Here is a 57,671-nt window from a genome sequence, read left to right on the forward strand (position 1 = left end):
TACTGACTTTTCCCGGGATATTCTTCATCGTAAAGAAGAAGACAGCCATTTGTATGCGTCAACAAAAATTGAGTATGATTTTTCAATTGCTGTGGTGACTCATAAGGTTTACGGCTTACCGCATCTACAAAGTCTGCTTGCTCTAAGATCGTTTGAATGACTTGTTGGTTTTTTTCATTCCATTTAGCATAAAACTCAGTATAAGCAGAAATTACGCCCAAAGAGACCTCATATTCTTGTTTTAATTCTAAGATCACCTCAGCCGCCCATACTTCGACACCTAATGCACCTGAAATTAAAAACCAGGTGGCCCCTTCTTCAATTAATTGAATGCAAGAAGATTTTAAACTTTTTTTAATGACTGCAATTTTTGGATCTTTCTCTTGAAAGACCCCGATTTCGTAATTGCGATAACCACTAATCAAGATCGTCTGACTGGTCTGCATCGCCTTCCCCCTTTTCTTTATCTTTTGTTTTTTGGTATACTGTAGTTAGGAGTGTGATTTTATGGTCTTTCATTATCCCAACGGCCAAAAAGCAGTGACTACAACTTCTAGTATACCATCGAAAAAGCGTAAACCCAATTTCGCCAATCGTGGAATGGTCTTAGAAGAAGCAATCAATGCCAGTAACCGTTATTATGCACAACGCAATCTAGCGGTTGTCCATAAAAAACCGACCCCTATCCAAATCGTAACTGTCGATTATCCAAAACGAAGTGCGGCGGTTATCAAAGAAGCCTATTTCAAAGAGGCCTCGACAACAGATTATAATGGGGTGTATCAAGGATATTATTTAGATTTCGAGGCAAAAGAAACAAAAAACAAAACCTCATTTCCATTGCGAAACTTTCATCAGCATCAATTGGATCATATCAAAGCTTGCATCGCCCAAAAAGGGATTTGTTTTGTACTTTTATGGTTTTCTAGTTTACAACGCTGTTTTTTTCTTGATGGAGAAATGTTACTTGAACAATGGGAATCACGAGAGCGACAATCATTGACACTCACATTTTTAGAAGAACAGGGCATCGAGTTAACACTCGGATTTGCACCACAGATCCCTTACCTTCTAGGTGTTGAACAGTATTTACAAACAAAGGAGCAAAACACACATGGCAAATGAGTCACGGACATCACGCCGACAGACAACCAAAGCGTCTCGACCTTCGTCAAGACCGTCTAAACAGACACCTAAAAAAAAGAAACCGAAGAAGCATCTGTTTCGTAACCTGATTTTAGGAGGCGTTTTTACGCTTTGTCTACTTTTTTTGATCGGGATTGGCATTTTTGGATTCTATGCTAAAAACGCCCCCGCCTTAGCGGATAATAAATTAGATGCCACAGTATCTTCTAAATTATACGCAGCTAATGGAGAAAATTTTATCGATATTGGTTCTGAAAATCGCGAAAAAATTTCTGCCAATGAAGTGCCACAATTATTAGAAGATGCTATCGTTTCCATCGAGGATCGTCGTTTTTATAAACATATTGGGATTGATCCTATCCGAATCGTTGGATCGGCTGTAAATAATATTTTTCGTGGAACCAAACAAGGTGGGAGTACTTTGACTCAGCAGTTGATCAAATTATCTTACTTTTCCACGAATGAGTCAGATCAAACCTTAAAACGTAAAGCCCAAGAAGCGTGGCTGTCCATTCAACTTGAGCGTAAAAAATCGAAGCAAGAGATTTTAACGTACTATATCAATAAAGTGTATATGGCTAATGGCTTATACGGGATGGAAACAGCTAGTGAAGCGTATTATGGAAAATCACTTGATAAGCTTTCTTTAGCTCAAACAGCACTTTTAGCTGGACTACCGAATGCACCTTCTTATTATGATCCTTATGTGAATAAAGATGCAGCAAAGCAACGAAGAGATTTAGTTTTAAAAGCGATGCTTGATAATGATAAAATCACACAAGCACAGTATGAAGAAGCAAAAAACACCGATATTTCAGAAGGCTTAAAACCCCTTGATACTGAAAACGATGAATGGAAATATTACGACAACTATATCACAGAAGTCAGCGCAGAAATCAAAGAAAAAACAGGAAAAGACCTCTACACAGATGGCTTAGAAGTCTATACAAACTTAGATTTAGAAGCTCAAAAGAAATTGTATGATATTGCCAATACACAAGAATATGTTGATTATCCAGATGATGAAATGCAAATCGCCTCTACTGTAATCGATGTAGATTCTGGAAAAGTCGTCGCACAACTTGGCGGCCGTAATCGACAGGTCGGCGATCAAAACTTAGCGATCAACACCGCCCGGGACTTTGGTTCTACAGTAAAACCAATTACTGATTATGCACCAGCTTTTGAGCATCTACACTACTCTACTGGCAAATATATTGCCGATGCACCTTATGATTATGAAGGATCAGACGTTGCCGTAAATAACTGGGATAGCTCATATATGGGAAATATCACATTACGTACAGCTCTTTCAGAATCACGTAATGTACCTGCAGCAAAATTATTTATGGATGTTGGTGCTTCGGATGTTGAAAAATTCCTAAAAAGTTTAGATATTCAATATGAAGACTTGACTCAAGCGAATGCTATTTCAAGTAATACAAAGCAAGATGGGACAAAATACGGTGTTTCTAGTCTAAAAATGGCTGCTGCATACGCTGCTTTTGCTAACGGTGGAACCTATTATCCTCCACAATATGTCAATAAGATTGTTTACCAAGACGGGACTGAAGATACCTTTGAAGCAAAAGGAACTCGTGTTATGCAACCTGGAACAGCTTATATGATCACAGATATTTTAAAAGATGTCATTACTGGTCTAGGAAGCAATGCAGCAATCGATGGATTATACCAAGCTGGGAAAACAGGAACATCAAACTATACAGATGATCAATTAGCTAAAGTGGATGCCCCTTACGGACTTTCTGTTTATCCTGATACGACATTCGTCGGTTTTACACCGCATTATTCGATGGCTGTATGGATCGGATATCTTGATCCGTTAACACCCGTAACGAATCTATCGTCACATGTTGCAACAGACGTTTACCGTGAATTGATGAGCTATATCTCCGCTTCATTCGATACACAAGAAGACTTTGCGCAACCAGATGACGTCGTTCGTGTAGGAAATGAACTTTATTTCAAAGATAGTTATAGTACTTCGGTTCAAGCACCAAATAACTCAAAAAACAATACACAGACGAAACAAAGCAGTAAGGACGAAACAGTGTATACAAAAGAATCGACCAAAGAAAGTAGTGCTAGTACAAAAGAATCAAGTTCATCGGCTCCTGAAGTTTCTGCTAGTGTCTCTTCACAAGAAAGTAGTAGCCAAGTTCCAGAAGAAACGACACCAAGTCAATCAGTTACTCCAGAAACACCAGCAAGTAGTGAAGTACCGGCTAGCAGTGAACCTGCGACACCCGTAACACCTCAAAATAATAACGGAAATAACGCAGGGCAAACAGGTAATGGTCAAGCGAATTCACCTCAAACTCCCTAGTGTTCACTAATCTAAAAATGGAGCAGATTTCTCTGCTCCACTTTTTTATTAACTTTCTGACGATCACAATAAAAAGCCTTTCAAACATTAAATGTTTGAGAGGCTTTTTATTTATGAAGTCGTGGATAGTTTTTTTCGCATTCGAAATTTGCCTTCTTGACAGTAAGTTAAAACGGGACAAGTTTCACATTTTGGAGCACGCGCTGTACAATGGTATCGTCCGAAAAAAATCATCGTATGGTGTGTTTTGATCCATAATGATTCAGGGATTTTTTTCATCAGTGTCTCTTCGACTTCTAAAACAGAAGCGTTTAAACGACAAATACGCAATCGCTTACTGATACGCTCAACGTGCGTATCTACTGCAAAAGCAGGTATTCCAAATGCATCAGCCAATACGACATCTGCTGTTTTTCGTCCCACTCCAGCAAGAGACATCAGCTCTTCTCTAGTTTTAGGTACTTGTCCGTCAAAATGATCCAATAATGCTTGGCAACAAGCATAAATATTTTTTGCTTTGTTACGATACAAGCCGATCGAACGGATATAGGGGATGATTTCATCTACCGAAGAAGCAACGACTGCTTCTGGTGTCGGATAACGTTTAAATAAGGCAGGTGTGACTTTGTTGACCGAAATATCTGTAGCTTGGGCACTCAACATTACAGAAATCAAAAGTTCAAATTCATTCGCACATACCAATTCTCCATGTGCATCTGGAAATAACGCAAACATTTCTTCAATCACCACACGTGTCGTTTCCTTGCTAATCATCACTTATTCTCCTTCTAACCAATTATGTAAGGTTACTTTCGGTAACTCTTGTTCACTTTTTTCAGTCCGGGTTTGTTGTTGCAATAAACTACGTTGACGATCTTTTTGGGCAGCTTCTACTTGCTCTTTTGTACGGATATTTTTCTTTTCCCAAGCAAGCAAAATGCGATCAATATAATTTAAGTTGTAGACTTGATTTAAAATCGCTTCTTTCAAAGCCAATTCGACCAACTCAATCGCATAATGATCTTCTTGGAGCCATTGTTTGATCCGCTGGAACTCAATACTTGATAACGGTCGACCAAATTCTTCTTCAAACGTGCGATAAAGTTGACTCATCTGCATACTTTGATTACTTTGCGTCGCCTTTTGGTCTAATTGTGAAGCAAGTTGTTCTAGCTTTTGATACATCAGTTCAAAAGATAATTCATCATTTAATTGACCGTAATCCGAGCGTTTTGCTTGGATACTGATCAGTTGTTTGGTAATCAATTGATTGAGTAATTGATAGACTACTTGAATATCCATTTCTAAATCTTGTGCGACCTCTTTTAAATCTGGAAACGCCTCTCCTTTATGGTAACGCGCATATAATTGAATCCATAACACAAATTCTTCATGCTCCATTCCGATTTTAGGATAATGTTGAATCAATAAATTTGGGACGATCGTTTGTCCCATTTGATAAAATGCGGTCAGTTTCATGAGTTTCCTCCTTCTAACGAAAAGAAAAAGAAGCGATGATCGATCATCGACTTCTTTTCACGTGATTGTAGCTATTCGATTCCACCTACTGAAGCTTTTTGACAGTCTGGACAAAGACCATACACTTCTAAACGATGCTCTTGAATCGTATAACCAGTTAATTTGCTTGCAGCAATCTCGACATCATCTAATTGAGGATATTTGAAGTCTGTAATTTTCCCACATTGGGTACAAATTGCGTGATAATGCGGCGATGTTGTGAAATCAAAGCGGCTCGCACCATCACCATATTTCATTTCTGTGACAAAACCTAATTGACTAAATAATCGTAAATTATTGTATACAGTTGCCACACTCATACCTGGGAAATTCGGCGCAATCGCGCGATAAATCTCTTCTGCTGTTGGGTGGGTATGTTGATGTACTAAGACTTCTAAAATCGCTGTTCGCTGGGGCGTGATACGCACATTGTCATGTTTCAATGCATGAATCGCTTGTTCTAATTTTTCGACCACGAGTCATTCACCCTCTCTTTCTTTTCTATCATACTATGTTTTTCTAGTTTTATCTAGAATTTTGTCAAAACAAAACAAGAGATTAGTGAGAATCTCTCACTAATCTCTTGTTTCGTTTGTCTCATATAATGCAGTAGAAAGATACCGTTCACCGTTATCTGGAATCACGACTAGAACGTTTTTTTCTGCCCCTAACTGTTTCGCGACTCGTAACGCGCCAGCAACTGCTGCTCCAGAAGAAATCCCAATCAATATCCCTTCTTTTGTTGCAACGTCTCGTGCTACTTCCATCGCTTCTTCACTTGAGATGGCGATCACTTCATCCAAAATCGTTTGGTCTAATACTTTAGGCACAAAACCAGTTCCAATTCCTTGGATTTTATGAGGCCCAGGCTCATTTCCCGATAATACTGCTGACTCTTTAGGTTCTACAGCTACGATTTGGATATTCGGAAAAGCTTTTTTCAGTACCTTTGCGCTCCCTGTAATCGTTCCACCGGTACCAACACCTGCCACAAAAGCATCTAAGCCAATTTCTTTAAAATCGCTCACGATCTCAGGACCGGTTGTTTGCTCATGCATGTTAGGATTGGCTTCATTTTCAAATTGTAAAGGCATAAAATAATGATGTTCTTCCGCTAATTCACGTGCTTTTGCAATCGATCCTTTGATTCCTTCACTACCAGGAGTCAAGACGATTTTTGCGCCATAGGCATACATTAATTTGCGTCGTTCGATACTCATCGTATCTGGCATGACCAAAATCACTTGATATCCTTTAGCTGCGCCAATCATCGCTAACCCAATACCTGTGTTACCAGATGTCGGTTCGATAATCGTTCCATTAGGTTTTAAATGCCCCTCTGCTTCAGCTTGTTCAATCATCGCTAGGGCGATTCGATCTTTGACACTACTTCCCGGATTGAATGATTCTAATTTTAAATAAACCGTCGCTTCATTTTCTTGCGTTAATGTTGGCAACGATACAACAGGGGTTTGCCCAACTAATTGTGTAATCGATTCGTAAATACTCATATATTTAGCTCCTTTTTTACTTTTTACCACTGTATCTTATCTAGTCCTTTCTCGGCTAATACTTTTTTTTTATCACAACCTCTTCTTTTCACTATTTAGACGAAAAAACCCCTATAGAATCAGTTCTATAGGGATAGATAAATACATAACTCATTTTATTGTTCGATGCTAGTGACCGCAAAATAGTTGCCATCTGGATCAGCGAAATTGAATACTAGTTGGTTTTCTAACTGGATGAGGTCTCCGACTTCTACTTCAGTTGAGAGGACATTTTGATATAGCGTGTCGATATCTTCTGTAGTAAACATAATCGAAGGTGTACTTGTCACAACACCTGGTGAATGTTCCATGAAAAATTCACGATCATACAAAACAAAGTGCACACCCGAAGCTTCATTTAATGCCAATTCAACTATCGTTGTGCCTTCCATATCTTGACGACTTACTTCTAAAAAACCTAAAGATTGCCAAAATCGTGAAGCGGTTTCGACATCTGATACATATAGCATCAACTGCAAAATATTTGAAAACATATTAAACTCCTTTACTTCTATTCGACTTGTGAATTAAAATTTAATTTAATTCCAGGCTCATCTGTTACGATTTCAGTTACTTCATAAGTCAAACGTTGAACGAGATCAAATAGCGGCGCTACTAAATCATCTGCTTCTTCTTTTGAAATATCTTCGGCTTTTGTAATCTGATGATTGACAATATGATTGACCTGACCTACAGCACCACGTAGCACGAATTCTGGAAAATCAATTGTAAATTCTAAACGAGCTCCGATAATACTATTTTCTTTTGGGTAGTCTTCATCTGGTGGTGTAAGTGGCATAAATCCTACTTGAAGTGAAGTTTCCACTTTTTCTTCCGGATTTTTCATATCAAAATGATATTGTTCCACGATTGGTTTTTGGCGCTTGATTTCCATATAGTCACGTCCTTAATTTCATTTTCTGTATCCAGTATACCATACTTTTTTCTTTACGTTAGTGTCTTTAAGTAGTCCAGAGCATCTTGTACCGTCTTTACAGGCACAATTTTCATTGTCGTACCTAACGTTTTAGCAGCCTGTTTGGCTTCTTCATAATTCGATTTGATCGTCGGGTCTTGTTCTTTTTCCTCATCTGTAATCGCGTCGTCTGGAGCAAAAAAGATCTCAAATCCTGCTTGACTTGCACTAGCTACTTTTTTATCAATGCCTCCAATGCGACCCACTTGCCCTTTTTCATCGATAGTTCCTGTACCTGCGATTTTCTTTCCTTTACGTAGGTTTTGTTGTGTGACTTGCTCGTAAATTTCTAAAGTGAACATCAGTCCAGCAGAAGGACCTCCAATATTTTCTACATGAAATGCTACAGGGATACTAGACTCGATTTCTGTATGATCAACTAATGTAATCCCAATTCCAGGTTTTTTCGTTTCGGATAATTCAATTAATTTTCCCTTCGCATCTAAGGTTTTACCATCGTGCAAGTACGTTATGGTCACGTCTTCTCCGACTTTTTTTGAACGAATCGCTTCCATAAATGTTTGACTATTTTCAAAAGCTTGACCATTTACTTTGGTCACGGTATCCCCGACTTGGATCTTTCCATAAAAACTGGAATGCGCGTCAATTGACATCACATAGACTCCTTTATACTGCCAGGTATAGGGTTTATTCGCCAAAGATAATGCTTGTTGAATGGCGTTATTTTGCGCAGATTGCATATAATAAGCTTGCATTTGATCATATTCTTCACTAGTCGCTTCGCCATAAAACTCTTTTTGAGATACGATCTCATCAAAATTAGAAAATTTGGCTGCAAGCCATCTAAATGGTGTGGCTTGACGGATTCCAACTGAAGTTAAAGCAAATTCGCCAGATTGTGTATCTTCTTTTTGATCAACAGTGACCAGTTCCTTTAAATTAATGGTCGAACCTGGCTCTTCAATATAATAAGGTAATGGTAAAAAAGCACCAATCACACCCATCATGATCAGCACGATCACACCGCTTTTTAGTTTCCAATGTGTTTGTTTCATGCATCTGCTCCTTTATGCTCTAGAGCTAATTTTACATCTCGGGGAACAAAAGAGTTAATCTCTCCATTAAAATGCCAAATTTCTTTAATCAGACTTGAGCTGATATGCGCATATTCAGGTTTTGAAAATAAAATAATCGTCTCGATCGTAGGGGCTAAATCGTGATTCATCAACGCAATATCGCGTTCATATTCATAATCTTTAACCGAACGGATCCCTCGAAATAGTACAGTTGCTTGTAACTTAGTTGCGGTTTGAATCGTTAATTCTGATTCCTGGGCAATCACCGTCACATTTTCTAAATCGGATACACATTTTTTCACTAGGTCTACCTTCTCTTGGTTGGAAAATAGGCCCACCTTATGCGTATTTTGAAATACACCGACATATAAATGGTCTACAATTGCCGCGCTACGTTTGATCAAGTCTAAGTGACCTAAAGTAATCGGATCAAAGCTTCCAGGAAATAAACCAATTTTTTCCATATTCTTCCTACTTTCTTACTTGATAAATATCAATTGCTGTCATCCCGTATTCTTGATGACGTAATAATGTATAGCCAGGAATTTGTTCAGGTAATTGCACACTACGATCTGTTTCACAAACGATCCGGGTTTGCTCACTGACTAAACCTAGTGCAAGGAATTGCTCCATTTGTGCTAAAATTTCTTGTTTCGCATAAGGGGGATCTAGTAAAATCAAATCGAAGATTAATTGTTCTTCTTCACATTTAGCTAATGCACGCTTGGCATCCATTTTCCAAAGGGTAAATTTTTGTTCTTCTTTTGTAATGGCGATATTTTCCTTAATTATTTGGATAGCTGGATAATGTTTATCCACGCAATATGCGTGATCCATTCCTCTGGAGATGGCTTCAATCGCTAATCCTCCGCTACCTGAAAAAAGATCCAATACGATCCCCCCATCAAAATATGGCCCGATCATATTAAAAATAGCCCCTTTTACTTTATCTGTTGTTGGACGTGTGTTATTTCCTACTAAACTTTTTAAACGACGTCCACCATACTCACCTGCTACTACTCTCATATACTGCTCCTTCTCTCAAATTAAAAAGAGTCAGGAAAAGTTCCCAACTCTTTTATACATGTTCAGCCAAACGAATTTGGGTATTCTTTTCTTCAATTTCAAAACCATCATCCATCGTTGGATAGGCTTGTTTGGTTCCAATTTTATCCGAAAAATTCATTTCGATCTCTGGTCGATGTGATAATGAAAGCTCACGAACAAAATGCAAGCGTTCGATTTTTTGACACACTGTGTCGACTTCACTTTCATTTACGTATAATACCACATATTTCATCGATTTTGATACGTAATGTACGACCCCATAACGTCTAAGATTACGTACTTGTCTTAATGAATAGACAAATACAACAATTCCTCTTCGTTTGACTAGTTCAAAACTAGACTCAACTGACATGACAATTTCCTCCACATCCTGAACTGGTAGTAAAAAAAGGACTTCCAGCGTCAACTTTGATTTCTTCAGAAACTTGATGGGCAATCGTCATACACATTTCATCTAAAATCCCTTGGACATCATTTTCACTAAAACGAAATTCAGCAACTTCTTCTTTTACATCCAATGCACGTTTTGCCTTACGTAGCGCACGTTGTTTTTCTTTATAGTCAGGTACAAATTTTCCAAATCGTTCAATTTGCTCAAATTCTTCTTTTGCACGCCTAAAGGCTAACGCTGAGGCTTGTACCTCATGGTCTTGATACATCGTTTGTTTGGCTTGTTGATAGCTATGAAACACATCACTTTCGACTAAAGAAGTGACCAGACTATCAATTTGATCTTCTATGGCAAAAAAATGATCATCATAAATCATTTTGTATCACTACCCTCACTTATAGTTTCCATTTCCTTTACTAAGACTAACATATTTTCCTTAGAAAAGACAACACTCAATAATTGTCTAGCAGTTTGGTATCGAACGTTAAAATAGGCACTACTGTTCCAAGTCAATATCGTAAAAGTCGGATCATAAACCGGAGATTCTAAAAATCCTTGCATTTTCTTCTCATCTGGTGTTTTTGCAAGAGTTAACCATTCATCTTCAGAAAGTAAAAAGCGCTCATGTTGTTCTGGAATTCGCGCTCGTTTTAACGACAATGTTCGCTGTGTCGTTAAATAATCATCAGGATGAGCTAAAAATTCGGTCATTACATTTTTTGCTTGGCCATCAAAAGCTAGATTTTGTTGATATGCAGGCAGTTGCTGTTGATAATTCAATAAGGAAAAAACATAATGTAATAAACTTTCTTTTGCATGATTGATTTGTTCCCAATCTTCCGTTTCGTTTAAAGTAAATGCGGGTAGCTCTTTTCCTGTGACCGTATAAGGTGACAATTTTAATAGCATCTCTTTTGATAAATACATGATGCTATACAACGTGCCTTTTGTTTGATCTAAAAAAAGCATCACAAAATTTCCATCATCTAATGCTACTAGCGGTCGATAGTTCATGTCCTCTTCACCTAACTCTAAAGTGACCTTTTTTTCATGATAAGTGAAATCAAAGTTCGGTGAGATCGTGACGAGCTTTGTTAGATCATTCATACCCATACCTAATGAGAATGGTGCGATTGCTGTCGTATGATTGCCCAATACTTTAATTGCTTGAATCTTTTTTTTCTCTACACTCACTTCTATGTATCCAGTTTGTTGCGTTGGATGGTATATGTATAGATCGTATTCGAATCCAGTAGCTACAATGTCTGTTGGTTGTCCATACTGATCTGTAAATTCATCGATTCCTTTTCCTATAAACGTTGCCATGCCCTGGCTTTTGAGTGTCTCATACGTATTTTTGGTCGTATGGACTGCCGTTGTGGGCATGGAGTTTGTAGGTTTCACATTAGATAAGACCGGCTGTGTATAGACGATGATTAATGCTAAAAATAACATAATCCAAAATAATATACCGCGATATTTCACACCGGTCCCTCCTCTGCTTATTTTTCAGCTAATTCAATCAATAAATCTCCTGAACTGATTGCATCGCCATCGGTTACATAAATATGTTCAATCACAGCATCAAAACGTGCCTCGATCGTAGTTTCCATTTTCATCGCTTCTGTTACGATCAAGGTATCTCCACGTTTGACATGATCGCCTTTTTTCACTAACACTTGCAACACAGACCCTGCCATCGTTGCTCCGACATGTTCTTTATTCGTAGGTTCTGCTTTCTTACGTGCAGTTATACTACTAATAATCGATGCATCGTGAATCACGATTTCGCGACGTTGACCATTTAAGTTAAAGTATAGAACACGATTTCCTTCGATATCTGCTTGACCAATCTCATCTAAGCGAATAATCAGCACTTTCCCTTTTTCAAGTTTAACTTCGATTTTTTCACCTACACGCATTCCTTCAAAGAACGTTGGAGTATCCAACACATGGATATCTGCAAATTGATCATATGCTTTACGATAATCTAAAAAGACTTGTGGATACATAATATAACTCAATACTTCTTTTTTCGTTGGTTTATAGCCAATCAATTCAGCAAGTTCTGCAGTTTTTTCTTCAAAATCAACCGCTTTTGCATACGTTCCAGGACGATCTTCAAGCGCTTTGCGGTCTTTTAATACGATTTTTTGCAAGCGTTCTGGAAATCCTCCAACAGGTTGTCCTAGATCGCCTCTAAAGAATTGGATCACAGATTCAGGGAAATCAATCGTTTCGCCTTTTTCATAGATTACTTCTTCAGTAAGTTCATTTTGAACCATGAATAAGGCCATATCACCTACTACTTTAGAAGAAGGGGTTACTTTGACAATATCGCCAAACATCATATTGACATGGTGATACATCTCTTTGATTTCATCCCATTTGTCTTCTAAACCAACTGCTTTTGCTTGCTGTTGCAAGTTTGAATATTGTCCACCTGGCATTTCATGAGCATATACTTCGGTCTGTGGTACACTCACACCGTTTTCAAATAAGTGGTAATATTTTCTTACATCTTCCCAATAGTGATTTAACTGTTGCACATTTTCAATCGCTAGTTTTGGTGCCCGTGGTGCGTCTAATAAAGCAAAGTATAAACTACTGATACTTGGCTGACTTGTACTACTACTCATTGCACTCATCGCAACATCGACAACATCCACACCTGCATTGACCGCTTCTGAATAAGTCATGATTCCATTTCCACTCGTATCATGTGTATGCAGATGAATCGGAATCGCTACGGTATCTTTTAACTCACTGATCAAACGATAGGCCGCTTTAGGTTTTAACAAGCCAGCCATATCTTTGATTGCAATAACGTGTGCACCTAATTGTTCTAATTCCTTCGCCAATTTTTTGTAATAGTCGATTGAATATTTCCCACGACTAGCATCATTGATATCACCAGTATAGCAAATTGTAGCTTCTGCAATTTTCCCTGCATCACGAACCGTTTGAATACTTTTTTCCATTTGCGGCACCCAGTTTAAGCTATCAAAAATTCGGAACACATCGATTCCTTGAGCTGCCGCTTCTTTTATAAATTCTTGAATCACATTATCTGGATAATTTTGATACCCTACTGCATTTGATCCTCTAAAGAGCATCTGTAAAAGTGTATTTGGCATTTTCTTACGTAACAAACGAAGTCTTTCCCATGGGTCTTCATTTAGGAAACGATACGCTACATCAAATGTTGCGCCTCCCCACATCTCGCTTGAGAACAATTGTGGGATCGCTTCTTCTGTTTCTTTTGCAATCGCAACTAAATCACGTGTACGCATACGTGTAGCTAGTAAACTTTGGTGTGCATCTCTAAATGTAGTATCTGTTAATAAAACTTCTTTTGTATCTAAGACAGCTTGACTAACTGCTTGCGCGCCTTGAGTGTCTAATAGCTGTTTAAATGACGGTGTATCTTCTGGTACGATCAACTGTTTTGGCATACGAGGTGTTAAATAAAAGGCTTTTTGTGTTTTTTCAACACAAGGGAAGCCATTCACAGTAATTTCAGAAATGTATTTCATCGTTTTGTTTCCGCGGTCACGAACAGCTGGAAAGACGAATAATTCTTCTGTTTGATCAATAAACGTTGTTTTAGCAAGTCCTGAACGGAAAGTCTCATGACTCACTACGTTTGCCATAAACGGAATATTGGTTTTTACGCCACGTACTCGAAACTCTTTTAGGCAGCGTTGCATTTTTTGGATCGCTGCATCAAAGGTTTGTGCATGAGTACATACTTTTACAAGCAATGAGTCAAAATAAGGTGTCACCACTGCACCAGCATACGCATTTCCTACATCCAAACGAATCCCAAATCCACCTGGTGAACGATACGTATCGATTTTACCAGTATCTGGCATAAAATCTTGAATTGGATCTTCTGTTGTAACACGGCATTGGATCGCCACGCCACGATGATGAATATGTTCTTGTGTTGGTACGCCGATTTCACGATGTAAGTCTTTGCCTTGTGCGACTAAAATTTGCGTCGTTACGATATCGATATCTGTGATCATTTCCGTAATCGTGTGTTCTACTTGCACACGAGGATTGACTTCAATAAAGTAAAACTGATCATTTTCAACTAAAAATTCTACCGTTCCTGCATTCACGTAACCAACGTGTCGCATTAACTGAACAGCAGCTTGACAGATTTTTTCACGTTGTGCTTCGTCCATGGATACACAAGGTGCTACTTCGACTACTTTTTGATGACGACGCTGAACAGAGCAGTCACGTTCAAATAAATGCACAATATTTCCATGCGTATCCCCAATAATCTGCACTTCGATATGTTTTGGATCTTGAATATATTTTTCTACATAAATTTCATCGCTACCAAAAGCCGCTTTTGCTTCACTTTTTGCTCGCTCATAACCTTCACGGGCTTCTTTTTCAGAATGCGCGACACGCATTCCACGTCCGCCTCCGCCAAGTGCTGCTTTAATCATGATTGGATACCCAAATTCTGTACCAAAAGCGACCACTTCTTCAACACCAGCAACTGGACCATCTGTTCCTGGAATCGATTGAATCCCTGCAGCAAGTGCTGTTTCTTTTGCTTTGATTTTATCCCCAAAGATGTCTAACTGATGCACAGTTGGACCGATAAATACGATACCTTCTTCTTGGCATCGTTTTGCAAAAGCTAAGTTTTCTGATAAAAAACCATACCCTGGATGGATTGCTTGTGCTCCTGAGTCTTTGGCAATTTGAATAATACTTTCAATGTCCAAATACGCATCAATTGGTTTTTTTCCTTGACCAACCAAGTACGCCTCATCTGCTTTAAAACGATGAACAGAATACTCATCTTCAGCAGCATAGATCCCTACTGTTTGAATTCCTAATTCTGCACATGCACGAAAAACGCGCACGGCAATCTCACCACGGTTTGCTACAAGAACCTTGTTCATTTAACCACTCCTTCAATCAAAAAACTTTATCTATATCAGATGCAAACGTTTTTTCTTTTCATCTGCACTAATATTCAATACAAATCCGATACATATCGAAAACATCATTAAACTCGATCCACCTTGACTCACAAATGGGAAGGTAATTCCTGTCAGTGGAATGACACCCGTGATTCCGCCAAGATTAATAAAAATCGAAATCAAAAATAGTGATCCAATCCCGATACACATCAATGAATTGAATGGATTCGAAGAACGAATCCCAATCAAAAAGATCCGGGCGATCATATATAATAATAGAGCGAGTAACAAAATTGCTACAATCAGCCCTAATTCTTCTACTAAAATAGCAAAGGCATAATCGGTTTGCGCTTCACTTAAAAATCCTTTTTTTTGAATGCTGTTTCCTAGTCCTCGACCGAACAAACCTCCATTAAATAGCGCATAATACCCTTGTACTGCTTGGTGTCCTAGCCCGTACTCATCACTAAATGGATCACGATAGATCAAGAAACGATTGACCACATGGCTTGGCAAGACCGTCTTAAATAATGGAACTAACCAAATCACAATACTACTTCCTACGACCATTAATGCAGCCGCACATACTGTATACAGGTAATTTAATCCACTACCTAAAAGCATTACTAATACAACAAGTAATAAGACCATCATATTGCCATAGTCAGGGTATAATGCTAACACTAAAATACTAAATAACGGCCAAATCAAGTGATACGTGTGGTACACCACACGCCGTTCAAACGTTTGAATGATCGGTTGACGATTGGCAATACGACTAGCTAAAAACCAAATTGCTACAAACTTCAAAAATTCAGCTGGTTGTAACGTACCAAATCCAATATTGATCCATCCATACGATCCATTTACTTTAGGAAACGCAAATACAACAAACATCAATGGTGTCAAACAAGCCAATACTAATGCTGAGAGACGTTGATTTCGTAAAAACGTTGTTTTCATTCGATAAATTGCCGCCATAAATACTAAGCTGATCCCCCAAAAGCCTAATTGCAATACCGCTTGTTTGGCAGGATTTAATTTATTTTCCAACAATTCGTAAGATGTCGTGCTATACACCATCATCAATCCCACAACACATAAAATCAAATAAGGGATTAAAATCGAAAAATCTAATAAATGTATTTTTTTTACTTTGACAGGCAAAGTTTAACCCTCCTTGCCCTCGACCAGTTTTTGCTCTTCATAAACATCCGTATACAACACGTTTAGATCTTGTTCTAGCTCACTAAGCAATTGGTGCCCAGTTTGACTTGAAATGACACCGAGTGTTGTAGCAAATGCAATTTGTCTTGATAATCCATACATTTGCGTATCGACAACTTCTTCAAAAGCCTTACATTGAGAAATACATTGTCGATTCTGCTGATTTTGAATCAACAAACGAATGCGATCGGCTTCTTGTAACAATAGCGAATACGCCATTTCTGGAGTAATAGTTTCCATAAGACTTCCTCCTATCTAATTTCAATATTATAGCATATTTTCAAGGAAAGAATGCATTCTCTTTCAAGTTTTATTTTTCACGATAGAAAAAAGAAGCACAAAAATGTGCTTCTTTACCTTATCTTATTTACGTTTCTTTTGAGATTTTTCGCGTTCGTTTTTGTTTAAGATCTGTTTACGTAAACGAATGTTCTCTGGTGTTACTTCACAGTACTCATCGTCGTTCAAGAATTCTAATGATTCTTCCAACGTCAATTTCTTAGGACGTTTGATCACAGAAGTTTGGTCTTTGTTTGCTGAACGAACGTTTGTCATTTGTTTGGCTTTTGTGATGTTGACCGTTAAGTCATTGTCACGAGAGTTTTCACCAATGATCATTCCTTCGTATACTTCAGTTGTTGGTTCAACGAACACTGTTCCACGTTCTTCAATACTCATGATTGAGTAAGTTGTGGCTTTACCAGTATCGATTGACACTAACGCACCATTGTGACGTCCGCCAAGTTGACCTTTGATCATTGGCAAGTATTGGTCAAACGTGTGGTGCATGATTCCATATCCACGAGTCATCGATAAGAATTCCGTTGTATATCCAATTAATCCACGTGCAGGGGCTAAGAAGATGATACGTACTTGTCCGTTACCTGTGTGAATCATATCTTGCATTTCTGCTTTACGTGTGCCTAAAGATTCAATGATTGAACCCATATATTCTTCAGGAGTATCGATTTGTACACGTTCGAAAGGCTCACATTTTACGCCATCGATTTCGCGTTCGATTACTTCAGGACGAGATACTTGTAACTCGAATCCTTCACGACGCATGTTTTCGATCAAGATCGATAAATGCAATTCTCCACGTCCAGATACGATCCAAGAATCTGGTCCAAGTGCGTCTACACGTAAAGATACGTCAGTTTGTAATTCAGCCATTAAACGTTCTTCGATTTTACGAGACGTTACCCATTTTCCTTCACGTCCAGCAAAAGGTGAGTTGTTAACTAAAAATGTCATTTGCAATGTTGGTTCATCGATGTGTAAGATTGGTAGTGCATCTTGATGGTCAAATGGTGTTACTGTTTCCCCAACGAAGATATCTTCCATACCAGAAACTGCAATCAAATCTCCAGCTTTTGCTTCTTGGATTTCTTCACGTTGTAACCCAAAGAAACCAAAGATTTTTGTTACACGGAAACGTTTTACTGATCCGTCTAATTTCATTAACGCTACTTGGTCTCCCACACGGATCGTTCCACGGAACACACGTCCGATCCCGATACGACCAACATAATCATTGTAATCTAATAAAGATACTTGGAATTGTAATGGCTCATCGCTATTGTCCACAGGCGCTGGAATGTGTTCTACGATTGTGTCAAAGATTGGTGCCATTGTTTCTGTTTGGTCAGCAGGGTTATCTGATAAACTAGATGTTCCGTTTAATGCTGATGCATAGATAACTGGGAAATCTAATTGCTCATCGTCTGCGCCTAATTCGATAAATAATTCTAACACTTCATCCACTACGTGTTCTGGACGAGCAGATGGTTTGTCGATTTTATTTACAACTACGATTGGGACAACATTTTGTTCCAATGCTTTTTTCAATACAAAACGAGTTTGAGGCATTGTTCCTTCGTACGCATCTACGACTAAGACAACTCCATCAACCATTTTCATGATACGTTCTACTTCTCCACCAAAATCGGCATGTCCAGGGGTATCTAAAATGTTGATACGTGTTCCGTTGTAATCTACAGCCGTATTTTTAGCTAAGATTGTGATCCCACGTTCTTGTTCTAGTGCATTTGAATCCATTGCACGTTCTTGTAATTGTGTACGGGCATTTAAAGTCGTAGATTGTTTTAATAATTCATCTACTAAAGTTGTTTTACCATGGTCAACGTGGGCAATAATAGCGACGTTACGAATATCATTTCTATAATTCAATTGTATTAACTCCTTCGATTTTAACATTTACTCAACAAGTCATTATAACAGAAAAATAATCTGAAATATAGTAGAAAGTTTTCATTTTTTTCTAATTTTCTTGTTTTGTCAATGCGATCATTTCTGTATAGGCTTTTTTAGTCCCCGCGATAAAATATTCTCGACCAGAAAATGAGAGTGGGGTTCCGTCTAAACGACTCATCTTCATCCCAAATGTTTCTAACAACACCCCGCCTGCCGCATAGTCCCAAGGCGAAAGATTCGAGATATAGCCAATACGTTGCCCCAAAAGCAATGCACTCAATTCTACTCCCGCACACCCTAACATTCGGACACCCATTGCTTTTTGTCCTAAATCGCGAGCGTGATGGAAATTAGCTGCATACATACCAGAATTTAATCCTAATAATCCATCTTCAATACGAAGATCTGCTGGAGCGTCTAGTCTTGATCCATTACAATAAACCCCGATTTTTGGTCCGCCAGAAAGCATTTGATCTTTCATCACATCATAAATAAAGCCTAATACCGGCTGTTGATCTTCATAGATACCGATCATCACACAAAAATTCTCTTGTTCTAAAACAAAGTTTAAAGTCCCGTCGATTGGATCAATGATATACACTCTACCTGAGAAATCGTTGAGTTGGTCACGTCCATTTTCTTCTGCCATGATTTTTGCATGAGGATCTTGTTTGACGATCGCTTCGATCAAAAACCGTTGAATCTCTTTATCTATATTGGTCACTAGATCCTTGCGGTTTGTTTTCGTATCGACTTGAATGTTTGTATTGTCTAAAGCAACTTTAATTTTTTCACCTGCTTGTCTAAGTAAAACTTCAATCTCTTCTCTATCCATTATTTGTGTCCTCCTTTCATTGAAAATTTTCCTGTTTGGAGTGCTTTTGCTTGTTTTACCGCATGATACAAGGAATACCCTGAAACAGCTTCAAATTCATGGCCTAATTTACGTTCCTCGCCAATCGAACAGACAACCGTCTTAAATTCACGATACGTTTCTAAAAATTGGGCGACATGTACATGTTGTTCATAACTTTTTTCTAACATTTCCCACATCTTGACGACTTTGACCATTTCTTCAGTCGTCCACTCCAGATCTAACGGGTATTGATACTCTTCCATCGACTCATTCCTTATCTATTTTTAGTCTATGCTTTATTTTACTACAACTAAAAAAAATAGACCAATCGATTCCTCGATTGATCTATTTGATATGCTTACGCGTGAATTGGTAGACCTAATGCTAATTCAGACGCATCCATCACGATTTCACCTAAAGATGGGTGAGGGTGGATAGTTAATGCGATATCTTCAGCGTTCATACCAGATTCAATAGCAAGTGCTAATTCAGAAACCATGTCTGATGCGCTAACACCAGCAATTTGAGCTCCGATTAATACATTATCTTCAACAGAAGTCACTAAACGGATAAATCCTTCAGTTCTTCCTAAAGATAAAGCACGGCCATTTCCAGCAAATGGGAATTTCACTGCTTTGGCTTCGATTCCTGCAGCTTTTGCTTCAGCAATTGTCATTCCAACAGTTGCTAATTCAGGATCAGTGAAGGCTACAGCAGGCATTGCTTTGTAGTCGATTGCTACTTTTTTACCAGCAATCGCTTCAGCAGCAATTTTCGCTTCATAACTTGCTTTATGAGCAAGTGCAGCACCAGGAGTGATGTCACCAATTGCGAAAATGTTTTTCACGTTTGTACGGCCTTGGTTGTCGACTTGGATTAATCCGCGTTCGCCTACTTCAACACCAGCTTGTTCTAAGCCCATATCATCAGTATTGGCACGACGACCAACAGTGACCATTACGTAGTCTGCAGTAACAGATTCTTCTTTACCGTCTACTTCGTATTTCACTGTTACGCTATCTCCATTGTCAACAGCTTCTTTAGCCATTGCTTTAGTGACAGTCGTAATACCTTTTTTCTTGAAGTCTGCTTCAACAAGTTTCACCATGTCTTTTTCATACGTTGGTAAAATTTGAGGAGAACCTTCAAGGATCGTTACTTCAGAACCTAAGTTAGCATACGCGCTTCCTAGTTCTGAACCGATTACACCACCACCGATGATCACGAATTTCTTCGGAACTTCAGTCAAGTTCAATCCGCCAGTTGAATCTAATACGCGGCCGCCAAATTTAAATCCTTTGATTTCGATTGGACGAGAACCTGTTGCGATGATCGCATTGTTGAATGAATAAGTTTGAGCAGAATCAGGATGGATAACACGTAATGTGTGATCATCCACGAAGAATGCTTCCCCTTCAATCACTTCAACTTTATTTTTTTTCAAGAGCATGCTCACACCTGAAGTTAATTTGTTGACAACTCCATTGTTTTTCCAGTCTTGAGTTTTTGTAAAGTCTAAGTTTACGTTTTCAGCAGTCACGCCAAACATTTCAGAATCTTTTGCTTCTTGGAAATGATGACCAGCAGAAATCAAGGCTTTTGAAGGGATACATCCAACGTTTAAACAAACGCCTCCGATATACTCACGTTCAATGATTGCTACTTTTTGACCCATTTGGGCAGCACGGATGGCAGCTACATAGCCACCAGGTCCTGCTCCAATTACAACTGTATCTAATTCTACAGCGAAATCTCCAACTACCATTTGTTTATCATCCTTCCATTAATAGTAACTCTGGATCTGCTAACAGACGTTTAATGTTGTTCATCGCTTTTTGAGCAGTTGCTCCGTCTACGATACGGTGGTCGAAACTAAATGATAATTTCATCATGCGACCGACAACGATTTCGCCTTCTGCATTTACAATTGGTTGTTGAACAATTGTACCTACACCTAAAATCGCAACTTCAGGGTAGTTGATTACTGGTGTGAACCAAGTTCCACCAACTGAACCGATGTTACTGATTGTAATACTTCCGTTACGCATATCTTCAGCAGATAATTTACCTTCTTGTGCTAAGCCAGCTTTTGCATTGATTTCATCTGCGATTGCAAATAATCCTTTGCGGTCTGCGTCTTTCACGTTAGGTACATATAAGCCGTGATCAGTATCCGTTGCGATACCGATATTGTAGTAATGTTTGTAAACGATCTCTTGAGAAGCATCGTCGATTGAAGCATTTAAGATTGGGAATTTTTTAACAGTAGCCGTTAATGCTTTCACTACGTATGGTAAGAATGTTAATTTAGTGCCGTTTGCAGCAGCAACTTCTTTAAATTTCTTACGTTGATCCCATAATTTAGACACTTCTACTTCATCATGTAATGTTACATGAGGAGCAGTTTGTTTGCTGTTTACCATTGCTTTTGCAATCGCACGGCGAGTTGGTGTCATTTTTTCACGTGTTTCCATTTCAGCTACGTTTGAAGTAAATGCTTTAGCAGGTGCTGCCGCTTTTTCTTCTTTCGCTTCTGCTTTAGGCGCTTCTGTTTGAGCAGGTGCTGTAGCTTGAGAACCACCAGCCATAAAGCTTTGGATATCTTCTTTTGTCACACGTCCGCCTTTACCTGTAGCCGTTACTTGTGTAATGTCTACATCGTTTTCGCGAGCAAATTGACGTACTGAAGGCATTGCCAACACACGTTTATTTGGATCTTGAGCTGAAACAACTGAAGCATCGCCTGTTGGAGCAGCCGCTTTAGGTGCTTCTGCTTGAGCAGGTGCTGCAGCAGGAGCGCTATTGTGTCCTGGTGCGTCGATTTCAACTAACACGTCACCCACGTTTGCTACTGTACCTTCAGCTACAACGATCGTTTTTACAGTACCAGTTACTGGAGAAGGGATCTCTTCAACTGATTTATCGTTTTGTACTTCTAGTAATGTATCGTCTTCGTTGATTGTATCGCCAGCTTTAACGAACCATTTTACGATTTCGCCTTCTGCGATTCCTTCACCGATATCAGGTAATTTGAATTGGAAAACACCTTCGCTTGCTGCTTGAGGTTCTGCAGCTGGAGCTTCTGGAGTTTGTTCTTGTGCAGGAGCTGCAGGAGCATCGTCTTCGTGACCAGGTGCGTCGATTTCAACTAACACATCGCCTACGTTTGCTACTGTACCTTCTGATACAAGGATATTTTTTACTGTTCCAGTTACTGGAGAAGGGATTTCTTCAACTGATTTGTCATTTTGTACTTCTAATAACGTATCATCTTCGTTGATTGTGTCGCCGACTTTAACGAACCATTTTACGATTTCGCCTTCTGCGATTCCTTCACCGATGTCTGGTAATTTAAATTGAAATGCCATGTTTGCTTTCGTCCTTTCTGATTACCTTAGAAGTTTGCGATTTCTCTTACTTTAGCTTCGATATCTGCTGCGTTTGGTAACCAAGCATTTTCAGCTTGACCAAATGGGAAAACAGTATCTGGAGCAGAAACACGTCCGATTGGTGCTTCTAATGATAAGATCGCACGTTCAGCGATTTCAGATGCAACTTGTGCACCAACGCCTGCTTGTTTTTGCGCTTCTTGAACAACAACAACGCGGCCTGTTTTTTCAACAGAGTCGATGATTGTTTTGATATCTAAAGGAGCTACAGTACGTAGGTCGATGATTTCAACGCTGATACCGTCTTTTTCAACTGCTTCAGCGGCTTTGATTGCTTCACGAACCATTGCACCATAAGTAATGATTGATACATCAGAACCTTCGCGTGTTACGGCTGCTTGGTCTAATGGTACTTCATATGCTTCTTCAGGCACTTCTTCACGGAAAGAACGGTAAAGTTTCATGTGCTCTAAGAATACAACTGGATCATTGCTACGGATAGAAGCAATTAATAATCCTTTTGCATCATATGGGTTTGATGGAATGACTACACGGATACCAGGAGATTGAGCAATCAATCCTTCTAAGTTATCTGAGTGTAATTCCGGAGTATGTACTCCACCACCAAATGGTGAACGTACAACGATTGGTAGATTACGAGTTCCACCCATGCGGTAACGAGTACGCGCCATTTGTGCAACCACTTCATCCATTGCTTCAAATACAAAACCGAAGAATTGTAATTCTGGCACTGGACGGAATCCTTCAAGTGCTAAACCAAATGCTAAACCAGCAATACCTGATTCTGCTAACGGTGTATCAAATACGCGGTCTTCGCCATATTTTTCTTGTAGTCCTTCAGTTGCGCGGAATACTCCACCGTTATTACCAACGTCTTCACCAAATACTAGGACGTTTTCGTCATTGCCTAATTCAAGAGCAAGGGCATCAGTGATTGCTTGGATCATTGTTTTTTGTGCCATCTGTTATTTCGACTCCTTCGCTTCGTAGAATTCAATTTGTTCTTTAATTGATTGTGGTTGAACTTCAAACATGCTCTTCAAGAAATCAGAAACTTTTTGTTTTGGAACTTTATCAGCTTCTGCAACTGCTGCTTTGATTTCTTCTTTTGTCGCATCGATGATTTCTTGTTCTTTTTCTTCAGACCAGATTCCTTTTGCTTCTAAATATTTACGGAAGCGAATCAATGGATCTTTTAATTCCCACTCGTTATCCATATCTTTTGTACGGTAACGTGTTGGATCATCACCTGAAAGTGTATGTGGACCGTAACGGTAAGTTAAGGTTTCGATTAAGACAGGGCCGTTTCCAGCTACTGACCATTCTCTAGCCATTTTAGATACAGTGTATACTGCTAATGGATCCATACCATCTACTTGGATACCAGGGATTCCAGCTGCTACTGCTTTTTGAGCAAGTGTGTGTGCAGCAGATTGTTTTTCACGTGGAGTAGAAATCGCAAATCCATTGTTTTGGATGTAGAATACTGCGTTTGCTTTGTAAGCTCCAGCGAAGTTAATTGCTTCGTAAAAATCTCCTTGTGAAGATCCGCCATCACCTGTATAAGTGATTGCTACGTTTGGCTTGTTGCGTTTTTTAAGACCTAATGCTACACCAGCTGCTTGCACGTATTGTGCACCGATGATGATTTGTGGTGGTAAAGCTTTTAGGCTTTCAGGATATAAGTTTCCGGCAACGTGTCCACGAGACCATAGGAAAGCTTCTTTTAAAGGTAAGCCGTGTTGGATCAATTGAGGTACATCACGGTAACCTGGTAATAATACGTCTTCTTTTTCAAAAGCAAAATGACTTGCTAATTGGCTTGCTTCTTGACCAGCAGTTGGTGCGAAGAATCCTAGACGACCTTGGCGGTTCAATGCAGTTGAACGTTCATTTAATACACGAGACCAAACCATACGAGTCATTAAATCTACTAATTCCTCATCACTTAAATCTGGTACTAGAGCTTCATTTACAACGTTTCCATCTTGATCCAATGCTTGGTAAGTTGGGAAATCAGCGTTGATATTTTTCAACAAAGCTTCAAAGTCAATTGTTTTTTTCTTTGCCATCTTGTCACACTTTCCTCTCTTAATTCTTCTTGAGAATCTTTCATTATCAAATATAACAGCATCCATTTCTGTATTACTGCAAAAATGATTTACACGTATAAATTATCATCTTTAGCAAAATATGACAAGTAAAATGTTTTTATCACTTTCTTTATTTAATTATTTAATGAGGAAGTAAGCGTATATCATCTCTACAAAAGTGATTGTTTTCACATATTAAAATAATTATTAAAACACTAATTCCAAACAAATTATAACAGTTCAGGCGAATCTGTCCTCTATATTGTGATTTATTTTATTTGTTTTTTTATCCTAAAATGAGATTCATTAAAATTAGACTATAAAAAAGCGCTTTATATTCCAAGTGTTTTCTTTTATACTAAGGATACTTGATTTCAAAAGGCCCTTTCCCCTTTCTATCCTTGCATTAGCTTCTGTATATGACACAAGACGATTTATACTATAACAGATTAAAGGAGTTTTCAAATGTTTCCCACCCATCATTTTCTTCCTCCAACTCTTTCTCATTATTTTTCATTACTAACTACTCTAGAATCCTCATCTTCGATTCTTTCTATAGATACCCTTTCACAAACTATCCAACTCACGAAACCACATGTCAAAAAAATAATTGCCGATATCAATCAACATGCCACGTCGATGCATTTTATTATTCAAAAGAATGACGTGTTCACTATCAATCACTACACCGTAGCCTTCCATTCACGTTATTGTTTTGCTTTTCAAGAAAAATATGAAATCACTATTTTCAAGAGTCTATTTCAATCCTCTATCCAAACGCAACAAAAACTTGCCATGCAACATGCTGTAAGCGAAGCAACGATCAGTCGGCTGATGCGCCTGATTGCACATTACTTTAGTGACTACCCACATATTCATTTTACTTCCGCTCCTTTACGCTTGACGACGAGCTTAATCGGACGGTATCAACTGTATTTACTTCATTTAAGCCTAACGTTAGAAGAACTCTTTACAAAGCAGACCGCTATTGAATCTTTTTTCCACCTATTCCCAAGAGTATTTCGCTTGGCTATTCAAACTATCGCGCCTTACGAATTCGTACATCCCTTAAAACAAGGTGAGAATCAAAACACTTTAATTGAGAATTCTTCCTACTCCGCAAGCCTTAGAAAATTTAATTTACCTGCTTTTTTTACTAGTCTGAGCAATGAATTCTACCATTTTTTAAATCTACACCTCCTAGCTTCGTCGGTGTTTTATCAAGATTTTTTAAGTATCGCTTTATACGGATTTTTATTATGGTATTATGAATTGCCTTTATTTCAAATGTATGACTTTATTCGCTTTCCTGATAGTCACTCTCAAGAAAAATATCAGCAGGATGCCCTAACCCTTTTATCAAAACTAAAACAACACTTTTGTTTGAACGATAACCCTCAATTCGAGTCTTTCTTTTTACAGTTATTCACTTGGTACAACACACAAATGGCTTACTACACAAAAAAAGACGTTTAGCTCTTTCAAGAGCAGTAAACGTCTTTTGAATTCAATCTTTTTTTAAATCGTATCTCCATTAAAAATAGAGTTTTTTACAATGACATAATCCACTTTTCGAATCGCTTCTAGATCTTTTCCACCGGCATATGAAATAGAAGATTGCAAATCTTGCTGCATTTCAACTAAAGTATCTTGTAAAGATCCTTTATAAGGTAGCCAGATTTTTTTACCTTCAACATTTTTCTTTTCACCCTTTTGAAATTCTGAAGCAGAGCCAAAATATTCTTTAAAGCGTACACCATTTTCTTCTTTAGTTTCCCCTGGTGATTCTTCATGTCCAGCAAATAATGAACCAATCATCACCATTGTGGCACCAAAACGGATCGATTTGGCGATATCACCATGCGTACGAATCCCACCATCTGCAATAATCGGCTTACGTGCAGCTTTGGCACACCAACGAACCGCTGCGAGTTGCCAACCACCTGTTCCAAAACCTGTTTTGATTTTTGTAATACATACTTTACCTGGTCCGATCCCCACTTTTGTGGCATCCGCACCGGCATTTTCCAATTCACGTACCGCTTCTGGTGTGCCTACATTTCCAGCAATCACGAATGTTTCAGGAAGTTTTGATTTGATATATTGGATCATATCGATCACTGCATTAGAATGTCCATGTGCAATATCGATCGTCATATAGTCTGGAACCAATTGTTCTTGTGCCAATTGATCGACAAATGCATATTCTTCAGGTTTTACCCCTACACTGATCGAACTGATAAATCCTTTTTCATGCATATCTTTTACAAATTGGATACGCGCCGCTTCATCAAAACGGTGCATAATGTAAAAATAACCATTTGCCGCTAAAAATTCTGCGATTGATTCATCGATAATCGTTTGCATATTTGCTGGCACAACAGGCATTTTAAATGAATGTTTGCCCAACGTGACGGTTGTATCACATTCAGAACGGCTGCTTACGATACATTTATTTGGTACTAATTGGATATCTTCATAATCAAAAACTTTCATTTCAAACATAGACATACCTCGCTTAATTCATTATCAGTTTTATTATGATGGTCAACATGACGATCACTCACCGTTAATAATTTACGCTATTTGCCTAAAAAAAACAAGATAAGACAACCTTTTCTTAAACATTGTTGCAAAAATGTTCGTGTTTAACCAAATCGTTTCCCAATATCACGACGATACCTTAAATTTGTCCAGTTATTTTCTTCCAATTCACGATAAACCATCTCACGAACTTGATCGATCGACTCTCCTATTTGCTGCGCCACAAAAATGCGACCACCATCTGTATACAACTGTTCTCCTTCTTTTAGCACATTTGAATAATACACTTGGCTTTTAGGAAGAGAAAACTCTGGCAACGGTTGTTTTGGTGTTGCTTGTTCAGGATATTCATGCCGAGCCAGTACCACTGCTAAACTCGTTTTATTTGAAAATTGAATGCTCGGTGTCTTATGATGTAACAAGTCCCAAATAATACGGGCTAAACTTGTTTCCAATAAAGGCAATACAACTTGAGCCTCTGGATCACCAAAGCGCGCATTGAATTCGATGACCTTTATTCCTTCTTTCGTGTCCATCATTCCTGCATATAAAATTCCAGAAAACGGTGTATCTTGATGTGCCAAATACGTGATGACTGGTTGCATGACACGTGTGATAACTTCTGTTGTCATACACTCTGAAAATTGTGGTAAAGGAGCATACGCCCCCATACCGCCTGTATTCGGACCCTTATCTTGATCATACGCTTGTTTATGGTCTTGCGCCATGACCATAGGATAGATTTTTTCTTGATCAACAAAGGCCATCAACGTAAACTCTTCACCCATTAAATACTCTTCGATCACAACTTTATCGGCCAAATGGTTAAATAGTTCAAGTATAACGTCATCTGCTTCTTGAAGTGTATGACAGATAAAAACACCTTTACCAGAAGCCAATCCATCTGCTTTGATCACGATCGGAAACGACTGCGTGCGACTATACGCTTGCGCACTTTCTAAACTCGTACACACCTGATAAGCAGCTGTCGGAATATTTAGTTGTGCCATGATTTCTTTTGCAAACGATTTCGAACTTTCTAACTGGGCAGCTTGTTTTGTCGGACCAAAAATCAATTGATCGTTCGCTTGAAAATAGTCCACGATCCCCGCAGAAAGTGGTTGTTCTGGACCCACAATGGTAAAGGTGATCTGTTCTTTTTTCGCAAACTCACTCAATTGCTCAAATGCCAAGGCATCGATCGGATGGGTCTGTATCCCATCTTGATGCATCCCGACATTTCCAGGACAACAAAATACTGCTTCTACTTGCGAATCACAAACTAAAGATTTTGCGATCGCATGCTCTCGACCACCTTGACCAATCACTAATATACGCATACCTGAACTCCTTTTAATGACGGAAATGACGAGAATGAGTAAAGATCATCGTCACTCCATATTTATTAGCCATATCGATCGATTCTTGATCTTTAATACTTCCACCAGGTTGGATGATGGCTTTGATCCCATTTGTTGCTGCAACTTCAACACTATCAGACATTGGGAAAAACGCATCGCTCGCTAAAGCCACTGTGGTGTGCGTTTCTTTTTCTTTCGCTTGATTTAACGCAATCTCAACAGAACCCACTCGATTCATTTGCCCTGCACCAATCCCTAGCGTTTGTGTGTGATCTGCTAAAACGATCGCATTTGACTTCACGTGTTTCACTGTGCGCCAAGCAAATAATAACGCTTCGATCTCTTCTTCAGAAGGTGTGCGATCGGTTACGACTTCCCAGTCTGAAATTTCTGTTTTGCGCACATCCACTGCCTGAACCAACATCCCACCACTTACGGATGTGTATTCCCATGTTTCTGGTTTTTTTGTACTTAAATCGATCTGCAATAAACGAAGATTTTTCTTCTTTTCTAAAATTTCACGTGCTTGTGCTGTATACTCAGGTGCTAAAATCACTTCTAAAAACAGACGACTCATTTGTTCTGCTACATGCGCATCCACCACTTGATTGCATGCAATAATCCCACCAAATATGGAGACTGGATCAGCAGCATAGGCTTTTTCAAACGCTTGGGTTAACGTTTCCGCACTGCCTACTCCACATGGGTTCATATGCTTCACTGCCACAACAGTCGGCTTTTGAAACTCTTTAACAATCTGTAAGGCAGCATCTGCATCTTTGATATTGTTATACGATAACGCTTTACCATGCAATTGTTTTGCGCCTGCAATCGTATCGGCGTTCGCTTGTTCTTGAGCAAAAAACGCTGCTTCTTGATGAGGATTTTCCCCGTAACGCAACGGTTGTTTTTGCGTGTACGATAAAACTAATTTTTCTGGCAAATGTGCTTCGTGACCGATAAAATATTGTGCGATCATCGCGTCATAGCTTGCCGTATGTTGAAAGACTTTCATCGCAAGATTTCGTCTTGTTTGGAAAGACGTTTTTTCAATTTCATTTAGTTCACTTAACACGTGCGCATAATCTTGTTGATCGACGATTGCGGTCACATGGGCAAAATTTTTCGCAGCAGAACGGAGCATACTCGGCCCACCGATATCGATTTGCTCAATAGCTTGGGCTTCAACAACATCTGCTTGAGCGATCGTTTTCGCAAAAGGATATAAATTCACGACCACAAGTTCAATTGGTACGATATTCATTTTTTCCAGCGCTTCGTGATGCCCAGTTTTACTCAAGTCAGCTAATAAACCACCATGGATCATTGGATGAAGTGTTTTGACACGACCATCTAACATTTCAGGAAATCCCGTTACAGCTTCAATATCTATCGTAGAGATCCCAGCTTCTGTTAACGCTTGGCGCGTCCCTCCTGTTGACACAATCTCGAAACCTACTGCTTGTAATCCTTTGGCAAACTCAACGATTCCAGTTTTATCTGAAACACTAATTAAGGCGCGTTTTTTCATGAAATATTCTCTCCTTTAAGTAAACTGTGAATGATTTTTGGATAATACTGATGTTCTACTTGATGGATCCTTGTTTCAAATTGCTCGAGTGTATCCTGTTCGTATAAAGGGACTTGTTTTTGAAAGATCACAGGTCCTGTGTCCATCCCCGCATCAATGTAATGAATCGTAATACCAGAATAAGCAACTCTTGCCTCAAACGCACGTTGGATACTATCTTTTCCAATAAATTCTGGAAGTAAAGACGGATGTAGATTGATAATTTTATTTGTATAGGGTCGAAGCAAATCAGGACCAATCAAACGCATATAACCTGCTAAAACAATCCAGTCGATTTGTTGCTCTTGCATATAGTACAAGACTTGTTTTTCATAATCTGATTTAGTTGCAAAATGTTTCGGTTCCACAACATAACAGGCAATCTCCAGTTTTCGTGCACGATCAATCACTTTAGCCGTTGCTCGATCACAAACTACACACACAATTTCTGCTGGAAATGTAGGCTCTTGACTCGCTTTGACTAACATTTCAAAATTCATTCCATTTCCAGATGCGAAAACAGCAATTCTCATAGTTCCTCCTTCAACACAAGGGCACTCTCTTGTTTAGCTTCGATCATCCCAATTTTATAAAATGGAAGCTGCTTATCGTTAAAATAAGCAGCCAAGCGCTCAACATGCTCACGCGCTACACAGGCAACCATTCCAATCCCCATATTAAAAATCTCAAACATTTCTTCATCTGACAATTCACCTAAAGTTTGTAGATAGCGAAAAATCGGTAAAACAGGCCATGATCCTTTTTTTATAGAGGCTGTAACGGTTTCAGGTAACATGCGAGGAATATTTTCATAAAATCCGCCTCCTGTAATATGCGCTAATCCTTTGATCCAGTTGTGTTCAAGCGCTTCGAGTACATCGTCGACATAAATTCGCGTTGGAGTGAGTAAAATATCGCCTAGTGTTTGTTCTTCAAATACGGTGTCATAAGACAGTCCATGTTCTGCTAATAAATGGCGAACGAGTGAATATCCATTTGAATGGATTCCACTTGAAGGCAATCCAATCAAATAATCTCCTGGAACGATCGCTTCTTTTTTAAAGAGTTTTTCTTTTTCTGCTACACCGACACAAAATCCTGCCAAATCAAATTCTTCTTCAGAATATAATCCAGGCATTTCTGCGGTTTCTCCACCTATCAATGCCATTTGACCTTGATGACAACCTTCAGCAACGCCAGACACGACACTGGCTGCTTGAGTTGGATCTAATTTTCCTACAGCCAAATAATCTAAGAAAAACAACGGTCTTGCACCTTGAGCTACTACATCATTAACACACATCGCGACACAATCGATCCCAATCGTTTCATAACGATGTAAAGCTTGCGCCACCAAAAGTTTTGTCCCCACACCATCCGTTCCAGAAACTAAAACGGGTTGGTCGATCATATAGGCACTTAGATCAAATAGCGCCCCAAAATTGCCTAACCCTTCCATTACGCCTTTGATGTTTGTTTTGTTTGCCATTTTTGAAATGCGTTTTACCGTTTGATATCCCGCATGAATATCCACACCTGATTTTCGATACGCTTCACTCATTTTGTTTCTCCTAACACAACTTGACGTAATTGATTTTTTTTATGCAAAAATTCTGTTTCATAATCATAAAGCGGCGTTGGATAATCTCCATTAAAATACGCCATACACAACCCTTGGTACGGAGCTTGAACTGGTAGATCAATGGCTTGAATCAAGCCTTGTTCACTTAAGAAGGCCAAGGAGTCGGCTCCGATTTTTGTCGTCATTTCTTCTATTGTATAATTTGCGGCAATCAACTCTTGTTGCGTTTGAATATCAATACCATAAAAACAAGGATATTTGAGCGGTGGAGCAGCAATTCGCAAATGCACTTCTTTGGCACCAGCTTCTTTTAATAACGCAACGATTCGTTGACTTGTTGTCCCTCGAACGATTGAATCATCCACTAAAATCACCCGTTTATTTTCCACCACTTTACGTACTGCAGATAATTTCATCCGCACTCCCTGTTCACGTAACGCTTGCGTCGGTTGAATAAACGTTCTGGCTACATATTGATTTTTAATCAATCCTAATTCATACGGAATATTGGCTTCTTCTGCATATCCACTTGCTGCTGAAAGGGATGAATTAGGTACACCAATCACCATATCTGCATCAATATAAGCTTCCTTGGCAAGAAGTTTTCCCATCATTTTTCGCGCAGAGTGCACATTAACGCCATAGATATTCGAATCTGGACGAGCAAAATACACAAACTCCATGGAACAGATCGATAATTGGGTCTTCGACGTATAAGAAAAGATCTCAATTCCTGTCTCATCGATCCAAACGACTTCACCTGGTAACACATCACGATAAAATTCAGCTCCAACTGCATCCAACGCACAAGTCTCAGAAGCCACTACAAATCCGCCGTTGGGCAACTGTCCAATCACAAGTGGTCGAAACCCATTAGGATCTAGCGCGGCAATCAAAGCTTGATTTGTCATCAACACATACGCAAAGCCACCTTTTACTTGATTCAAGGCTTCAACGAGCTGTTCTTTTAACGTTGGCTTTTGGCTACGGCGAATCAGATGAGCTAAAATTTCAGTATCCGAATTTGAATGGAAAATCGCGCCTTCTGCTTCTAGCAAACGATGTAAACTTTTGGCATTCGTGAGATTTCCGTTATGTGCTAAGGCAAGCTGTTCATATTCAAATTGAAACAAAAAGGGTTGGATATTTTCTAAACCACGATTTCCAGCTGTCGCATACCGCACATGTCCGATTGCCCCGCGACCTTGCAATGCTTCGATATACTGCTCATTTGAAAAAACATCTGATAATAATCCCAATCCTCGATGGAGCATCAAACGTGAGTCTGGATTTTGTGCAACAATCCCTGCACCTTCTTGACCACGATGTTGTAACGCATGAAGGCCAAAATAAGTCATACGCGCAGCATCATCAGCACCGTATACGCCAAAAACGCCGCATTCTTCATTTAAACTTTTTTCTTGAGTAAGTTGCACAACGCGCCCTCCCAAATCTCATTCATTTCTTGAACGTCAAAACAATACTGCTTTGTTTTCGTATGGATCATCATTTGTGGCACTTGTGTTACACGACCAAGCAAATGCGCAGTTTCTTTTGTCAATTCTTCAAACTGGAGTTGATGCTCTGGTTTTACCGTAACTATAAAACGTGAGGGTGTTTCAGAGAACAACCACGACGATTCATTCGCCCACTCGATTGAAAAGCCAAGGTTTGCTTGCATACTTGCTTCCGCTAGCGCAAGCAATAAACCACCTTCCGCACAATCATGCGCACTTGTGAGGATCCCCGCATCGATTGCTTGAGATACTAATTGTTGATGGTGTACTTCTTTAGCTAAATCAAATGCGCCCAATTGCCCGAAGTTAGCACCTGTCGCCCATTTTTGAACTTCACTTCCTGCAAAGAATGCGTCGGTCTGCCCGATTACATAAATCAAGTCCTCTGCTTGTTTAAACCATTGTGTCGTCGTGTTCTTGACGTCTTCGATCAAACCGACCATTCCAATAATCGGTGTCGGGTATATCGCTTGTCCATTTGTTTCGTTGTATAATGAAACATTTCCAGAGATTACAGGTGTATCTAAAGCAACACACGCTTTTGAGATTCCTAAAGCCGATTGTTGCAACTCGTAAAACACTTCTGGATTTTCGGGAGAGCCATAATTCAAACAATCAGTGATCGCTAACGGCTTAGCTCCGCTTGCAACTAAATTGCGCGCTGCTTCTGCTACAGCCATTTGCCCACCAATTTCCGGATCCAAATAAATATAGCGCGCGTTGCAATCCATCGTCATCGCCAGCGCTTTAGTCGTCCCTTTGATTCGTACAACCGCAGCGTCACTACCTGGAGTTACAACGGTATTTGTCAGCACTTGGCTATCATAAGTTTCGAAAATACTTTTTTTCGAAGCGATAGTTGGCTGTTGTAAAAGTGCGCGAAACGTTTCGGCTAGATCTTCCATTTTAAACGTATATAGGCTACTTTCTGTCAGACGCGCTGGTTTTTTAGCATGTAGGGTGTACTCTGGTGCTTCATCCACTAAGGCCGAAACTGGAATATCTGCAACACAACGTCCCTTATGATACAAGCGATAATCATGATCGTCTGTCACTTGTCCAATTTCAACTGCTTCTAAATGATAACGAGCAAAAATTTCTGTAACGGTTTGCTCATGGCCTTTACGCACACAAATCAACATCCGCTCTTGTGATTCAGACAACATCATTTCATAAGGGGTCATCTGCGCTTCACGCTGCGGCACGTCATCTAGATAGAGCTGTAAGCCAGCATTCGCTTTTGACGCCATTTCCGCACTGGAAGATACCAAACCTGCAGCACCCATATCTTGAATCCCAACAACTGCTTCAGAATGTTCATGAATCAATTCTAAACAAGCTTCAAGTAATAATTTTTCCATAAATGGATCTCCTACTTGAACGGCAGAGCGATTTTGCTCTTTTTCATCTGTAAATTCTTCAGAAGCAAACGTGGCTCCGTGAATCCCATCACGACCAGTTTTTGCACCGACATAAAAAATCGGATTGCCTACTCCTTTTGCTTGTCCTTTTTGAATTTGCTCATGTTCAATCAGCCCAACACACATTGCATTGACTAACGGATTGCCCTCGTAACAAGGGTCAAAAGCCACTTCGCCTCCAACAGTCGGAATCCCAATACAGTTTCCATATCCACTGATTCCTGCAACTACTTGTTCCACTAGATACTTTGTACGAGGTGTTGTTAGTTCACCAAAGCGTAAGGAATCTAGCAGCGCGATCGGACGAGCCCCCATGCTAAAGATATCGCGAATAATCCCTCCAACACCCGTCGCTGCTCCTTCATATGGCTCAACGGCAGAAGGATGATTATGACTTTCTGCTTTAAACACGACAGCTAATCCATCTCCAATATCTACAATCCCTGCACCTTCACCTGGTCCTTGTAATACTTGTTTTCCTGTAGTCGGAAAGGTTTTTAAAATAGACTTTGAATGTTTATAAGAACAATGCTCACTCCACATTACAGAAAATAATCCTGTTTCAGTATAGTTTGGCTTACGACCTAATAAACGACAAATCAATTCGTATTCGTCATCTGTCAACCCCCACGTTTGGTACCATTTTTTATCAAAAATTTCTTGTGCAGTATATTCACGTTCCATTACATTAGGCATATTGTTGCTCCTTTTGATAAGATTCAAGTGAAGTGAAAAAACGTTGACCATCGATAAATCCTAGTATAGCTTCAACTGCACGTTCAGGATGAGGCATCATCCCTAAAACATTGCGTTTTTCATTGCAGATTCCCGCAATATTTTCTACGCTTCCGTTTATATCTGTAGCATAAGAAAAAATAATTTGATCGTTTGCTTTTAGTTGAGCTAGTGTATGATCATCACAATAATAATTGCCTTCTCCGTGCGCCACAGGTAACGTAATCGTTTCATTCAATTGATAGGCTGAAGTAAACGGCGTATTTGTTGATTCGACAGTGAGTAAAGCAGGCTTACAAATAAATTGTAGCGTACGGTTTTGACGTAATGCACCCGGTAACAGTCCAGCTTCAGTTAAAATCTGAAAGCCATTGCATGTTCCAAAAACTAATTTCCCTTCATGAGCAAAACGCGCTACTTCCTTCATGATCGGGGCAAAACGAGCAATTGCACCGCAACGTAAATGATCTCCATACGAAAAACCACCAGGTAAAAACACCGCATCAAATCCTGAAAGAGAAGTATTTTCATATGAAATACCTTCAGCCTTTAATCCTGCATGCTGATTGATCGCATAAATCAAATCTTGATCACAATTTGAACCAGGAAAGATAATAACTGCTATATTCACGCGAGCACCTCACTAATTCCACTGATTTCATAGGTATAAGTTTCCATCGTATGATTCACGAGTAATTCGGTACATAACGCACGGACTGTTTCATCTACTTCTGACGCAGCGACATCAAGTGTCACTTCAAAATATTTCCCTACGCGCACATCACGCACCCCTTCAAATCCTAATTGATGGCACGCATTACAAACAGATTGTCCTTGAGGATCTAAAATGGATTCTTTATACGTAACCTTGACTTTAATAAGATACATGACTGATAGTCTCCTTTTTTTGTTGGATTCGTCTAGAAATTTCTTGATACGCCTGTACGACATTTCCCGTTTGCTTACGATAAATATCTTTATCTAACGAGTCTTTAGTGTGACGATCTTGCAAACGGCAAGTATCTGGTGAGATTTCATCACCTAGCTTGATCTGTCGCGTATGATCATAACCAAATTCTAATTTGAAATCGATTAAATCAAGCTCTAAGTCTGAAAAATAATGTAGCAATGCATGATTGAGCGTTAATGCTTGTTCTCGAATACAATTAAGTTCTTCTTTTGTCACTAATTGGAGATAAAAAATATGGTCTTCGTTGATGAATGGATCATCTAATGCATCATTTTTGTAATAATATTCAACGATCGGAGTGGAAAATCTAGGGGAATCAGGTAGTTGAAAGCGCGTAGCAAAGCTACCAGCAGCTACATTGCGTACAACGACCTCCAAAGGGATCATGTCTAATTTTTCGACTAATTGTTCGGTTTTTGATGTTTTTTTGATAAAGTGAGTGGGGAATTGTTTTTGGTTTAATTCTTCAAATATCGCACTAGTAATCGTATTTGTTAATGCTCCTTTTCCCTCACAAACATCTTTTCGTTTTCCATTCAATGCAGTTAATTGATCTAGATACTCTACTCTCAACTGATTTTTTTGATTAGTTCGATAAATTTTCTTTGCTTTTCCTTCGTAAAGCAATTCTTCGTTTGCCATGATACACCTCGTTTTTTTTATTTTCCTGTTAAACTGAATTCTACGCATCTCCTAGTTTATCGTCAACGAAATATTTACATTTAATTTAAAAACAATTGTTAACGTTCGTATTTTATCAAAACATTAAAAAGATAGCGTTTACATTTTTCTGTTTTGGTGCTACACTACAAAAAAAGACCAAAGGAGCGCAGCGTAGCATGAATCAAACTAGTTCCGAATCCATTATTCAATTTGTTACGTATCTTTCCCCTGCTTGTCGTATGCGGATGAAAGATGACTTGCAAGGAATTTTAAACATTCATCATTTAGCACAACACAATACGCAAACGATTTTAAAGCATCACCGCTTTGCCTTTACGTTGAAGCGCATTATGCACTATCGTATTTTCCAATATCGCAACGTCTGCAATAAAGAGTTGATTGTAAAAGTTCAATATTCAAGACATTTGTTTCGCGAGGAAATTCAAATCAACGCTTGGTATGATTTCCATGATGTCGACTTGACCTTTTTAGAAATGTTGCTCGAATCAATCCAGACACTCCCACTGACACCGTCTTCTTATTTGGATTATGCTTCTTAACATAAAACGCTCGTTGCTTTCTATACAGAAAACAACGAGCGTTTTTATATTATGCTTTTTTACGTTTTACTTGTTTCACCATACCCATTAAAAAATCAAACTGTCCTTTAAATGACATGGCCTGATCAAATAAATCATCTCCGTTAGCAAGCATATTGACCGTGACCCATCCCATTACTTCAGTAATCGTCAGCGCAACGGTCGCATTGATCACACCGCCAGCCACTGTTCCTACGCCAGGTACAAATTTCAATACATTTCCGACCGCACTGCGGCCAAATCCAACGACTACAATTTCTTTCCCAATACTTTTAGCCAAACTTTCTGTCCAAGACTGACCAAATACGTTATGTAATCGGGCCATCATCGTTAACTGTACCGGTACTAATAATGCCGCATCTGAAAAAGGAATTGGTGAAAAACCAATAATAGCGGCACTTAAAGCAGCGGCGTGGATAATACGATGGCTCTTTTTACGCTTTTCTTCTGAAAGGTTAGTTAAAAAGTTTTGAAAAACTTGTTCATATTGCGCCTGTTGCTGATTGACCAATTTTTCGGCTTGTTGACGTGTCGCCGTATAACTTTTTTGAATAACTGCAGCTGTTTTTTTGGGAAATTTTTTCAATACTTCTTGAAAAAAAGAATCAAATTCTTCTTCGTCGAGTTCATCCATTGTATCTTCAGGCAGTTTTCTCACATTCTCTTTTGGTTCTTGATTTTTCTTGCGCATCCATCGACTCATATTCGTACTCCTTTTACTGTTTGGTTACCACTGGATCAAGACGTTTCTCGATTTTTCCTAAGACAAAATCTGAAATAATCGCCATCAACGCTGTAGGCAGTGCTCCGGCTAGAATAATCGAGGCACCATCTGTAGCATTCGTTCCTCGGATAATGATATCGCCTAAACCTCCAGCTCCAACAAATGCTCCAATCGCCGTAATTCCGATTGCTACAACTAATGCATTTCGAATGCCTGCCATAATGACTGAAATCGCCAGTGGAAGTTCTACCATATACAATCGTTGAAAGGTCGTCATCCCCATACCTTTTCCAACATCTAAAATCGCACGATCAACTTGGACCATTCCAGTGTACGTATTTTTGATAATAGGCAGTAAGGAATACAAAAATACCGTAATAATCACGACATTGATCCCTAAGCCAAATGCAATCATTAAAATCGAGATCATCGCTAACGAAGGAACCGTTTGAATGATGTTCGCGAGTCGAATAATCCAGTTTGCCAATTTTCGCTTTTTCGAAATCATTATCCCGACTGGAATCGCTACGATCGCGGCAAATACGACCCCATAGATCGAAATCAAAAAGTGACGAACAAACTGTTCAAATACATAGCCACCATTTTCACTAAAGTAATAGATAAACTGCTGAAATACATTCATATTTTGTAGATCCATTTACTTGTCCCCCTCAAAATAGTCATGTTCTTCTAAAAATTTTTTCGCTACGACACTTGGTTCTACTAAGTTGTTGTCTGCTTCATAATTCAACTTTTGCATTTCCTCAGTCGAAATCTTACCACCTAGTTTATTGATAATATCCGGTAATTCCGGCATTTCTGCTGCCAATGCATCACTAATAATTGGAACGGCATCATATGGCGGGAAAAATTTGCGATCGTCTTCTAACATCACTAGATCATAACTTGCAATTCGACCATCTGTAGAATAGCCTAAAACCACATCCATTTTACCAGCTGCTACAGCATCGTAGACTAATCCAATTTGCATGGGTAAAATCGTTTTAAACGAAAATCCATAGTCTTTTTGAAATCCCTCATATCCATCACCTTTACGCGTGATCCACGAAGTATCTACTCCAGCACTCAATTGATCAGCAACTTTTTTTAAGTCACTGACTGTTTTGAGATTATATTTCTCTGCTGTATCTTTACGAACTAAAAAGACATACGTATTATCAAATCCATAAGGTTTTAACCATGTTTGGTCATAACGTGTTTTAAATTCTTTACTTACTTTTTCTAACGCTTGTGTCGGATCTTTTAATGGATCTAGTCCTAACGTCGTCGTTAAATCTGTTCCCGTATAGCGTGCTGCTGAAATTTCAGCATCGCCATTGATCATCGCTTGATGATTGATCGTTGTCGTCGCTAAATTGTTGATCACTGTCGTTTCTTTATCTGTATAGTGTTGAATCATTTCAGCGACCATACTTCCTAATATTTGAGACTCTGATGTGATTCCACCTGTAATGGCAATCGTGTTATCTGATTTATTCGATGCGAGACCTGGAAACGAACAAGCGCTTAAAAGTAAGGTTAAAGAAAGAATCGTCATCCCTGTAAGCATACGTTTTATCATAAATCTGTCCCCCTCAATGCTTTTGGCGTAAAGAGATGTTCTAAGCCACCTAGCAAGAAATCTGCGAGTAACGCTAAAATCGTCACAGGAATGGTTCCAGCTAAAATTAAATCTGGTTGATAATTATTCAACCCACTAAAAATCATATCTCCCAATCCACCTGCACCGATATAAGAGGCCAATGTCGCCCATGCGATCACATACACCGCAGCTAAACGGATTCCGGCCATGATCGTCGGAATAGCTAAAGGCAATTCCACTTGTACGATCGATTCAAGATCAGTCATCCCCATCCCTTTTGCGACGTCTTTATATTCTGGACTGACTTTATTCATTCCAATATACGTATTACGTAAAATCGGAAGTAAGGAATAGATAAACAATGCAATAATCGCAGGTACTTTTCCTACACCGAATAAAGGAATCATCAACGCAAGCAAGGCTAGCGAAGGGACCGTTTGCAACGCACTGGTTATAGTAATCACAAAGCTCGCTGTTTTTTTAGACCGCGTTAAAGCGATTCCTAAAGGGACTGCAATTAAGATTCCAAGTCCTAGTGCAATCGCTGAGATGTACAAATGTTCGAAACTTTTTTGAATCATTTCGACACCATATTTTTCAAAAAAAGCTTGCATTATGCTCGCTCCTCTCTTGTACCTTCTAACGCTTCACTAATTGAATCTTCCTCTCCCCAAATCACGTCGTACACTAGATCGACCAGAGAAGCACGTGTTAAAATTCCAATCAAGCGATTTTGATCATCTACAACAGGTACGTATTTGATTCCTCTTTTTAAAATACGTTGTAATGTGTCACGCAACAGCGAGCTTTGACGAACATAAAATACTTTGGTCTCCATCGCTTCTGCAACAGTTTGCTTCACCTTACGCGCGCGATCAATCATTTCCACATCAATAAATCCAGTTAACTGTTCCGAATCGTCTACCACAAGCAACGTATCCACTCGCTTATTGCGCATAATTCGAATCGCTTCTTGTAATGTTTTTTCCTCAGTAATCGTAATTGGAGTAGCTAATTGCACTTCACCGATAGTCGTGGCATCAGGACGCGCTTGTAACAGTCGATCTTCTCCGATCAATTCTTCAACAAATGCATTTGCTGGTGCTTGTAGAATATGTTCTGGCGTATCAAATTGGACCACTTTCCCTTCACTCATCACCACAATACGATTGGCTAATTTTAAAGCTTCATCCATATCGTGTGTGACAAAGACAATCGTTTTTCCTAACCGCTCTTGCAGATCTTTCACCAAATCTTGTAAAGCATCACGTGTAATCGGGTCTAATGCACCAAAAGGTTCGTCCATTAAAATAATATCTTGATCTGCCGCTAAGGCACGTACCACCCCGATACGTTGTTGTTGTCCTCCAGATAATTCTGCCGGATATCGATCAAGCATTTCACGTGGTAATTCCACTAGATCAATCATTTTTTCAGCAGTTTTATCCCGTTCTTCTTGACTGACTTTTAAAAGTTTTTGAACGAGTGTAATATTTTCGCGAATCGTCATATGAGGCATCAATCCAATGCTTTGAATCACATATCCAATCTTTCTTCTAAGATCTACTGGATTAAGTTGTTCAATATCTTCCCCATCGATTAAGATTTTCCCCTTGGTTGGTTCATTCATCCGATTGATCATCCGCATACAAGTCGTTTTCCCACTTCCACTAGTCCCAATGAAACAGATAAATTCTCCCTTATTAAACGATAAATTGACATCTTCAACTGCCATTTTGCCGCCTTTATAAATTTTCGATACATGCTGAAACTCTATCATGTGTTCGTTCCCCCTTTTATACGTTATTGTTCTTCTATTTATTATGAAGGAATACACGCGTTTTTTCTACTTTAACGCTTTTGAATAAAAAAAGAGACATCCATTCGGATATCTCTTAAAAAACTATTCACCTAAGCCTACACGCTCAAAAATCAAATCGACATTTTTTAAATGGTAGTTGTAATCAAAAGCATCGTCTAACTCTTCTTTTGTCAACGTCGCCATAATAGTTGGATCTTCCTCTAAAAGTGGTCTAAATAAACGTTGTTCATCCCAAGCCTGAGCAGTTTTTGGTTGTACTAGATCATAGGCTTCTTCTCGGGTCATACCATGATCGATCAATTTTAGCAACACACGTTGACTATAGATCAAGCCAAATGTTGCATCCATATTTCGACGCATATTTTCTGGAAAGACCGTTAGATTCTCTACTAAACGTGCAAAACGATTTAACATGTAGTTTAATAAAATCGTTGTATCAGGTAAAATAATACGTTCTGCTGAAGAATGTGAAATATCACGTTCATGCCATAACGGAACATTTTCATAAGCTGTTAATACGTGACCACGAATGACACGAGCAAGTCCTGCCATATTTTCAGAACCAATCGGATTGCGTTTATGTGGCATCGCAGAGGATCCTTTTTGCCCTTTAGCAAAGAATTCTTCTACTTCACGAGTTTCTGATTTTTGCAATCCACGAATTTCTGTTGAGAATTTTTCAATACTGGTTGCAATCAATCCCATCGCAGCCACATATTCTGCATGTAGATCACGCGGTAAGACTTGAGTCGAAATCTCTTGGGCTCTGATTCCTAGTTTTTCACAAACATACCCTTCCACAAACGGTGGAATATTCGCAAATGTTCCTACTGCTCCACTGATTTTCCCTGCCTCAACCCCTTTTGCTGCATGCTCAAAGCGTTCGATATTGCGCTTCATCTCTGAATACCACAAAGCAAGTTTCAACCCAAATGTTGTTGGCTCTGCATGTACACCATGAGTGCGCCCCATCATAACAGTATGTTTATAGGCTTTGGCTTTAGCGCCGATCACTTCTGTTAGACGAACTAAATCTTTACGTAAAATATCATTGGCTTGCTTTAATAGATAACCATACGCGGTGTCTACAACATCTGTTGAAGTCAAGCCATAGTGAATCCATTTGCGTTCTTCACCTAAAGTTTCAGAAACTGCTCGTGTAAACGCCACGACATCATGATGAGTTTGTGCTTCGATCTCCAAGATTCGATGACTATCAAATGAAGCATGTTCACGAATTTTTTGCACATCTTCTTTTGGAATCTCGCCTAATTCAGCCCATGCTTCATCTGCTAATATCTCAACTTCTAACCAAGCTTGATAGCGATTCTCGTCTGTCCAAATAGCGGCCATCTCTGGTCGTGTATATCGTTCTAACATATAAGTCTCCTCTTATTCCCAAATTTTCGTTTGTTTGATTTCTTCTAATGTTTGCTCAAGATCTTGTGTTGGGATCGTGATATGTCCCATCTTTCGGTAAATCTTTGCTTTGTCTTTTCCATAATAATGAAATTGCCAATGCGGTTTTTCAGGAATCATCAGATAAGATTTTTGCAATTCGATCCCTAAGATATTGACCATTACAGCAGGTGTCGTTTGACGTACGGGTGCTAGCGGCCAACCACAAATCCCACGAATATGCGCGTCAAATTGACTCATCGTACACGCTTCAATCGTATAGTGTCCAGAATTATGTGGTCTTGGCGCCAATTCATTCACATAAAGACTTCCTGAAGCAGTCAGAAACATTTCTACTGCTAAAACACCTCGAAGATCGAGCGCTTGCGCAAGAACCAAGGCAATTCGTTTTGCTTCAGCTACGACTTCGTCTGGAATACGCGCAGGTGCGATGGTTTGGTATAAAATATTTTTACGATGCACATTTTCAACTACAGGAAACGTTGTAAATTCTCGTCCATTTCCAGCCACTAAGATGGACAATTCTTTTTCAAATGGAATCCAGGCTTCCAACTCGCAAGTTCCTTGACGTAATAAGGTCATCGCTTCTGAAACGTCGCTACGACTTTTCAACACAAGCTGTCCTTTTCCATCATAACCACCGCGCGTTTGTTTTAATACACACGGATACCCTAAGCTATCAATCGCGTCTTGAATATCTGTTGGACTGATGATCGTTGCATAGGGCGCGATCACAATATTTTGTTCTTCCAAAAAAGCTTTTTCTAATAAGCGATCTTGAGTGATTGCTAATAGGTCAGTTCCTTGTGGGATCGAAGCATCTGCTGATAAATGATTCAATGCCTCAACACTTACATTTTCAAATTCATAGGTCAAGACATCACTACGTTTAGCTAGTTCTCCTAACGCCAGTGTATCTTCATAATCGGCAACAATATGCCAATCGGCAACTTGTGCTGCGGGGCAATCATTCGTTGGATCCAATACACCCACTCTAAAGCCCATAGTTTTGGCACTCATGGCCATCATTCTTCCAAGTTGTCCGCCACCAACGATTCCAATCGTTGCGCCTGGCATCAATAGATTACTCAAGTTGATCACTACTTTCTTCCACGATTTGCATCAATTCATTTCGATACGATGTCAGTTTTTCTGCTATAGTCCTATCATATATGGAAAAGATTTGCACCGCAAGTAGTCCAGCGTTAATTGCACCAGATTTTCCAATTGCCGTCGTTGCTACTGGGATCCCTCCTGGCATCTGTACAATCGATAATAGTGAATCCATCCCACTTAGTGCTTGGCTTTTTACAGGTACGCCGATTACAGGTAATGTTGTTTTTGCGGCAACCATTCCTGGTAAATGTGCCGCCCCTCCAGCACCAGCAATGATGACATCATAGTTATCGCGAGCTTGTTGGGCAAAGGTATATAACTTGTCTGGTGTACGATGAGCCGAAACAACAGCTTTATCATACGCAATCCCAAATTTTTCTAGTATCAGACACGCTTCTTTCATCGTCTCCCAGTCTGATTTACTCCCCATAATCACGGCCACTTTTTGTTTCATTCCACTTCCTCCTTGTTTAACTGGTGCCCAAAAAAGCACATACGTCTAAAGGGACGTATCTGCTATGGACATTTTGTTTTGTTTACGTTTGTTGATATGAAATACACTATTTAAGCACACTGCACTAATACTACTCATCACAATCCCATTGCTGGTAAACATTTGAATAGCTTCCGGAAAATGTGCAAAAAGTGTTGGCATCATATTAAACCCAAGGCCAAATCCTAATGAGATGGCAACCGTTAATAAATTGCGTTCATCTGAAAAATCAGTCTGACTCAGCATGCGTAATCCAGCAACAGCAACCATTCCAAACATCACAAGCATCCCCCCACCTAATACAGGTTCTGGGATCACTTGCGCTACAGCACCAACTTTAGGAAATAAACCTAACACAACCAGTAAACTTCCTGCAATCACAATTGGTTTACGTGAGGTGATCTTAGACAATTGAACCAAGCCTACATTTTGTGAAAACCCTGTATGCGGGAACGTATTCACCAATCCACCAAGTAAAATCGCAAATCCTTCTGTACGATAAGCACGTTCTAAATCTTTTGTTGACAGTTCTTTTCCGCTAAGCTCAGCTAAAGCGAAGTACACACCAGTCGATTCCACCATACATACCGTTACGATAATAATCATTAAGACGATCGGCACCAAATGAAATGTCGGCATCCCAAAGTAAAATAGTTTTGGAACTTGAAACAAAGTCGCTTGTTGGATCGGTTGGGTTGAAATCCCAGTCGTCAACATCGTAAAAAGTGTTCCGCCAACAAGTCCGATCAATACTGAGATCGAGCGAATAAAGCCTTTACCAAATCCTTGTACCACTAAAATCAACGCGATCGTAATAAACGCTTGTAATAGGGTCATAAATGAACCAAAGTTTTCTCCACTTTGATTTCCACCGCCCATTTTTTCGATTGCAACTGGAATTAAGGTTAAGCCAATCGTTGTAATGACAGTTCCAGTTACGATCGGTGGAAACAATCGTTTGATTTTTGAGAATAATCGTGCGAATACCATCAAAAATACACCTGCAGCGATGACCGCACCAAATACAGCCGGTAAGCCATATTGCTGCCCAATTAAAATAGCCGGTCCTACGCCTTGAATCGCACATCCTAACATCACAGGCAAGCCAATACCAAAATAACGGCTCATTGTCACTTGTAACAAGGTCGCAACACCACACATTAAAATATCGATTGAAAGTAAATATGTCAGTGCTTCACTTGATAACCCTAAACCTGTTCCAATCAATAAAGGAACGGCGATTGCACCTGCATACATCGCAAGTAAGTGCTGAATTCCGATTAAAGAAGCTTTTGTATGATGTGTCGGCATTATTCGTCATCTCCTAAAAAGTCAATCTGTTGATTTTCTAATGAAGCAATTCGAGCTAAAGAATAGACAGGTAATTCCATCGATTCCAACAGCGCTCGTCCAGGTTGAAATGATTTTTCAATCAAGATCCCAATTCCACAGACTGTGGCACCAGCTTGCTGACACAATGCCGCCAACCCTTTCGCAGCTTGGCCATTTGCTAAGAAGTCATCGATGATCAATACACGATCTTCTTGATGTAAAAACTTTTTAGAGATCGAAATTTGGCTAGTGATTTGCTTGGTAAACGAATAGACTTCACTCGTTAATAACTCCTCATCCATCGTTAAACTTTTCGCTTTACGTGCAAAAATCATCGGTACCCCTAATGCTTGTGCAGTATAAAGTGCAGGTGCAATCCCTGAAGATTCAAGCGTGACAACTTTTGTAATCTGTTGTGTGCGAAACTTACGAGCAAATTCTTGCCCGATCTTTTCCATTAATTCAGGATCCACTTGATGTGTGATAAAAGAATCAACCTTTAATACTCCTTTTGTTAGAATATTGCCATCTTGTTTGATACGATCTTGTAATGCTTTCATACTGAACCCCTTTGACTTTTGATAAGGTATTTTTCATAGCCAAACTTATGTCAGTATCCGTCAATAAAAAAAAGTGCATCTTTTTTGCGTAGGGCAAAAAAGACGCACTTAAACAGCGTACTTTTTTACTCATAGTCTGATATTTACGGTATCAGGTAGAAACTGTCGACCAATTACGACGATATATAAGTAAGGACTAATTATGAAAAACTCAAGTTTTATTATGCCGATAATTTTTTAAAAAAACAAGAAAAAAAATAGGTAAAGACCTATTTTTTTCGTTAATGTTCGGAATCATACTGTTCTTTTTCAGATTCACGGTATTTTTTCATTTTAACGCTAAACAATTCACCATTCGTCGGTGGCGTATAGCTGATTGCATTCGCTCCAGCTTCGATCGTTGTTAAAATTTCTTTTTCCGTTGGCCCACCAGTGGCAATGATCGGTAGTTCAGGATACTTTGTACGAAAATACCGGACAGTATCTGCTGTATCTTTTCCCGCACTGATATTAATGATTTTTACTCCAGCTGCTAATTTTTCTTCGATATCGCTGTAGCGACTCGTTACCGTACTAATGACTGGGATATCGACTACTTTACAGACTGATTTGACCGTTTGAACAGGTGTCGGTGCATTTAACACAACACCTAAAGAACCTTGCGCTTCTGCAAATAGACTCATATACACACAACGTTGTCCTTGTGTTAAGCCTCCTCCCACACCTGAAAAGACCGGGATATTCGCTGATTCAATAATACTTTTCGTAATTGCTGGATGAGGAGTAAATGGATATACTGCAATGACTGCATCTGCATTCGTATTATGGATCACAGCAATATCAGTAGAAAATAAAATCGATTTGATTTTTTTGCCAAATAATCGAATCCCACTTGCTTTTTTGATTACTTCGGGAACTTTAACAATATCTTGACGCAATGCTGAGCTGATTTCAGGTACAAATGACTCCATATGATCGCTTCCTTTAGTCGTATTGGTATAATGCATTTTCTTCAATCACTGCCTTGATTTTTGCAGCATATGTTGGGTCTGTTGCATATCCTGCTGCTTGCAAGGCCTCTGCAGCTTCTTGATAGTTTGAAGCCGTCAATACCGCTTCATATTTTTGTGGATTCCAAGTAACACCATTAACAAATAACAAGGTATGATCATCCATCGAAGCTTCCCAAGAATCATACACTCGAAAATCGCCCTTGATCGTAATCCACTGCTCATTCACAAATTCCTGCGTATCAAGTTTGATCTTCTTTTGATTTCCATAGGCTTTGATCCCAAATAAGTTGTTGTACTTACTGGCTAACTCACTTTGGCCCCAGTCTGATTCTAAAATGGCTTGTCCCAAAATAATACTAGGCAAAATGCCATACCCTTCTTGTAATTCTTTAGCATGTGGTGCTAATGTTTTCACAAATTCTTCTCGGCTTACAGGCTGCGTTGTTTCACTCTGGGTAATATAGCGAAAAATAGGTGTTGTCAGTTGTTTTAATGAAAACATAAATGCACCTAAAATCATCACTAGTCCCAGTAAAATCATTATTTTTTGACGTTGTCGTTTCTTTTTTTTCATGATCCCTCTTTTTTTAAATTTCTTCTAAGCGCTCATTCATCCATTCGATGAGTGCTTGTGGTTCCCTAGTGATCGCTTTTTGTAATACTGCTGGAACTCTAAAACTTAAGACGTCATCAAATCCCCATTCTCCATAAGAGATCGTGACTTTAAGATTTAACCACTGTTGACCATTTTGTTGCAAGTCTTGAGGTAACAGTTCCACCGTTCCTAATCCATGTTGTAACCATTCTTGAGCGATTTTTAATTTCATTTTCCGATAGTCTTCCATCGCAACTGTTCGTTTTTCAGGATAAATCACGCTTTGACGTAGTACTTTTTGAACGACCATCCATTCATAGTCACTGAACAAATTCACAATTTTTTGATTTAATTCTGGCGAAAGATTTGTCATTCCTTCTTTCCATAAACGCCATTTTCCATCCGTTAACCCTAATGTATGGAGTACAAATTCCTCTTCTGAAGAATATTTTTCTAAAATTGTTTGGGTGACAATCTCTACATAAATTGAATGCATCTTATTTTCCTCCTTTTATTTTTGAACTACATGTTGAAATGTATCGAAAAATTCAGATTTAATTTCGATAAATCCTTTAAATGATTGTAAAAATTGAAATAGACGCGCGCGATTCTCAAATTCGTCACGATTTTTAGGGAGTGCTTGTCGCTGGTAAAATAAAAAGAGTGCTTCGACTTTTTCAAGCAAGAGCGTACCATCATTTTTCTCAGCAAATGTCTGAGCAGTAAAGGCCAATACTTCTTTTAATTCTACTAGTAGAGCGCTATCTACAGCAATCGTTCGTTGCAGTATCAGCATATCTTGTAGCATTCGTACTTGAGCACTTCGCATCAAAAAGTATTCTTCAAAATAGATTGGCTCTTCGAAAAAATGATCTTCTTGATACAATCGCGCTTGTTTTTGTCCTTCATGTAGTTTTTTCATCAAGTCGCGACTGTCTTCAATCAATTGTGCCAATTGATCTCCAGTTGGCCAAATCGATAGATCCCATAATAATGCTCGAAATAGTTCCTCTGCAGCTCGTTGTTGTTTGACAAGTTCTTTTTTACGATCAGGCATATATAAATTCATAACGACCGCCATTCCTGCGCCAATCCCCATTAACAAAAATTCATTTCCAATCAACGATAACGAAAAATGAGCTTCTGTTAAATAATGAGTCACTAGTACCGAACTCACCACAATCCCTTCTGTTAACTTTAACTTTACAACAATCGGGATAAAAAGCAATAAATAGATCCCAAATGAAAGTGGTGAGAAGCCTACCCATTCAAAAATACAAAATGAAACGAGTGTTGCCACAACCAATGACAGTAAACGTTCAATTCCTGTGTGTAACGAATTTTTTTTCGTACCAGCTAAACTTAAAATCGCGATCACTCCCGCAGAAGCGGCAAAGTGTAACCCAATCCATTGTGCGATATACATTGCGAGTACACTTGCAATCGCTGTTTTTACTGTTCGTAACCCGATCCTCATCTATCAAACCCCTTTATTCATTCGCTTTTAACGCATCTAACATGTTAATTTTTTTCAATGTACGATGTGTCGCCACACCGACAATTGCAACAAATAGATACGTTAACCCAATCGAATAGACATAACTGATGCCATTAATCGTTGGAGAGAACATGGTCGTATCCATTTCAACTGTTTGGATCACAAACGCATGCAACAACACGCCCATTCCTAAGCCGACGAGTGTTCCTACAGTCGATAAAATGATATTTTCACGAACGATATAAAATGTCACTTCACGATCAAAAAATCCTAATACTTTGATTGTGGACAACTCACGCACTCTTTCTGCTACACTCATTGTATTTAAACTATATAAGACAATAAAGGCCAATAATCCTGCTGAGATAATCAATACCCACATCACAATCGTCAAAACGCCTAACGAACTTTCTAGTTCCGTCTTCACTTTACTTAAATAGCTCACATTGATAACGTCTGTTTCTTTCATCCAAGTAGACGTCAACTCATCTTGGCGTTTGGAAGATAGCGATTGATCAAAGGTCACCAGAGCTGTCGTGTACGTTGGATTTTTTTTAGCGACCTCTTGATAATAAGTTGGGGTCAAGTATAGTGCATGATTGACATAATTTTCCGTGATCCCCGCAATTTTTATGGTTAATTCTTGATTATTGGTTTGTTTTACAACAACTGAATCGCCTACTTGTAATGAAAATAAGTTGGCTAGCTTTTGCGTTACGATAGCTCCATCATCGCTTAGCAATAGAGGTTTATTATTCTTTGCTTGATGTAATGCATAAAAATCAGGGACTTCAGATTTCGTTTCTGGTACGATCATCGATACCGTTTGTTTGGCGTAGGCTGAACTTGTTGTGGTGACTTCTTGTGTAAAAATCGGCAAGACAGCTTTTACATCTTTCGTCTCGGATAGTTTTTCAATTGTTGGCTGATTTTCTTGGCTTAACGTTACGATAGCCTCGTAGCGCCAAATTTTATCAAACTGTAACGGGATCATTTCACTGATGGAATCTTTCAATCCAAACCCCGTTAAGATCATCGCTGTACAACCTGCAATCCCTAAAATCGTCATCCACATTCTCGCCTTATAGCGAAACAAATTGCGAAACATTACTTTGTACGTAAAACTTAATCGGCGCCAAAAGAAAGGTAGTCGCTCAAGTAAGATTTTTTTACCTGCTTTAGGTGCCTTAGGACGCATTAATACTGCAGGAACTTTAATTAATTCCACACGTACGACAAAAATGGCTACAACAACAGTACACAGCAGTGAAACACCTGAAGCAATCAAAACCAACGGCCACTGCCAAGGCGTTTGATACCCAATAATGTCATAGACTTGTCCATACGCTTCAATAATAATACGTGGGAACAAATAAAACCCTATACTTAAACCAAGCAAAATCCCACTGACACATGCAAGCGTCACATAAATCAAAAATTTCGAGGCAATCTCTGTTGGTCGATAGCCCAATGCAAAATACGTTCCGATTTCTAAGCGTTTTTCTTCTACCATCCGGCTCACTGAGGTCAAACTAATTAAGGCTGCCACAAAAAAGAAAATAACGGGAAAGACAGTGGATAAGGAAGAAATACGATCTGCATTTTGTTCATATTCTTCATAACCAGGTAAATCCGCACGTGTCGTCAGTAAAAGTGGTTGCATCAAATAGGCCTGTTGTTTTACTTCAGGGAGTGTAGCTGCTTGTTTTTTCAACTCTTCTTTAAACAAAGTATCAAACTTCGCTTTTGCCTGTTCTTTTTGTTTTGCAGTCGTTCCTGCTTTAAACGTCAAGGCGATTTGATTGGCTTCATCCATCTTGAAATTATCGGGTAGCGCGTAGGCAAAGTAGGTCAATGAACCATTTTTTAATGTCGTAGTCCCACGATTATCTTTTGATAAAAATTCAGGGCTCGCGACATATCCCACAATAGTATAGGTCATTTCATGTAACTGATCATTGGATTCAAACGTAATCGAATCTTGTAAGTGATACCCCTTTGTCTCTTTTGCTAAAGCATCGATAACTAGTTCATTTTTTTGCTTTGGCATCCGTCCTTCAATCAATTCGAGTTGATTGATTTTAGGATCGTTGTAAGAAAATAGTCGAATCACATCTTGTGTGTTTTTTTGCGTCACATCTACTCTATCTTGTGTGTCTACCTCTTTTACTAAAGAGTCCGTCTTGATTTTTTCTACAAATGATGATTGGAACCCATTAGGTGTATAGAGTGTCATGTCTGCTAAATTTGTTCGTTCATAATATGTTTTTGCCGCTTGCTTCATGTCTGGCCCAGTGGCACTGATACCTACAAAAAAAGCTACTCCGAGCAAAATAATCGTCATCAGTGACAAAAAACGTCCTGGCGTTGTCCTAATTTCACGCAAACTGGTTTTTAATAATGTTTTTTTCATTGATCGTCCACCTTTACCATTCGATTTGTGCTACTGGTGTCGGATTTGGTTGATCAACTACACTTGTAACTTTTCCATCATTCATACGGATCACGCGATTGGCCATTGGTGCAATCAACGAATTGTGTGTGATGATTACGACGGTTGTCTTTTCGTTACGAGCGGCATTTTCTAATAACATCAAAATTTGTTTCCCCGTTTCATAATCCAAAGCTCCAGTTGGTTCATCACATAATAATAATTTAGGTTTTTTCGCCAATGCTCGTGCGATCGTTACTCGTTGTTGTTCTCCACCAGACAATTGTGCGGGAAAATTATGGATGCGATTTTTTAAGCCAACTTCTTGCAAAGTTTGCGTTGCATCTTTTGCTTCTTTCACGATCTCTGTCGCTAGTTCAACATTTTCTAAAGCGGTTAAGTTCGGCACTAAATTGTAGAATTGGAAAATAAATCCTACAGATTCTCGACGATAACGAATCAATTCTTTTTTATTAAACTGAGCAATATCCTCTTTGTCTACTATAACTTGACCACTTGTCGGCGAATCCATTCCACCAAGAATATTTAAAACCGTTGATTTACCTGCACCACTCGGGCCTAAAATCACAGTAACATCGCCTTCTTCAATCGCAAATGTCACCTTATCGTTTGCGGTAATCGTTGTTTCTCCCATTTGATAAATTTTAGATTCTTCGATTAATTCAATATAAGACATCCAAACCCTCCTCTGTTTTCTGTAAGTAAACATAGTTTATCACAAATTAGCCTGGGATTCGACGAATCAAAAAGAAAGAAAAAAGTTGTTTTTCCCAAATATATGAGAAAAACAACTAAACAGATTCATCAAGCTTGTTCGTAGCGTTTCGTTCCATCTAAGTAAGTCGCGACTAAATTCATTTGTGCATCCAGTACGATAAAATCTGCAGCACGGCCTGTTTTGATCATGCCACATACATCATCGATCTTACAACTTACAGCTGGGACGTAAGAGGCCATCATCACTGCTTCTTCGGGAGTTGCCAGATTCCAATCTACCACATGTTGGATCGCTTCTTTTAGCTTTAAGATACTTCCAGCTAAATTACCACTTTCTAAACGAACAGTTCCATCTTTTACGACAACTGGAAATTCACCTAGTTCATACGCACCTTCTGGCATTCCACCTGCCATCATACAATCTGTGATCAAGGCGATATGTTCTGCCCCAACTTTATCGATCAATAGCCCACAAGCTTGTGGATGTACATGATGGCCATCACAAATCAACTCTGAAAAAACATGATCTAATTGCATCAAAGCACCTACCATGCCTGGTTCACGGTGATTCAAACCTCGCATCCCATTAAATGCATGGACAAAAACACTCGCTCCGGCATCTACGGCTGTTTTGGCTTGGTCAAACGTCGCATCACTATGGCCTAACGCCACAACCACACCTTGATCTGTAACAGTTTCAACAAATGAAGCCACTCCTTGACGTTCTGGCGCAAGTGCAATTTTTTTGATCAGTCCATTTGCCGCCTGTTGCCATTTTTCAAATGTTTCAATACTTGGATCATTGAAGTAGGCTGGATTTTGCGCCCCTTTATGCACTTCATCAAAAAATGGTCCTTCAAAATAAATACCTGCGATCTTCGCTCCGGTCACTTCATCTTTTGCTTTTGCAATCGTTGCTGCAACTCGGGTCAAGTGTTCCTCGCTTGAAGTCAGCGTCGTTGGTAAAAAGCTCGTCACGCCACATTCTAGCAAGGCTTCAGACATCACACCTAATCCTTCTAGATCATCATCCATCACGTCATGATTTTTATATCCATGAATGTGTGTATCGACTAATCCAGGGGCAATCATATAGCCAGTATAATCTTCAATCGTTACTTCTTGTGTCTGGTCGATCTCTTTAAAAAACGAACCAAACGTTCCTTCATTGATTTCTAAATAACCTGGTCCTTTTGTTCCTGAGGGATAAAAAAATTTGTCTGCATAAATGTACTTTTTCACGAATGCCACTCCTTTTTTGTATACTACACCTTAAAAATACTCCCTTTTCATTCAAAAATCAAGAAAGGTCTACACCATTTTCATAATTTGTTAATGTCTTGATCGAATCCGCGGTCTTTCTCATCCATTGAGATTTATCGATGTTTCCGATTTTTTCATGTGCTTGACTCGCAACATGAAGCAAATCTTCAATATAATAATAACTCAGACGATCTAAAGACCATTTCACGCCTTGAATAGCCACTGCGATACTTTTTTCATATTGCATTTGTGCACATAAAAAACGTGCATAATGATAAAAAACTTTTGTCACTTCAAATGTCGATTGTTCAATAGGCAGTTCAACAGCGAGTTTGACACTACGCTCTAACCGCTTTTCTGCTTGTAAGAAACGATTCGTATCTGCGTAAATCCGCCCAATAAAGCCAATGATTTGCACTTCAATAGAAGAAAAATGATCTTTTTTATTCTCAGAATACGTATACGATAAACCATGTCTGAGCCCCTGAATGGCTGTTTCTGGACGATTCTTAACAAAATACTCTACGATCCCTAAATGATAAAAATATAATTGCAAGTCTGTATCTAAATACAGACGATCTAGAATTTCAGTTTCATCCAACATTTGATCCATTTCATGATATTTTTTATGGATCAAGAGTTTATTTAGTGTCACAAAAAATTGCTGCACTTCTAAAATTTGCGAAAAATTAGTATACATCAACTGATCCATTGTAATCGCCAATCGTACACAAAGTTGCTGCAATACAGAAACATTGGGTATCTCTAGGTTATTTTCGATTCGACTCAACACACTTTGGGAACAAACGCCTTGTGCGAGCATTTTTTGCGTCATTTTTTTCGACTTTCTAATTTGCTTGATTTTGTCTCCTAAACATTCTTGTACAGACAAAGACTCGGCCTCCTTAAAATATGCGAATTCGCATTTTATCTTTTTGAGTTTTTAGCTCATAATAGCAAAAAAGAAAGCGTATCATTTTTTAAGATTCAATTATCCTATTATATGATGAAGGAAGTGTAATTTTTATGGAAAATCAAGTTCAAATCGCATTTACCTGGGAAAACGAAACGTTTCAAGGACTCATCGAAAAAGAATATGAAAATTCATATTTGATCCATGTACAAAATCCTAATGATGAATTAGTGGAAAAATATAATGGACGGATTGTAATCAGCAAGAAGAAATGTATAACAGATATTCTTTTATAATGCAGAGAAAAAGTGGTTCGGGGGAACCACTTTTTTTCTTTACTTTTGCTGATAAGTGGATAAAAATTGACGGAGTGCATGGGCGGTTGTTTTTAAATCGTCCATATTTGGTAAGTAGACCAATCTAAAGTGATCTGGAGATTGCCAGTTAAACCCTCCACCATGAACCAATAAAATCTTATGTTCATGTAAGAAGTCTAATACAAATTGTTCGTCATTATGAATATTAAATCGCTTAATATCCATCTTAGGAAACATATAAAAAGCAGCCTTCGGTTTGACAGCGGATAAACCAGGGATATCGTTGATTGCTTGATAAATGTATTCACGTTGCTCATAGATTCGACCGCCAGGAAGTAAGAGTTCATCGACACTTTGGTAACCACCTAAAGCTGTTTGTACGATCTGTTGAGACAATACATTTGAACACAAGCGCATCGAAGATAACATATTTAGCCCTTCGATATAGTCTTTTACTCTAGATTTGTCTCCACTTAAGACCATCCAGCCTACGCGAAATCCTGCTACGCGATGAGATTTAGATAATCCACTAAACGTCACCACGAAGCGATCTGGCGCTAACGTTGCAATCGGAACATGTTGATGGCCATCCATAACTAAACGATCGTAAATCTCATCTGAAAAAATAATCAAATCAAATTCGCGAGCAACTGTGATGATTTGTTCTAAAATCTCTTTAGGATAAACTGCTCCTGTCGGATTATTAGGATTGATCAATACAATCGCTTTCGTTTTAGAAGTTACTTTAGCCCGAATATCGGCTATATCTGGATACCATTCACTTTCTTCATCACAAATGTAATGAACCGGTTTTCCACCCGCTAATGATACTGAAGCTGTCCATAATGGATAATCTGGCATCGGAACCAATACTTCATCGCCATCGTTACATAGCCCTTGCATGCTCATTGTGATCAACTCACTGACTCCGTTGCCGATATAGATATCATTGATCGATACATTCGGGAATTTTTGCAATTGATAATACTGTTCAATGGCTTTTCGCGCAGAAAAAATCCCTTTGGAATCCGAATATCCTTCTGAAGCTCTGACATTCATAATCAAATCGCGTACGATTTCATTTGGTGCCTCAAAGCCAAACGGCGCTGGATTTCCTGTATTTAATTTTAAAATACTAATGCCCTCTTCTTGCATGCGGTCCGCTTCATCTAAAACCGGCCCACGCACGTCATAGCTGACACCTTCTAATTTTGTAGACTTCTCAAATTTTCTCATAAACATCCTCTTTTCAAAAAAGAACTAGTTTTCTTAAACTTTAAGTCATTTGAAATGAAATTGCAATTTTAATTTTTAGAATTTACAAACTTTTTAGTTTCTGGCTTTTTTTCTGGTAACCTTATCAAAAAAGATTGACAAAATCTTAAGAAATCGCTAAAATTTTTCTTGTATCCTTTTTTTGCGGATGTGGCGGAATTGGCAGACGCGTACGCTTGAGGGGCGTATGGCTTCGGTCGTGTGGGTTCGAGTCCCATCGTCCGCATGAACTAGTTGGCTTAGCTGACTAGTTTTTTCTTTTATCTTTTTGTGCTTTTTTTCACTTTTTTAAGGAAATTTAGATGAAACTTTGCTAAAATAGAACTATCTAGTAACAGTAAAAAAGAACCTAAATGGAAATGAAATGAGGAGAATTTATGACAATTAGTGGAATCATTTTAATCATTATTGGCATTATCGGCTTTTTTATTTTACAAAAAAATGGAACAGGTATAAAAATCATTACAGGCATACTCACCTTGATCGGAGTAGTTTTGTTGGTTATCGGATTGACGACAACAAGTTCTGAAAAAACGACAACAAGTTCTGAAAAAACAAATACTTCTTCGACGGCAGAATTAAAAAATTCTAAAGAAGATCAAGTAAAAAATGAAGATAAACTAAAAGAAACTGTTAGACTAGATGATATCGAATTAACAGATGAACAAGAAGATGCGAAAAAAGAGGATAAAACCTCGTATGATGACAAAACAAATTATGAAGAGTTGACGCAAACACCTAAAAAATATGAGGGTCAAAAAATCACGTTAACGGGTGAAGTCATTCAAACGATCGAAGATGATGAAAAAGTA

58 protein-coding genes, 1 tRNA gene and 1 riboswitch (2 of these 60 cut by a window edge) are annotated in these 57,671 nt (G+C 38.9%); of the genes, 7 read left to right on the top strand and 52 right to left on the bottom strand.

What is annotated here, in order from left to right:
• Positions 1 to 446, bottom strand: partial view of an SLOG family protein gene (locus I573_RS08540; protein WP_016185415.1) — the 5' portion only. It extends 97 nt beyond the left edge of the window; 446 of the gene's 543 nt are visible here — the first part of the coding sequence; its start codon is at positions 444 to 446; the stop codon falls past the left edge of the window.
• Between the two features lie 61 nt (positions 447 to 507).
• Here I573_RS08540 and recU point away from each other — a divergent pair, with 61 nt between their 5' ends.
• Entirely contained in the window at positions 508 to 1,125 is a 618-nt protein-coding gene (gene recU / locus I573_RS08545) for a Holliday junction resolvase RecU (protein ID WP_016185414.1), read from the top strand.
• Positions 1,115 to 3,493 (top strand): PBP1A family penicillin-binding protein, encoded by a 2,379-nt coding sequence (locus tag I573_RS08550; RefSeq protein ID WP_016185413.1) that lies wholly within the window; start codon positions 1,115 to 1,117, stop codon positions 3,491 to 3,493. Before recU ends, I573_RS08550 begins: the two co-directional genes overlap by 11 nt.
• A gap of 111 nt (positions 3,494 to 3,604) precedes the next feature.
• On the opposite strand, the gene nth is transcribed toward I573_RS08550, so the two are convergent.
• The 22 genes from nth to pdhA form a co-directional block, all read right to left on the bottom strand.
• Positions 3,605 to 4,267 (bottom strand): endonuclease III, encoded by a 663-nt coding sequence (gene nth / locus I573_RS08555; RefSeq protein ID WP_016185412.1) that lies wholly within the window; start codon positions 4,265 to 4,267, stop codon positions 3,605 to 3,607.
• Between the two features lie 3 nt (positions 4,268 to 4,270).
• Positions 4,271 to 4,972, bottom strand: coding sequence for a DnaD domain-containing protein (locus I573_RS08560; protein WP_016185411.1), 702 nt, complete (start codon positions 4,970 to 4,972; stop codon positions 4,271 to 4,273).
• Positions 4,973 to 5,043: 71 nt separating this feature from the next.
• Entirely contained in the window at positions 5,044 to 5,487 is a 444-nt protein-coding gene (locus tag I573_RS08565) for a Fur family transcriptional regulator (RefSeq protein ID WP_016185410.1), read from the bottom strand.
• 99 nt (positions 5,488 to 5,586) lie between these two features.
• Positions 5,587 to 6,522: a cysteine synthase A gene (gene cysK / locus I573_RS08570; RefSeq protein ID WP_016185409.1), complete on the bottom strand. Its 936-nt coding sequence runs from the start codon at positions 6,520 to 6,522 to the stop codon at positions 5,587 to 5,589.
• Positions 6,523 to 6,677: 155 nt separating this feature from the next.
• Entirely contained in the window at positions 6,678 to 7,055 is a 378-nt protein-coding gene (locus I573_RS08575; RefSeq protein ID WP_016185408.1) for a VOC family protein, read from the bottom strand.
• Between the two features lie 17 nt (positions 7,056 to 7,072).
• Positions 7,073 to 7,456: a DUF1149 family protein gene (locus I573_RS08580; protein ID WP_016185407.1), complete on the bottom strand. Its 384-nt coding sequence runs from the start codon at positions 7,454 to 7,456 to the stop codon at positions 7,073 to 7,075.
• Positions 7,457 to 7,509: 53 nt separating this feature from the next.
• Entirely contained in the window at positions 7,510 to 8,553 is a 1,044-nt protein-coding gene (locus I573_RS08585; protein ID WP_016185406.1) for a SepM family pheromone-processing serine protease, read from the bottom strand.
• Complete coding sequence (gene coaD, locus I573_RS08590) at positions 8,550 to 9,038, bottom strand: pantetheine-phosphate adenylyltransferase (protein ID WP_016185405.1); 489 nt, start codon at positions 9,036 to 9,038, stop codon at positions 8,550 to 8,552. The genes I573_RS08585 and coaD overlap by 4 nt, the downstream gene beginning before the upstream one ends.
• A 7-nt stretch (positions 9,039 to 9,045) precedes the next feature.
• Positions 9,046 to 9,600, bottom strand: a complete 555-nt coding sequence (rsmD, locus tag I573_RS08595) for a 16S rRNA (guanine(966)-N(2))-methyltransferase RsmD (RefSeq protein ID WP_016185404.1) — start codon at positions 9,598 to 9,600, stop codon at positions 9,046 to 9,048.
• Between the two features lie 52 nt (positions 9,601 to 9,652).
• Positions 9,653 to 9,994: a YlbG family protein gene (locus tag I573_RS08600; protein ID WP_016185403.1), complete on the bottom strand. Its 342-nt coding sequence runs from the start codon at positions 9,992 to 9,994 to the stop codon at positions 9,653 to 9,655.
• Positions 9,984 to 10,409: a YlbF/YmcA family competence regulator gene (locus I573_RS08605; RefSeq protein ID WP_016185402.1), complete on the bottom strand. Its 426-nt coding sequence runs from the start codon at positions 10,407 to 10,409 to the stop codon at positions 9,984 to 9,986. The genes I573_RS08600 and I573_RS08605 overlap by 11 nt, the downstream gene beginning before the upstream one ends.
• Positions 10,406 to 11,518: a CAP-associated domain-containing protein gene (locus I573_RS08610; RefSeq protein ID WP_016185401.1), complete on the bottom strand. Its 1,113-nt coding sequence runs from the start codon at positions 11,516 to 11,518 to the stop codon at positions 10,406 to 10,408. The genes I573_RS08605 and I573_RS08610 overlap by 4 nt, the downstream gene beginning before the upstream one ends.
• Positions 11,519 to 11,535: 17 nt before the next feature.
• Entirely contained in the window at positions 11,536 to 14,964 is a 3,429-nt protein-coding gene (locus tag I573_RS08615; protein ID WP_016185400.1) for a pyruvate carboxylase, read from the bottom strand.
• 30 nt (positions 14,965 to 14,994) lie between these two features.
• Positions 14,995 to 16,152 carry an FtsW/RodA/SpoVE family cell cycle protein gene (locus I573_RS08620; RefSeq protein ID WP_016185399.1) on the bottom strand — a complete coding sequence of 386 codons (1,158 nt, stop codon included), beginning with the start codon at positions 16,150 to 16,152 and terminating at the stop codon, positions 14,995 to 14,997.
• 3 nt (positions 16,153 to 16,155) lie between these two features.
• Entirely contained in the window at positions 16,156 to 16,452 is a 297-nt protein-coding gene (locus I573_RS08625; protein WP_016185398.1) for an Fpa/YlaN family protein, read from the bottom strand.
• A 123-nt stretch (positions 16,453 to 16,575) separates the two neighbouring features.
• Positions 16,576 to 18,402, bottom strand: a complete 1,827-nt coding sequence (typA, locus tag I573_RS08630; RefSeq protein ID WP_016185397.1) for a translational GTPase TypA — start codon at positions 18,400 to 18,402, stop codon at positions 16,576 to 16,578.
• A 91-nt stretch (positions 18,403 to 18,493) separates the two neighbouring features.
• Positions 18,494 to 19,261, bottom strand: a complete 768-nt coding sequence (locus I573_RS08635; protein ID WP_016185396.1) for an inositol monophosphatase family protein — start codon at positions 19,259 to 19,261, stop codon at positions 18,494 to 18,496.
• Entirely contained in the window at positions 19,261 to 19,545 is a 285-nt protein-coding gene (locus tag I573_RS08640) for a UPF0223 family protein (protein WP_016185395.1), read from the bottom strand. Before I573_RS08640 ends, I573_RS08635 begins: the two co-directional genes overlap by 1 nt.
• Positions 19,546 to 19,640: 95 nt before the next feature.
• Positions 19,641 to 21,047 carry a dihydrolipoyl dehydrogenase gene (gene lpdA / locus I573_RS08645; protein ID WP_016185394.1) on the bottom strand — a complete coding sequence of 469 codons (1,407 nt, stop codon included), beginning with the start codon at positions 21,045 to 21,047 and terminating at the stop codon, positions 19,641 to 19,643.
• 7 nt (positions 21,048 to 21,054) lie between these two features.
• Positions 21,055 to 22,650: a dihydrolipoyllysine-residue acetyltransferase gene (locus I573_RS08650; RefSeq protein WP_016185393.1), complete on the bottom strand. Its 1,596-nt coding sequence runs from the start codon at positions 22,648 to 22,650 to the stop codon at positions 21,055 to 21,057.
• A 26-nt stretch (positions 22,651 to 22,676) separates the two neighbouring features.
• On the bottom strand, positions 22,677 to 23,654 hold the full coding sequence (locus I573_RS08655; protein WP_016185392.1) for an alpha-ketoacid dehydrogenase subunit beta: 978 nt from the start codon (positions 23,652 to 23,654) through the stop codon (positions 22,677 to 22,679).
• A 3-nt stretch (positions 23,655 to 23,657) separates the two neighbouring features.
• A complete protein-coding gene (gene pdhA / locus I573_RS08660; RefSeq protein ID WP_016185391.1) occupies positions 23,658 to 24,764 on the bottom strand; it encodes a pyruvate dehydrogenase (acetyl-transferring) E1 component subunit alpha in 1,107 nt (368 codons plus the stop codon).
• A 486-nt stretch (positions 24,765 to 25,250) separates the two neighbouring features.
• Here pdhA and I573_RS08665 point away from each other — a divergent pair, with 486 nt between their 5' ends.
• On the top strand, positions 25,251 to 26,261 hold the full coding sequence (locus I573_RS08665; RefSeq protein ID WP_016185390.1) for a hypothetical protein: 1,011 nt from the start codon (positions 25,251 to 25,253) through the stop codon (positions 26,259 to 26,261).
• A 42-nt stretch (positions 26,262 to 26,303) separates the two neighbouring features.
• Here the strand turns inward: I573_RS08665 and guaC are convergent, their stop codons facing one another.
• From guaC to purC, 10 genes are all read right to left on the bottom strand, one after another.
• On the bottom strand, positions 26,304 to 27,281 hold the full coding sequence (gene guaC, locus I573_RS08670; protein ID WP_155855544.1) for a GMP reductase: 978 nt from the start codon (positions 27,279 to 27,281) through the stop codon (positions 26,304 to 26,306).
• Positions 27,282 to 27,433: 152 nt separating this feature from the next.
• Positions 27,434 to 28,669: a phosphoribosylamine--glycine ligase gene (purD, locus tag I573_RS08675; protein ID WP_016185388.1), complete on the bottom strand. Its 1,236-nt coding sequence runs from the start codon at positions 28,667 to 28,669 to the stop codon at positions 27,434 to 27,436.
• A gap of 13 nt (positions 28,670 to 28,682) precedes the next feature.
• Positions 28,683 to 30,221: a bifunctional phosphoribosylaminoimidazolecarboxamide formyltransferase/IMP cyclohydrolase gene (gene purH / locus I573_RS08680; RefSeq protein WP_016185387.1), complete on the bottom strand. Its 1,539-nt coding sequence runs from the start codon at positions 30,219 to 30,221 to the stop codon at positions 28,683 to 28,685.
• Positions 30,218 to 30,793: a phosphoribosylglycinamide formyltransferase gene (gene purN, locus I573_RS08685; RefSeq protein ID WP_016185386.1), complete on the bottom strand. Its 576-nt coding sequence runs from the start codon at positions 30,791 to 30,793 to the stop codon at positions 30,218 to 30,220. The genes purH and purN overlap by 4 nt, the downstream gene beginning before the upstream one ends.
• A complete protein-coding gene (gene purM, locus I573_RS08690; protein ID WP_016185385.1) occupies positions 30,790 to 31,821 on the bottom strand; it encodes a phosphoribosylformylglycinamidine cyclo-ligase in 1,032 nt (343 codons plus the stop codon). The genes purN and purM overlap by 4 nt, the downstream gene beginning before the upstream one ends.
• Positions 31,818 to 33,278: an amidophosphoribosyltransferase gene (gene purF / locus I573_RS08695; protein WP_016185384.1), complete on the bottom strand. Its 1,461-nt coding sequence runs from the start codon at positions 33,276 to 33,278 to the stop codon at positions 31,818 to 31,820. The genes purM and purF overlap by 4 nt, the downstream gene beginning before the upstream one ends.
• Complete coding sequence (gene purL / locus I573_RS08700) at positions 33,251 to 35,476, bottom strand: phosphoribosylformylglycinamidine synthase subunit PurL (protein WP_016185383.1); 2,226 nt, start codon at positions 35,474 to 35,476, stop codon at positions 33,251 to 33,253. The genes purF and purL overlap by 28 nt, the downstream gene beginning before the upstream one ends.
• The gene (gene purQ, locus I573_RS08705) at positions 35,469 to 36,146 is read right to left on the bottom strand and encodes a phosphoribosylformylglycinamidine synthase subunit PurQ (RefSeq protein WP_016185382.1); all 678 of its coding nucleotides are present in this window, start codon (positions 36,144 to 36,146) and stop codon (positions 35,469 to 35,471) included. The genes purL and purQ overlap by 8 nt, the downstream gene beginning before the upstream one ends.
• Positions 36,143 to 36,403, bottom strand: a complete 261-nt coding sequence (gene purS, locus I573_RS08710) for a phosphoribosylformylglycinamidine synthase subunit PurS (RefSeq protein WP_016185381.1) — start codon at positions 36,401 to 36,403, stop codon at positions 36,143 to 36,145. The genes purQ and purS overlap by 4 nt, the downstream gene beginning before the upstream one ends.
• A complete protein-coding gene (purC, locus tag I573_RS08715) occupies positions 36,390 to 37,127 on the bottom strand; it encodes a phosphoribosylaminoimidazolesuccinocarboxamide synthase (RefSeq protein WP_016185380.1) in 738 nt (245 codons plus the stop codon). The genes purS and purC overlap by 14 nt, the downstream gene beginning before the upstream one ends.
• A 197-nt stretch (positions 37,128 to 37,324) precedes the next feature.
• Between purC and I573_RS08720 the strand changes: the two genes are divergently transcribed.
• Positions 37,325 to 37,708 (top strand): hypothetical protein, encoded by a 384-nt coding sequence (locus I573_RS08720; protein ID WP_016185379.1) that lies wholly within the window; start codon positions 37,325 to 37,327, stop codon positions 37,706 to 37,708.
• A gap of 49 nt (positions 37,709 to 37,757) precedes the next feature.
• Here the strand turns inward: I573_RS08720 and I573_RS08725 are convergent, their stop codons facing one another.
• The 18 genes from I573_RS08725 to I573_RS08810 all read right to left on the bottom strand — a co-directional run bounded on the left by I573_RS08725 (position 37,758) and on the right by I573_RS08810 (position 55,246).
• Complete coding sequence (locus I573_RS08725; protein WP_016185378.1) at positions 37,758 to 38,450, bottom strand: YcjF family protein; 693 nt, start codon at positions 38,448 to 38,450, stop codon at positions 37,758 to 37,760.
• Positions 38,451 to 38,463: 13 nt separating this feature from the next.
• A complete protein-coding gene (locus I573_RS08730; RefSeq protein WP_016185377.1) occupies positions 38,464 to 39,129 on the bottom strand; it encodes an ABC transporter permease in 666 nt (221 codons plus the stop codon).
• Positions 39,130 to 40,050, bottom strand: coding sequence for an osmoprotectant ABC transporter substrate-binding protein (locus I573_RS08735; protein ID WP_281168764.1), 921 nt, complete (start codon positions 40,048 to 40,050; stop codon positions 39,130 to 39,132).
• Entirely contained in the window at positions 40,050 to 40,688 is a 639-nt protein-coding gene (locus I573_RS08740) for an ABC transporter permease (protein WP_016185375.1), read from the bottom strand. The genes I573_RS08735 and I573_RS08740 overlap by 1 nt, the downstream gene beginning before the upstream one ends.
• Positions 40,688 to 41,854 (bottom strand): betaine/proline/choline family ABC transporter ATP-binding protein, encoded by a 1,167-nt coding sequence (locus I573_RS08745; RefSeq protein ID WP_016185374.1) that lies wholly within the window; start codon positions 41,852 to 41,854, stop codon positions 40,688 to 40,690. Before I573_RS08745 ends, I573_RS08740 begins: the two co-directional genes overlap by 1 nt.
• 123 nt (positions 41,855 to 41,977) lie before the next feature.
• The gene (purB, locus tag I573_RS08750; RefSeq protein ID WP_016185373.1) at positions 41,978 to 43,276 is read right to left on the bottom strand and encodes an adenylosuccinate lyase; all 1,299 of its coding nucleotides are present in this window, start codon (positions 43,274 to 43,276) and stop codon (positions 41,978 to 41,980) included.
• Between the two features lie 12 nt (positions 43,277 to 43,288).
• Entirely contained in the window at positions 43,289 to 44,416 is a 1,128-nt protein-coding gene (gene purK, locus I573_RS08755) for a 5-(carboxyamino)imidazole ribonucleotide synthase (RefSeq protein WP_016185372.1), read from the bottom strand.
• Positions 44,400 to 44,885: a 5-(carboxyamino)imidazole ribonucleotide mutase gene (gene purE, locus I573_RS08760; RefSeq protein ID WP_016185371.1), complete on the bottom strand. Its 486-nt coding sequence runs from the start codon at positions 44,883 to 44,885 to the stop codon at positions 44,400 to 44,402. Before purE ends, purK begins: the two co-directional genes overlap by 17 nt.
• A 45-nt stretch (positions 44,886 to 44,930) precedes the next feature.
• A complete protein-coding gene (locus I573_RS08765) occupies positions 44,931 to 46,235 on the bottom strand; it encodes a nucleobase:cation symporter-2 family protein (RefSeq protein ID WP_016185370.1) in 1,305 nt (434 codons plus the stop codon).
• Positions 46,235 to 46,816 carry a xanthine phosphoribosyltransferase gene (locus I573_RS08770; RefSeq protein WP_016185369.1) on the bottom strand — a complete coding sequence of 194 codons (582 nt, stop codon included), beginning with the start codon at positions 46,814 to 46,816 and terminating at the stop codon, positions 46,235 to 46,237. Before I573_RS08770 ends, I573_RS08765 begins: the two co-directional genes overlap by 1 nt.
• A gap of 112 nt (positions 46,817 to 46,928) precedes the next feature.
• Positions 46,929 to 47,025, bottom strand: a riboswitch (purine riboswitch).
• A 72-nt stretch (positions 47,026 to 47,097) separates the two neighbouring features.
• Entirely contained in the window at positions 47,098 to 47,787 is a 690-nt protein-coding gene (locus tag I573_RS08775; protein WP_016185368.1) for a beta/alpha barrel domain-containing protein, read from the bottom strand.
• A 13-nt stretch (positions 47,788 to 47,800) separates the two neighbouring features.
• Positions 47,801 to 48,403, bottom strand: coding sequence for a glycoside hydrolase family 73 protein (locus tag I573_RS08780; RefSeq protein ID WP_016185367.1), 603 nt, complete (start codon positions 48,401 to 48,403; stop codon positions 47,801 to 47,803).
• Between the two features lie 13 nt (positions 48,404 to 48,416).
• Positions 48,417 to 48,920, bottom strand: a complete 504-nt coding sequence (locus tag I573_RS08785) for a hypothetical protein (protein ID WP_016185366.1) — start codon at positions 48,918 to 48,920, stop codon at positions 48,417 to 48,419.
• 15 nt (positions 48,921 to 48,935) lie between these two features.
• The gene (locus tag I573_RS08790; protein ID WP_016185365.1) at positions 48,936 to 49,901 is read right to left on the bottom strand and encodes an aromatic acid exporter family protein; all 966 of its coding nucleotides are present in this window, start codon (positions 49,899 to 49,901) and stop codon (positions 48,936 to 48,938) included.
• A gap of 13 nt (positions 49,902 to 49,914) precedes the next feature.
• Entirely contained in the window at positions 49,915 to 52,335 is a 2,421-nt protein-coding gene (locus I573_RS08795; RefSeq protein ID WP_016185364.1) for an ABC transporter permease, read from the bottom strand.
• 13 nt (positions 52,336 to 52,348) lie between these two features.
• A complete protein-coding gene (locus I573_RS08800; RefSeq protein WP_016185363.1) occupies positions 52,349 to 53,050 on the bottom strand; it encodes an ABC transporter ATP-binding protein in 702 nt (233 codons plus the stop codon).
• A 128-nt stretch (positions 53,051 to 53,178) separates the two neighbouring features.
• A complete protein-coding gene (gene nagA / locus I573_RS08805; RefSeq protein ID WP_016185362.1) occupies positions 53,179 to 54,333 on the bottom strand; it encodes an N-acetylglucosamine-6-phosphate deacetylase in 1,155 nt (384 codons plus the stop codon).
• A gap of 58 nt (positions 54,334 to 54,391) precedes the next feature.
• On the bottom strand, positions 54,392 to 55,246 hold the full coding sequence (locus I573_RS08810; RefSeq protein WP_016185361.1) for a helix-turn-helix domain-containing protein: 855 nt from the start codon (positions 55,244 to 55,246) through the stop codon (positions 54,392 to 54,394).
• Between the two features lie 134 nt (positions 55,247 to 55,380).
• Between I573_RS08810 and I573_RS08815 the strand changes: the two genes are divergently transcribed.
• Complete coding sequence (locus I573_RS08815) at positions 55,381 to 55,563, top strand: hypothetical protein (RefSeq protein WP_016185360.1); 183 nt, start codon at positions 55,381 to 55,383, stop codon at positions 55,561 to 55,563.
• A gap of 39 nt (positions 55,564 to 55,602) precedes the next feature.
• On the opposite strand, the gene I573_RS08820 is transcribed toward I573_RS08815, so the two are convergent.
• Complete coding sequence (locus I573_RS08820) at positions 55,603 to 56,820, bottom strand: pyridoxal phosphate-dependent aminotransferase (RefSeq protein WP_016185359.1); 1,218 nt, start codon at positions 56,818 to 56,820, stop codon at positions 55,603 to 55,605.
• A gap of 183 nt (positions 56,821 to 57,003) precedes the next feature.
• Between I573_RS08820 and I573_RS08825 the strand changes: the two genes are divergently transcribed.
• Positions 57,004 to 57,085 (top strand) — tRNA-Leu (locus I573_RS08825).
• A gap of 151 nt (positions 57,086 to 57,236) precedes the next feature.
• Positions 57,237 to 57,671, top strand: partial view of a hypothetical protein gene (locus tag I573_RS08830; RefSeq protein ID WP_016185358.1) — the 5' portion only. Its footprint extends 201 nt past the window's final position; the window shows 435 of its 636 coding nt (coding positions 1-435); it begins with the start codon at positions 57,237 to 57,239; the stop codon falls past the right edge of the window.

Source organism: Enterococcus sulfureus ATCC 49903, from assembly GCF_000407605.1.
GTDB classification, from domain to species: domain Bacteria; phylum Bacillota; class Bacilli; order Lactobacillales; family Enterococcaceae; genus Enterococcus_G; species Enterococcus_G sulfureus.

Coding starts and splice junctions, on each gene's coding strand:
- nth (WP_016185412.1), bottom strand. CDS start 4,267: ATGATTAGCAAGGAAACGACACGTGTGGTGATTGAAGAAATGTTTGCG.
- purD (WP_016185388.1), bottom strand. CDS start 28,669: ATGCGTATATTAGTGATTGGTCAAGGTGGTCGAGAGCATGCGATCGCA.
- I573_RS08725 (WP_016185378.1), bottom strand. CDS start 38,450: ATGAGTCGATGGATGCGCAAGAAAAATCAAGAACCAAAAGAGAATGTG.
- I573_RS08550 (WP_016185413.1), top strand. CDS start 1,115: ATGGCAAATGAGTCACGGACATCACGCCGACAGACAACCAAAGCGTCT.
- I573_RS08785 (WP_016185366.1), bottom strand. CDS start 48,920: ATGCATTCAATTTATGTAGAGATTGTCACCCAAACAATTTTAGAAAAA.
- I573_RS08770 (WP_016185369.1), bottom strand. CDS start 46,816: ATGAAAGCATTACAAGATCGTATCAAACAAGATGGCAATATTCTAACA.
- I573_RS08795 (WP_016185364.1), bottom strand. CDS start 52,335: ATGAAAAAAACATTATTAAAAACCAGTTTGCGTGAAATTAGGACAACG.
- I573_RS08600 (WP_016185403.1), bottom strand. CDS start 9,994: ATGTCAGTTGAGTCTAGTTTTGAACTAGTCAAACGAAGAGGAATTGTT.
- I573_RS08585 (WP_016185406.1), bottom strand. CDS start 8,553: ATGAAACAAACACATTGGAAACTAAAAAGCGGTGTGATCGTGCTGATC.
- purH (WP_016185387.1), bottom strand. CDS start 30,221: ATGAAAAAACGCGCCTTAATTAGTGTTTCAGATAAAACTGGAATCGTT.
- coaD (WP_016185405.1), bottom strand. CDS start 9,038: ATGGAAAAAATTGGTTTATTTCCTGGAAGCTTTGATCCGATTACTTTA.
- I573_RS08635 (WP_016185396.1), bottom strand. CDS start 19,261: ATGGATAGAGAAGAGATTGAAGTTTTACTTAGACAAGCAGGTGAAAAA.
- I573_RS08625 (WP_016185398.1), bottom strand. CDS start 16,452: ATGGAAACTATTACTCCAGAAATGGCGTATTCGCTATTGTTACAAGAA.
- I573_RS08655 (WP_016185392.1), bottom strand. CDS start 23,654: ATGGCACAAAAAACAATGATCCAAGCAATCACTGATGCCCTTGCTCTT.
- purN (WP_016185386.1), bottom strand. CDS start 30,793: ATGAGAATTGCTGTTTTCGCATCTGGAAATGGAATGAATTTTGAAATG.
- I573_RS08640 (WP_016185395.1), bottom strand. CDS start 19,545: ATGGAAGAGTATCAATACCCGTTAGATCTGGAGTGGACGACTGAAGAA.
- purC (WP_016185380.1), bottom strand. CDS start 37,127: ATGGCAAACGAAGAATTGCTTTACGAAGGAAAAGCAAAGAAAATTTAT.
- I573_RS08650 (WP_016185393.1), bottom strand. CDS start 22,650: ATGGCATTTCAATTTAAATTACCAGACATCGGTGAAGGAATCGCAGAA.
- I573_RS08605 (WP_016185402.1), bottom strand. CDS start 10,409: ATGATTTATGATGATCATTTTTTTGCCATAGAAGATCAAATTGATAGT.
- I573_RS08765 (WP_016185370.1), bottom strand. CDS start 46,235: ATGCCGACACATCATACAAAAGCTTCTTTAATCGGAATTCAGCACTTA.
- purM (WP_016185385.1), bottom strand. CDS start 31,821: ATGAGTGAAGCGTATCGAAAATCAGGTGTGGATATTCATGCGGGATAT.
- I573_RS08775 (WP_016185368.1), bottom strand. CDS start 47,787: ATGGAGTCATTTGTACCTGAAATCAGCTCAGCATTGCGTCAAGATATT.
- purB (WP_016185373.1), bottom strand. CDS start 43,276: ATGTTAGAACGATATACACGACCAGAGATGGCCGCTATTTGGACAGAC.
- lpdA (WP_016185394.1), bottom strand. CDS start 21,047: ATGGTAGTTGGAGATTTCGCTGTAGAATTAGATACAGTTGTAATTGGA.
- I573_RS08800 (WP_016185363.1), bottom strand. CDS start 53,050: ATGTCTTATATTGAATTAATCGAAGAATCTAAAATTTATCAAATGGGA.
- I573_RS08575 (WP_016185408.1), bottom strand. CDS start 7,055: ATGTTTTCAAATATTTTGCAGTTGATGCTATATGTATCAGATGTCGAA.
- pdhA (WP_016185391.1), bottom strand. CDS start 24,764: ATGGCAAAGAAAAAAACAATTGACTTTGAAGCTTTGTTGAAAAATATC.
- purE (WP_016185371.1), bottom strand. CDS start 44,885: ATGAAACAAAAAGTGGCCGTGATTATGGGGAGTAAATCAGACTGGGAG.
- I573_RS08815 (WP_016185360.1), top strand. CDS start 55,381: ATGGAAAATCAAGTTCAAATCGCATTTACCTGGGAAAACGAAACGTTT.
- purL (WP_016185383.1), bottom strand. CDS start 35,476: ATGCCTAATGTAATGGAACGTGAATATACTGCACAAGAAATTTTTGAT.
- purS (WP_016185381.1), bottom strand. CDS start 36,403: ATGTATCTTATTAAAGTCAAGGTTACGTATAAAGAATCCATTTTAGAT.
- I573_RS08720 (WP_016185379.1), top strand. CDS start 37,325: ATGAATCAAACTAGTTCCGAATCCATTATTCAATTTGTTACGTATCTT.
- I573_RS08560 (WP_016185411.1), bottom strand. CDS start 4,972: ATGAAACTGACCGCATTTTATCAAATGGGACAAACGATCGTCCCAAAT.
- I573_RS08790 (WP_016185365.1), bottom strand. CDS start 49,901: ATGAGGATCGGGTTACGAACAGTAAAAACAGCGATTGCAAGTGTACTC.
- cysK (WP_016185409.1), bottom strand. CDS start 6,522: ATGAGTATTTACGAATCGATTACACAATTAGTTGGGCAAACCCCTGTT.
- rsmD (WP_016185404.1), bottom strand. CDS start 9,600: ATGAGAGTAGTAGCAGGTGAGTATGGTGGACGTCGTTTAAAAAGTTTA.
- I573_RS08780 (WP_016185367.1), bottom strand. CDS start 48,403: ATGAAAAAAAAGAAACGACAACGTCAAAAAATAATGATTTTACTGGGA.
- I573_RS08580 (WP_016185407.1), bottom strand. CDS start 7,456: ATGGAAATCAAGCGCCAAAAACCAATCGTGGAACAATATCATTTTGAT.
- I573_RS08665 (WP_016185390.1), top strand. CDS start 25,251: ATGTTTCCCACCCATCATTTTCTTCCTCCAACTCTTTCTCATTATTTT.
- I573_RS08745 (WP_016185374.1), bottom strand. CDS start 41,854: ATGATAGAGTTTCAGCATGTATCGAAAATTTATAAAGGCGGCAAAATG.
- I573_RS08820 (WP_016185359.1), bottom strand. CDS start 56,820: ATGAGAAAATTTGAGAAGTCTACAAAATTAGAAGGTGTCAGCTATGAC.
- guaC (WP_155855544.1), bottom strand. CDS start 27,281: ATGAAAGTTTTTGATTATGAAGATATCCAATTAGTACCAAATAAATGT.
- recU (WP_016185414.1), top strand. CDS start 508: ATGGTCTTTCATTATCCCAACGGCCAAAAAGCAGTGACTACAACTTCT.
- I573_RS08740 (WP_016185375.1), bottom strand. CDS start 40,688: ATGCAAGCTTTTTTTGAAAAATATGGTGTCGAAATGATTCAAAAAAGT.
- I573_RS08730 (WP_016185377.1), bottom strand. CDS start 39,129: ATGGATCTACAAAATATGAATGTATTTCAGCAGTTTATCTATTACTTT.
- I573_RS08615 (WP_016185400.1), bottom strand. CDS start 14,964: ATGAACAAGGTTCTTGTAGCAAACCGTGGTGAGATTGCCGTGCGCGTT.